Source organism: Algoriphagus faecimaris, assembly GCF_900101705.1.
Classification (GTDB): domain Bacteria; phylum Bacteroidota; class Bacteroidia; order Cytophagales; family Cyclobacteriaceae; genus Algoriphagus; species Algoriphagus faecimaris.
Window position 1 is genome coordinate 1 of the sequence record NZ_FNAC01000036.1, and the last position, 52,392, is coordinate 52,392.

The following is a 52,392-nucleotide window of genomic DNA, read 5'->3' on the forward strand; positions in this document are numbered from 1 at the left end:
CCACGGGTTTCACCCGCGGCTATTCAAGGTTTGACCCCTGCCAGGGTCATTATTTGAAACACATTATGGAATTAAAACGATCCTGTAAGGATCGAACCTTTGAATAGCCCCCGGTGGAACCGGGGGTTTGATCGATCCACAAACCTTGGTGGGGAACAACCCCGAAGGCGGTTGAACTTGTGGGAAATGGGATTCCAAAAAATATAAAAGTGTAGATGCAAACTACGCTAAGCACAAACTATATTTTCTACACCTAGAGGGGAACCTTAACCTTGAAAGATAATAGACGCCGAGATGGGGGCCAGTACCAACAAATTAACTTAATAGCCTACTTTCTATCTGTATCTTAATAATTGTTTTTATATGTTCAGGAAAAATCAAAGTCTTATCAGAAAGAGTTTTCTTAATTACTTTTTGATATAATTTTCGATATGGAATAGGCATGAAAATGGTGATAATAAATATTGGAGTAACAATATATAGAACCATATCCCATTGATAATAAATCGAAAGATAAATTGCAAGTCCATACTTTATTATATCAAGCAAATATGTCACACCATAAAAAGTTGGAAGCATTACCAATTTCCCTAGCTTAAAAGGTATCTCTACTTCTCTAGAAATCAATTGTACATACCTTTGCATACCATAGAAATAGAAGTCTGCAAACCAAGAAATTCCAAGTATAATTAATAATTGTTTTTCCATTTTATCTTAAAGTTATCTTATTTATAAATTCATTAAAATTTTTTGAATGTATGGCTATTTTTTGTGCTTTAATTAAATTAATCTTTCTTTTTTTAAGTGATTTTTTTAATTCCCTCAATGATAAAGCATATGAAAATGATAAAGATAAAAGAAAGAGTGATGGAAAAATTAACAACGCACCAATCACCCCTATATTTTCTGGAATATTTTCATAATTTACTATTAAAACAATAGATATTATTGAAATTAGAAAAAACAACCTACCCAGAATAAGACAAATTTTTTCAAATCGAAACCCTGCTTTAAATTCTAATAGTTCTTTTTTTCTAAAATCATCAATAGATTTCATTAGATTTTCTTTACTAACAGATTTCAAATATTCATATAAATTAGGATCTATATTTTTACTTGAAAATTGAAATTTTAAATAAGGAGTTTTATAAATAGCCATATTTAATAGGATTTTAAATTTTCATTTTCGATATTTCCTAGCGTCCTTCCACTATTCTAATCTCCTCCTCTGTCAATCCATACAATTCATAAACCAGGTGGTCAATCTCTTGGTCGATGCGGTCGATCTCGGATTGGAGGGCTTGGGCTTTGGATTTTTGTTCGTTAAAATAGGCCATCCACTCGGCTTCTTCTCCTAGACTTAACTGTACCTTGGCTTTCTTTAACTCTCCCAAGAATCCCTTGAAATCTAAGGATGGCCAGTTTTGGAGTTTGGTTGACAGCTTTTCAATTTGAAATTTGGCTATTAACAATTTTGAAAAAATAGTTTCCATTTCAAATTTCTCCCTCGTTTTTTCTAAAGATTGATCAATCAACTGACTTAATTTTAATCGAACATCTTCCGAAATTGCAGGAATAACGAAACTCAAGATATTATTTACATTTAATTTAGGAAAAGCTGCCCTTGACAAATTCACATTAGAAGTCCTGAAGTAGTTTGAACAAATTTTACTGGCTATGATCGCAAGAATTGGTTTCAAAAACTCTTCTTTGCCTTGGATAGGGACAAAGTTAAATACATCTGTATTATTGACTATTGGATTTTCAGCATAGGTAATATCAACTTTTTCTTTTGATAAAATTCTATTCACCAATAATCGCGGATTTATAAAAATATCAGGATTTCTAGGGGCCGCTAAATTAGGCCCGTATTTAATATATTCCTTATGGGGCTTAATTAAAAATCTCTGAACATTTCCAGCACCAATAAGGGGAAGATACGAATCATCAATCTTAACATTAGAATGATAAACTTTATTATTCATCATTTCCCTTGTCTGAGGTGGGGTTCCTTTTCCTTTCTCATAAGGCTGCATTCCCTTATATCCTTTTAAAAAATCAGAAACTTTAAACTGTCCATTTAACATTAGCACATTTTCAAATGAAAGATTTGTATCAGAATCTAAATTAACAAACTCCACATCTTTAATGACCGCCCATTTCTTTTCAGCTAAATCACTCAATCTTTCCGAGATTGATTTTAAATCTTTATCAATAGAAATAACTACTGTTGATTTAGGAAATACTGAAAGAATTGTTTTCTCTCCTGTTAAAATAACTGTGTCTACTGTTGCATCTTCGAATACGCTAAATAAATTAAGAATCTCTAAACATTTATTCTCCAAAAATATTTGATTCCGCAATCTTGAATCATATTTAGTAGAAAGCCAGTAATTGGGAATGATTACACTGTAATAACAATTATCGTTAAGTATTTTTAAAATTCTTTCCATAAAAACAGCATAAGTATTAATTTGATATTCTGCTGTTTTGTAATTCTTGTAGATAAACTCTTTACTCTGTTCATCTAATGAATGAGATTGAACATAAGGCGGATTTCCCACCACCACATCAAAGCCTCCTTTGGCAAAGACTTTTGGGAACTGTGCTGACCAGTTGAAGGCCAAGTCTCCTGCTACTTCGGGATCATCGATCAGGGAGTTGCCTACTTTGATATTGGAATTGAGACTACTGAGTTTGCGGCCTTTTTTGGCGGTCCGGAGCCATAGGGAAAGTCGGGCGATCTGTACGGATTCCTCGTTGATGTCCACGCCGAAGATGTTGTTTTCCAGAATGTGGTTTTCTACATTGGGAAGGATCAAGGGTGAATCGAAGAGTTGGGATTCCAGTTCATCCACATAGCGATGCTCTGCCATCAAAAACTCCAAGACTTGATTTAGAAAAGCGCCTGATCCACAGGCAGGATCACAAATCGTCAGCTGTAGCAGCCAGGCACGATAGGTATCCAGTTTTTCTTTGAGCCGTTGAATCGTTTTCTTCTGCCGGCCTCTTCTCCCCTCTGCAAAATCCTCGTCGATGATGCCAAGTTCGGCTTTTTTCTCCGTGCAGAGCTTCCCAAGGGTATTGTCTACGATGTATTTGGTGATGTATTTTGGGGTATAAAAAACCCCATCCCGCTTGCGCTTGGTCTTGGAACGGTCCACGACTTCACCCGCAAGTTGGGCACGGACATTTTCGATATCATTGAGTGAATGCTCGAAAATATGTCCTAGGATATTGGTATCTACCTCGGATTCAAAATCATATTCGGTCAGCTTGCGAACGTGCTTTTCAAGTACCTGATCCGAAATCTCCAATCCATCTAAAATCGGATCGGGAGCGAAAAGCCCGCCATTGTAGGCGTGAATTTCTGCCTTGCCCGGCTGAACTCTTCCTGTATTCAAGTACCCAAAATACTTTTTGAAAATCTGGTATAAAGGTCTGTATTCGTCAAGATCGCTAAGTTTGTTCCAATGCGTGACTATTTCCATAATGGAATTAGGCGGAAGCAAACCCTTGTCCTCTGCAAAAAAGATAAATAGAAACCGATCCAAGAGCTTTTGACTTTTTTGGTAGAGTTCAAGTTCATCCGTGTCAGCATTCAACTTGACCATATCCAGCCAAAGCTCCTGCTTGAAGGCCGAATAATCCGCATAGAGTTGTTTGGTGATCTGCTCTTCTACCAGTAAAGATTGTTCTTTGATCTTTTTGGGAATGCCCGAAAGCAGGTTTTCCTTATGAAGCAGCAGCCAGAACACCTTGAATTCCTCCAGCTGCATTGCAAGAATATTGAATTCTAGGAAATCCACTGCATTGTCTATGTAGAATCGTAACTTCTCGAAATTACTGGTAATGACATAAACGCATTCAGGCTGATTGTTTTTATAATTGAAGGCTTGATCACGGATTTTTTCCAAGTCCTTCGTATCCGTCCCCTTCAGTTCAATGACTGCCAAAGCCTGCCTGTCTTTCAAAATCGCGCCATCGGTCTTTTTCGCATCCTTGATATTCTTCAGCTCTGTGGTGAGGTCATAATCCGGATTAGGATTGATGGTATAGCCCAGAATATTGACAAAGAGCTCTCGGAGAAAACCTTCCTGAAATTGTTCTTCTTTGGCGGCCCGGATATTTTGCTGTCGGGCAGGATGGTGAAAATAGTTCTGATAAGCAGCATACGCCTCCTTGACAAGCGCTTGATCTTGTGTGGCAAGGTATTTTTTAAGAACTGAGTTTTGGAAAAAAGCCATTGAAAAAAGGAAGTTTTATTACAAGTTTCTTTGAGTGGTGACACTCACAGAGGCAAGTGTGTCAATCACTCAAGTGGGCAGTTTAAAACTGACTCTTAAAGATATGGGAATTGGAGAAAAGAAAAAGGGGGAAACGTGGGATTGACGGGAAATGTCTGAATTTTTTCTCGGTTTTGAGCGTGAAGAAAGCGATCGCCTAGATTTGTTTCCTTTTAAACCGAATTAATTCATATTGGTAAAATCCAATCAAATCGCTTCTCCGAAGCTATGTTTCCACCCTCCTCCATCTGAGGCTATCATCAAAACGCCTCGCTGAGGCTTAAAACCTAACCCTATAATTCGATTCAAAAAATCAAATTCCTGCATTCGTGGCTAAAAAATAAGCCACGAATGCAGGAATTTTTCTTGTCTTGTCTTCAATCACCCAAATTTAAAAATGCACCGTCCCTACGGGACTCCTAAAACTGGGTTTCAGCCAATATTTCCAGCCGTTAAAACGGCTGGCAAGAATATCAGTCGTCCCGCTGGGACTGAACCTTGAAATACAAAATCCAAATGGGTCCACGGATCAATTCTGTGAACTCACCCCTTTTTGTGTTTCAGGAATAGGAAAAAAGAGAGTTAAGGGTAGAAGTGAGTGAGGACACTCACTTCGGCAAAGCGAGCCCACTTGATTGGGTGTGATCCTGGTTTAAACTAAGCTGCTTTTTTCTCAAATCCTTTTCGAGTCATTTCTCCCCAGCCTTTATTTCCTCTGAGCTTTTCCCAGTTCCCTTTCAGTGAGGCATAAACGGTAAATGGATGAAAGAACAAGGGTTCTAACAGAGCCACAAAACCTAATTTAAGCAAGTCACTAACCCGATGATAGCGCTTGAAGGTGGATTCTTCCGAAAAAAGCGCAATCATGGAAAAGAACACCGCAAAAACATAAACCAATCCTAAAAAAATCAAAAAGTACTGCCAATTGACAATACCCAAATAGATCAAAATTAAGGTAATTATCAATCCGGTAAATTCGACCAAAGGAGCCAAATATTCGAAGAAAAACCAATAGGGAAAACTCAACATTCCCAAGATTTTATACTTGGGGTTAAACATCATTTTTCGATGAGTCCAAAGTGTCTCTATGGTACCACGCATCCATCGGCTCCGCTGTTTGCCAAGGATTTTATAGCTCTCCGGAGCTTCTGTCCAGCAAAGCGGATCAGGTATATATTGAACTTTGTAAGGAAGTCCCTGATCGATCATAAAGCGGCGCATCCGTACGATGAGCTCCATATCTTCCCCTACTGTGGCAGTGCTGTAGCCCCCGCATTGCATGGCGATTTCCCGATCAAACATCCCAAATGCTCCACTGATAATCAGTAAACCATCGAGTTTGCTCCAAGCCATCCTTCCCAATATAAATGCCCTCAAATACTCGATCACCTGAACCCGCGCGATAAAATTATCTGGTGCTTTGACGTCGATCAGTTTTCCGGCCTTGATGGTGCAGGAGTTAGCAATCCGAACTACTCCTCCGGTAGCAATCACCCGGGAATCAGATGCCTCCATGTACGGCTTAGCCAGCTTGAGCAGGACATCTTTATCCATGATGCAGTCCACATCGATGCAGACCAAATACGGGTTTTGGGAAATATTTATCCCGGTATTGAGTGCATCAGCCTTCCCTCCGTTTTCTTTGTCCACGACTATCAGCTTTGAAAACGCCGGGTTGGTCGACATATAGATTCCCTGGACATCTTTGGTAGGAATGAAAGGCACATAAGTCATCTCAGTCCGAACCATTTGGAAACTTGAAATGAGCACCTCCATAGAATTATCCTTACTTCCATCATTGACCACGATCACATCAAAATTATTGTAATTGATCGCGAGCAAAGACTTCACATTTTCTACTATAGTGCGACCCTCATTATAAGCCGGAGCGATCAAACTCACCCTTGGCACGTTTTCCAAAGCAAGCAATGCTTTGTAGTTTACAAAGCGGTTTCTTTTCAGGTATTGGATCAACCCCCTGGCACTGATAATTGCCAAAATCAAATAAGAAATCATCACCAAAAAGGCAAAAAAAAGGATGAAGTAATTGAATACCCAGATCCCATAGTCCAAACCTTCAAATCCTGTCATACCTTAGAGAATCTTTTTTTGTGCAACAAGAAGTCTATTTCATTGATAAGCTTTTTACGCTGAGTTTTTCCCCTAAAGTATTCCAGAACTTCAAGTTGCTTAATATCATGATAGTAGTGGATCAGCCGGATTCCCAAAAGCGCCACTGATTCATTTTTTGATTGGAGAAGTTCGGGTAAATTATCAACCGGTGGAACCTTAAACCGCTTAATAGCGAAAAGGATATTGCTCTGCGTCCAATCATTGAAATACACGCTGCTCTCCCGAAATGCCCAAAGCTCTTTCAATCCCTTCAATCGAATTTTTGCTATAAGCTTTTCCTGCTGAACCATATCGTTCCGATCAAATTTTATCGCTTTAATCTTATCGTATGCCGCTTGATAATTAAGGGAAGATAGGTCACGCATACCTTCTACTTTGAGCACCCATGATCTAGCCTGAAGCTTTTTGAGTGAATAGTTTACCAAGCCAGATTGTACATAAAAGTTCTCAAGCTTCTCAACTGAGGCCCCGCTAAAATTCTGATGGAGGCCAATAAGAGACTTAATCATTACCTTTTGGTAAAGTTTGGATTTTCCGGCAAGACTAAAATTGGTTTCTTCGCCATCTTCTTTTCCAAAAAGGATTCTAAACAAAATTTGATCAATTTCTTCCTGATAAGCTTTTTTCTTCTTCTCTTCCCGTATTTTAAATATTCTTTTAAATAGAGTAGCGAAAAAGAAATAAAGGGAGCCCAGCAAAAAAAACAGGATCACGAGCAGCAAGATTTCTATTAAATCAAGGCTCGATGCCCAGTCTAATCCTCCGGAAATGGTTTGGTTTATAAACTCCGACAATGCGATATTGTATATTAAGGATAGGTGATGGACTAATTAGGCGATCAGCTTTTGGATTCTTTTCAACAAAATGGCTGGACTAAAGGGCTTGGAAATAAACTCATCAGCACCCAAATCTAAAACCTCCAATTCGGTGGCCTCTATACCTGAAGCAGTCAAAACGATCACCGGAATATCGGACTTTTTCTCTTTTCTTACGGTTTGGATAATCTGTTGACCTCCTGCAAAAGGCAAGTTTAAATCGGTGATAATCAAATTAATACTTTCGATATTTTCATCCAAGATCTCAAGAGCATCAGCTCCATTGTTATGAGACAAAACCTCAAATTGGTTCATAGTCAAGTAGAAAGTCAAGGATTTCAATAAAATCTCATCATCCTCAACTATTAAAATTCTCTTCATTTACTTATTAATTTACTTTCCAAGAAAGGTTTCACCTTGCTCAGGTATTGGGTAATTATTTGATATTCAGCTGCTATTCCTTCCAGGTCTTCTTCTTCGGCCAGGTATTCCATTAAAATCAGACTGCTATCATCCGCTCCTATCACACCAAAGGAGGATTTAATTCTATGGCAACTTGCTTTGATTTTTTTAAAATCTTCTTGATTTATCAGTTCTGCGATTTCAGGTTCCCAGTTCTGGATTTGGATGATAAACATTTGAATCATTTCTTGCTCAAATTGCTCAATTCCACCGGAAAATTCCTTTAAAATATTGAGATCTACCGGAACTTCCAACTTTTTGGTTGTGCTTATTTGATGACTTTCTGAAGGTCGCTTATGATATTCAGTCCAAAGGTAAAGCTTTTCGAAAAGTTCTTCTTTTTTAAAAGGCTTACCTAGGTAATCATTCATTCCAATATCTAGGCATTTTTGCTTTTCCTTGATCAGATAATTGGCAGAAAGTGCAATGATAGGTACCTTCGTTTTGATTTCCTCTCGCAGGACTTGGGTAGTCTGATAACCATCCATCAGCGGCATTTGAATATCCATCAGTACCAAATCAAATGGCTTTTCCTTAAAAAGCGATACACCCTCGACACCGGAAGGAGCTATTTCCAATTCAAATTGGGTCGACTTCAATAGAGTTTGGACCAAGACTTGATTGAGTTCATTGTCCTCGCAGAGAAGTATTTTGATTGGTTTCTCTACTTTTTGGAAGGTAATGGGATCATTTTTGAGATAAATAACTCCATTGGATTTAGGAAAAGGAATAGTAAACAAAAACTCAGTGCCTATTCCTTCCCTGCTACTTACCTCGATGGTGCCGTCCATCTTCTCCACGAGACTTTTACTGATATTCAGTCCCAAGCCTGTTCCACCAAATTTCCGGGAAATCTTCTCATCACTTTGTGAAAATCGGTCAAAAATCACCGCTAATTTATCCAAGGGAATCCCTATCCCTGAATCAATAATCCGAAAACGAATGTCAGAATCCGCTTCAGTTTGGTAAAACAGTTCCACTTTAAGCTTGACAAAACCGGATTCTGTGAATTTAATAGCATTTCCGATCAAATTGATGAGCACCTGAGAAAGCCGATTTTTATCTCCTTTGACCCAAATGGGTACCTCATCGGCAATTTCAATACTAAAATCCAGATTTTTCTGAAATGCCTTCAATTGTAAAAACGAGCTTAGTTCCTGAATGGATTCATGCAGATTGAAATCCAGAGATTCGATTTGAAAAAGACCCGATTCAATTTTAGAAAGGTCCAAAATATCATTGATCACAAAAAGTAAATTGTCTCCGGCAGATTTTACTGCATTCAGCTGCTCCAATTTTACCGCATCCTTTTCAACTTCCAGCAGCAACTGAGTAAAGCCCAACACAGCATGAATGGGAGTTCGGATTTCGTGACTGACATTGGCAATAAACTGGTCTTTTTGACTATTCAATTGATCGGCTTGTTCTTTAGCCTGCTGCAGCTGTTTCCTGCTTTCGATCGATTTGGTGATTTCTTGCGCTATTTTGATCACCCTTTGAACCTTTCCATTTTCATCCAAAACCGGATTGTAAGTAGCCATCAACCAAACTTCCTTCCCCGATTTATGCAACCTCTTCATCTGTCCGGATTTGAATTGACCATTACTTAGGCTTTCCCAAAACTCTTTATTTTTCAGCAAGTCCTCCTCAAACAAAAGATTGGAATGATGTTCTCCCTCAAGCGATTGAGAATTATAACCCAAATATTCGGCAAAAATTTCATTAGCTTCAAGAATAAAACCATCCGGAGAAAACTGAACTAATCCACTAGATAGGCTAATCGCCTGAAGTAAGGCATTGATTTCACTTTCTTTTTGATCCAGGCGTTCGAAAAGTACTTTGCTTTGTTTGTCAACAATAGTTTCTAACTCCAAGCCAAGTTTTTGATTCATTTTTTTGGCCTCCATCAAGGCCATGGCTTGCTGGGCTAAAAGTTTGAAAGATTTCTGCTGCTTTTCTGAAAGGATGTGTTTTTGGGTACTGGCTACGCAAACTGTACCGATGTTCTGGCCATTGGGAGCTTTAAGGGGTAAGCCCGCGTAAAATTTCAATCCATCCGGACCTTGAGCAGCTGCTTTGTCTTTGACCCTGAGGTCCTGTTGAACATCTTGAATTTCCAGGTACGCATCATCCAATAGAGTGAACTGGCAAAAAGAGTCTTCTATCGGTACTTCCTGATTTTCCACTCCTACTTTGGCTTTGTACCATTGCCTTTTGCCATCTATCAAGGAAATAATAGCGATCGGTACCTCACATACGATTGAGATCAATTCAGCCAAGCGATCCATTTCCTCCTCAGCTGGGGTGTCCAGCAGATTATAGGATAATACTGTTTTGAGGCGCTCGATTTCCTGGGCTTCCATGAATTTATTTTTAGCAAAAATAAGTAGATGAATGAGATAGAAAAGGAATTAAAATTTAAAGCATTAAAGCGGTTTGTAAATACATTTCAGTGACTTGAAAAATAAGAACAAAAAAATCCCACCTCAATAGAAGTGGGATTTTTGATAAGACTAGATTCAAATTTTACTTTTTAATCAATCGCTTAGTCATCACAATCACTCCTGTTTTGACTTGAACTGTGTAGAGTCCCGATGCCAAGCCATCCAAATCGAAGGTCTGAATGAAGCTGCCATTTCGGAGCTCTTCATTTTCAAGCACCAATCTTCCCGTTGCATCGAAGATTCGAATGGCTACCGTGGCTTCTTGATCCAAATCTACCATTACCGAAGTCTCTTCATGAGCAGGGTTTGGATAGAGGAGGAATTCACCAGGCTTGAGCTCTTGAGAAAATTTAAGCCCAATTTCTTCGGATAAATTGTTCATTACCTCAGCTGTTGGATCGGTAATCTCCCGCTTATTGCCTTTACCCTTAGGCGTATGGATAGTAATAGCCCCACCCCCTAGGACAGTTGATGCATCTGAGTTGTCATCCGCACCCAATCCATTGTCATAGACTATGCCTGTTGGGCCCCAGATTTTAATTCGGAACTGATCTGGATCTGTTCCACCATTCCAATTACCATCTAGAGCAACCAGCGTGAATTTGTACCCAGGGATATCATTAACAGTCCCTTCACCTCTGTAAGTAGCCTTCCTACCCGAAATCACCAAGGAACCCGATTCATGCAGCGTGGATTTGAAATATAAACCTCCGGCATGGAATTCAAACTCAGTGTTACCATCCACACGGTTAGACCCTTTCTTGTATTTGGATACAAATCCAAAGTTGGCTTTACCTGCTAGGCTTTCATCTGCTTTGTAAGCCCTTTCTGGTGACATGATCCAACCACCACCGGTAACAAAGTTTCCATTCGGATCATATATTGGCAGGTAGGCCACAGATTCAATAAGCCCCGAACATTCCTGTATTGTTGCCGATACTTTGTAGACAACTGGTATACTACCTAAACCAGTAGCGTCAAGAGTTAACGTTGCCACACCTGATCCATCAGTGATTGCTATTCCTTTTTCGACACCGTCAAGTGAGAATGTTACTTCAAGTCCGCCAGTGGCGGGTGATACAATTGCTTTCAGAACGGCATCACTTCCTATCGGAACAGGAGTGCCTGAATCAGAAGCATCTATGCTCAGCGCTGCATTATCGTTGATAGTCACCGTGGCATTGGCATTGGCTGTATTTCCAGCAGCATCTGTCACTGATACAGAAACATTATTGTCTCCTATATTGTCGCAATCAAAGGTGAAAACTGTTGGGCTAAATACCACATCACTACAGTTATCCGTTGCGGCAAAAATATCAGTAGCCTGCAATGTGACCGTATTTGTTAAACCAAGTACTGCTGATGGTGTCGGGTTAATCACTTTGATCACCGGTGCTTCTGCATCAACCACGGTTATGGTGAAGCTTTCTTGCTTTGCTTTATTACCCGCTGCATCCACCGCATCCACCGTCACGATGGTAGTTCCTATCGGGAAGAGGGTGTTTGGTTCCTGACTATAGCTGATGGTAGTACCCGGGCAATTATCAGAAACAAATGCACTAAAGTCTATTATGATACCACACTGGCCTGGATCATTATTTTGAGTTCTTGAAGCCGGAATGGCGGTAATTACTGGAGCTTCTGCATCTATCACGGTTACAGTAAAGCTCTTTTGGATAGCTTTATTGCCAGCCGCATCTGTGGCATCTACAGTTACGGTAGTGGTTCCTAATGGGAAAAATGATCCAGAAGAATGGCTAGCGGTATAGCTTATTGATGGGTCACAATCATCGCTAATACCTACAGTATAGGTAACTGTGGCACCACACTGGCCAGCATCATTGCTCACAGTAATATCATCTGGGACAGTAACTATCGGTGCAGTATTGTCTACCACTGTAATGGTAGTAGAAGCTGTACTAGAACCGCCATTACCATCATCAACAGTCAAGCTGACGTTGGTCACGCCCAATGGATAAGGACCAGCTGGACTCACTGAGAAGGATAACTCATCACCATTAGCATCTGTCGACCCTCCATCAAAATCAGCAGCGGTAGCGGTACCCTGACAATTTGCATCGGCAGAGATCGTGAGAGATTGCGCAACTGCGACTGGAGCCTCATTACACACATTATTTGGATCGGTTACTGTCAATATATAGTCTCCTGAGGTTTGATTCCCTGCATCGTCAAAAGCAGTTACTGTAACAGTAAAAGAGCCTAGATCACCACAAGTATAAGTACTTGATCCAGTGCCACCTACCCTATTAATCCCACAATTATCACTAAGTTGAACAATCGCTCCATTATTTAAGGCATTGCCATTTGCCGTTCCATCAGGATCGATGATTACTGTTACGTCCTGAAGAACCAACACAGGAGGCGTAGTATCCTCAACCCTAATGTTCTGGCTTACTGAGGTGGTATTTCCTGATGGATCGGTAAAGGTCCAAGTGCGAACTTCAGTGAAGTCAACTCCATTGGCATCATATGTTTTAGTAATGATAGGAGATATACGTGTTGTACCATCTTCACAATTATCGGTAAAAGTCAAATCAACCGGAGCAGGTACATCACCCTCACATTCCACGGTTACATCAGCCGGAACAGGTGGAGCAACAGGAGGAGTGATATCTTTCACGATAATAGTCTGACTTACAGAAGAGCTGTTACCAGCGGCATCGAAAAAGGTCCACGTACGCACTTCTTCAAAGCTACCACGAAAGATATCATTAAGATTGAGCAAATCTAAATCAGAGGAACCTAAAGGAAATTCATCTGAATAATAGATGATAGTCGGGCTTGCAGTAATCGAACCTGAACAATTGTCAGATGCTGTTAAATCCATCGGTGGCGGAACCTCACTTGCGCATTGCAGAGTCAAGTCTTCAGGTGCAGACGGAGGAACAGGAGCAGTATCATCTTTTACGGTAACAGTAGTAGTGGCGGTGCTGGATGCCCCTTTGCTATTGGTAACTGTTAAGATCACATTGGTTACGCCCAGGTCGTAAGGCCCTAATGGCGCTATACTAAAGGAAAGCACATCACCCTCAGGGTCGGTAGAACCTCCATCAAAGTCAGTGGCTACTGCAACTGCCTGGCAGTTTTCACTGGCGGATAAAACTAGCGGTTTAGCTACGGCTACCGGGGGTTGGTTGCAAACACCAAAAGGATCGATAACGGTAACATTAATAGAAGCAGATGACTGATTGCCTGCTGCATCCGATACCGTTAAAGTAACTAGCTTAGGGCTACCCAGATCATTGCAACTGAATGATGTTGGGCTAATGGAGCGGTCTGCGATACCACAGTTATCACTACTTCCGCCATCAAAATCATCCGCGTTCATTAATAAATTTCCGGTGGCATCCAAGGCCAAAAGTCGGGTAGTGGCACCGGCCTTCAGCACGTAGGTTTTAAAAATCAAGTCATTAATCTGTGAGCTTATAAGAGTATTGGTATTTATACTGTATGAATAGAAAGTACCGCCAGAATAGGGATCACCACCAAGCACTACAGCTGTTTGTATTCTATGGTTCCCCGTGGTGGTTAGGGTCATTAGATAAGAACTCCCTGCCGTAACAGTAATTGGACTATCAAAGATAAAGGGGACGAATGCATCAGTAGCATCTACGTTCGCAAAAGAAGCAGTACCCAGCAGCATCCCCGGATTATTGGGATCGGAACCGTTGTAGAGGTTTAAAGTAATCGTGCCCGCCTCAATTGTGCGGGCAATTTCCACATCAATCCGGGACATAAAACCAGTCGATGCTGCCTCAAATGTTTGTGCTGATATATTGAATAAACCAAGAGGTGAATTGGTGGCATTTGGTATCGCGGCCAAATTCACTTCTACATCTACAACTTCGCCTAAGCTTACGGCAGTTGGTGCTTCAGTATCAGGTGTCAAAAGAATTTCTACCTCTAGGCTTCCTTTTGCACCTAGATTATCCGTCACTTCAACTTTATATATGCCTGCGGCCAGGTTATTCAAATCTTCTAAGTCAGCAGTAAAAGTATCCGGACCAGTCCAAGAGATCACAGGGGTTCCTGTAGCTCCGGCTATGGTCAGGTCAATACTGCCGTTTCGGCCCGGGCAAGTCTCATCTACTTTGGTCGCTGATAAACTCAATTCAGCAGGAGTAGCATCAAATAAGGTCAACTGACCATATAGGGGGAATCCCCCATTTGTCAAATTAAAATCCGCAGTCTTGAGGTAGGAATTATTGGCAGGATCATATTCAAATACAACTCCATAATCTTCGGAACCTCCTACAGTGGTCATACCCCATAATTTACCGCCGTAAGCTGATAAGGTGCCGTAAGGAGATCCACCACTCGCCAAACTAAAGCTATGTTTTCTGCTGAAAGTATCCGTATTTGGGTTAAATTCAAACAAAACACCATTTCCTGCTCCCCCACCAGAAGTCAACCCATAAAGTTTATTGTCCAATACAGTCAGACTACCAAAAGGAGTCATCCCATTGGCGGATTCAAAATCAAACTTTTTTACAATTGTTGCCGAACTAGGATTATACTCAAAAATCACTCCTCCAAAATTAGCACCACCTGAAGTGGTCATTCCGTAAAGGATACCTTCAAATTCAACTAGACTTCCAAGTGGTCCCTCCCCGTTGAGCCCTTCAAAAGAAGCTCCATTTGTAAACGAACCTGAGACAGGGTCAAACTCAAATACAACCCCTTTATTATTCCTTCCACCCGCTTTTGAAAGCCCATAAAATTTACCATTGAGTACCGTCAAACTTCCAAATGGAGACCCACCACTGGCGCTTGATTGATCAAAATTTGCCATTCTTACAAATGAGGAATTAATCGGATCGTACATGAAAATCAATCCTTGATCATTTGCCCCTCCATTGGGCGTCATCCCATAGAACTTATCATTATAGAGAGTCAAGTCTCCTGATGGTTTGGCACCATTGCTTCCATCAAACTCGACAAGGGGCGTATAATTTTGGCTTGCCGGATCAAAAGAAAAAATAACTCCAACTTCACCCTTTCCACCTATTGCAGCCATGCCGTAAAACACACCATTAAACAAGGTCAAACTGCCAGAAGGAAAGCTACCATTGGTTTTGTTGAAATCAACTCGGATACCATAAGCATCAGTAATAGGGTTAAACTCAAAAATAACTCCAGAATCACCTTTTCCTCCCGAAGTGGTCATACCGTATAGTCTACTATTAAACTCTGTCAAACTGCCTAACGGAAGACTCCCGCTTTCCTTTTCGAAATCCCTCTTTTTGATGTATGAATTAGTCGTGGGTTCGAACTCAAAGAGAACACCGACATCGCCTGTCCCGCCATTTACTGTCACCCCGTAAAGCTTGCCGTTAAAAAGGGTCAAAGCACCAAAAGGAGCGCTTCCATTTGCTCCATCGAATACATCAAAGGTGAAAAACGTTTTACTATTTGGATTATACTCAAAAATAAATCCATTGTCAGAACTACCCCCTTTAGGTCTTGTCCCATAAAGATTGCCGCCCAAAACTGTTAATCCACCATCATCCTGAGAATTGCTATCCTTTCCTTCAGAAAAATCGAGTAATTTTGTAAACTCAAGTACTTTCGTGAACTCATTTTCGCCGAAAGAAAATAAAACACCATTATCTGTAGTTCCACCACTAGTAGTAGTCCCATAAAGCACATTGTTAAGGACTGTCAAACTGCCCCAAGGAAAACTGCCATTTACTCCATCAAAATCATGTAATATTGAATAGGTCGCTGTCAATGGATCGAATGAAAAAATAGATCCCGCGTTTTGGGATCCACCTGAAAACGTCAATCCGAAAAGTATGCCGTTTAAGTTTACCAAACCACCTGAAGGAGTGGATCCATCTAAATCAAATTCATACTTTTCTGAGTACAAAACTGTCACTGGATCAAACTCAAAAATGACACCTCCATTGGTTTCACCACCTGAGGTTGTTCCGTACAATTTCCCATTGAATTCTATCAGTCCCCCATTTGGAAAACTTGAACTTGCAAAGTCATGCTTTTTTGTATAAACCCCGTTTATAGGGTTAAATTCAAACAATACACCACTGAAAAAAGCACCTCCGCTATAAGTCAATCCATATAATTTGCCATTGACTTCTGTTAAATTATTATAGTCCGGTCTTCCTGGTGAAGCATTGGTGAATCCTGTAGGAGCAGGATCAATCAGTGCTTGCTTATTGATATCGTATTCAATAATTGCACCTGTACCATCTTTCCCTCCCTGGGAAGTAAGTCCATATAATGTGGTTCTTTGAGCTAACGATGGCGATAGGGTCAAAAACAATAAAAGGAAGGACAAGCTGTATACCATGAGGTATAAGGGTATCTTTTTTTCAAATGAAAAAGGAAATTTCTGCCATCCAGAAAATTTATTTTTTATTGATTGATTCATATTAGTTGATTTAATGGAGACTTGAAATTTTATCGAATGCTTTATTTGAGGCTTACACGCTAGAAAAGAAATCCATTAGATCTTCAATACACCAAGACAAATTTTTAAAAAAAACCAGCCTCTTAGTTCCACCATACTCTAAGCTGAGAGTATAAATAAGAATCTCTAATTGGGATAAATACCATTCTACAAGTACCTAGTTAAAAATAAAGACAATCAAAGAGAGAAAGGCCTGAACTGGGTCGAACGACACTTATTTTTGTCCGAAGGCATGGATTTATTTTCCCAATGAAATAAAGTGGAAAAACGACAATAAGCCTCGATGCCTTTTTCCTAAAAAGGAAAATGTATTGGTCAGTAAAGAGAAAGATATAGGAATTGAGGAAAGAAATCACTGGCCCCAGATTAGGTCCCTATCAAATAGAGTAGTGGAAAAAAATGATCATAATACCACAATCAAAAAGCCTCTCTGATGCTAATAAGACTAAATATCGGAAACTAGAGCCCCTTTACCCTTCAAAAACGTTATTCGTCCATTCGCGGCTTAAAATTGTATGCCACTAATTCAAGAATATTTATATCCTTTCTTCGCCCCTGTCCGTGCCTGCCTGACGGACAGTCAGGTCCTCACGGGCAGGAAGAAATATATTTTGACAACTAGAATCAAATCGCTTCTCCGAAGCTCTTTCACCCTTTCTCCTCTTCTATTACTACACTCAAAATGTCTCGCTGAGGCTTAAAGTCTAAAGCAGCCTTCCTATCCAGAAAATGTAATTCGCACATTGGTGGCTAAAATCTAAAGCCTGAATAAAATACAAAGCTTCAAACTTGATTTTGGCATTTTCACTTTTCCCTATTCCTTCCCCAACCAAGCCACCTTTTGTTCCGATTGATGAGCCTGATTTAAAATATCCCGATAGAGCTCGGGCCTACGTGCCTGTAGGTAGCGATGTCCGCCGGCTTGAGTGAGTTTCTCAGGAACGATAGTAGCTATCTCAAAACTATCTTCAAAGCTTCTACACTCCGCCAAAATATCTCCAAAAGGATCCAAAATCGTGGAGCAGCCATTTTTCAACTGATCGTCATCCATACCAATGGGATTGGAAAAAATCGCATACACTGCATTGTCATAAGCCCGGGCCGGTAGCCATTTCATCAGCCATGCCCTCCCCTTCAATCCATCAAATTCCATTCGCAGTGAGGTAGGATCTGCTTCCCGATTCTTCCAGAGCTTGGGATCCACAAAACCCGCACCCGGACGGGTCGAAGGTGTACACATGGTCACATGAGGCATGAAAATGATATCCGCACCGAGGAGTTTGGTGGCACGGACATTTTCGATGATATTATTGTCATAGCAGATCAAAATCCCGCATTTCCAACCCAAAAGATCAAACACCACATATTCATTTCCCGGCAACACATGTGGATTGATAAAAGGATGGAGTTTGCGGTACTTAGCTACCAAGCCGTTTTGATCTACACAGACATAGCCTTTGAAAATACGATCTTGACTGTCTTTTTCGAATAGACCCGCCAAGATCACAATGCTATTTTTCTTAGCTATTTCTATCAACCGCTGAACAGAGGGTCCTCCGGGAATTCGCTCCGAAAAGTCTAAAAGTTGGTCGCGGTTCAACTTCCTCGCAAAAGAATAGCCGGTAATAGAACACTCATGAAAAGTAATGACTTGTGCTCCCTGCTTTGCCGCTTGGGCGGAAAGCTTGTCAATCACAGAAAGGTTGTATTCCTTATCACCGCTTCGATTTTCAAATTGGGCAGTGGCGATTTTGATAGCTTGCATGGCTTGAGTTGATTTTAGGTAGGTGAAGCTAAAAAAAAATCGAGCCGGGGGAAAACTGAAAGTGATGGCTGGTCGATTGATAGATTAATTTTCCAGACTATTGGCTCTATCGGATATTGCTTGGATTACTTTATCCAACTCCATCGCTGAAGCATAAATATGATCCAAAAACTCCTCTCTTTCATCCCCGTCCACCAAACCTTCTTTTATCAGGTTAGCCAAACCTAGAAGTCTTGCCAATGGAGCCCTTACAATGTGGGATTGAGTCCAGGCTATCTCCTTGAGGATCTCATTTTGCTTTTCAATCTTAGAAAGATAATTCAGAGATTGGGTGATATCATTAGCTATCACCATTTTCCCTCTTATCCCTTCTACATGTATTGGGATTGAGGATACTTCCACCTGAATCTCATCACCAGACTTCTTTTTGTGAACAAAATTCCTCTTAAAAATTCCAAATTCATAGGGAGTTGATTCAATCGATTTTTTAACTTCTTCAATCTCTCGTTCAGGCCTTAGATCAAATATAGATAGTCTCAAAAACTCCTCCCTTGAATAGCCATAATTGTCCACGGCAGCCTGATTTACATCTACGATGGTCAAGCTATCCACTGAATAAATCCACATAGGAATCGGACTTTTTTGGAATAAATCGCTGTACTTCTTTTCAGAGCGCTGAACTTTTTCAAAGGCCTTGAGCACTTTTTCTTGCGCCTCTTTTTGTTCGGTGATGTCGGTTCGTACTGCCAAAAAACGGTAGATCTTATCATCCTTATCTCTTAGTGGAAAGATTGAGGTGAATACCCAATAATGGCTGCCATCTTTCCGTTTATTCTTGAGCTCTCCCTTCCATTCTCTACCACCTTTAATCGTATCCCACATTTTTTTGTAAAAAGTCTTGGAATGAAATCCAGATTGATTAATTCGGGTATGAGAACCTATCAGTTCCTCTTTGGAATATCCTGACAGATCGCAAGTGCTTTGATTGGCTTCCAAGATGACCCCGTCAAGATCAGTGACGATGATGTTTGTACTTTGATCTAAAGCTTTCCTAAACTCACTTAACCGCTGATAAGAGGCTCTCAACCTATTTTTAAGAACCATTTCATGATTTACGTCCCTCAGAGAACCGATCATTCGAATAGGATTCCCCTGATCATCTCTAATCAAATACCCCATCTCAAGGACGTAGAAATATCTACCCCTTTGGTTTTTAATTCTGTACTGTGCCGTCCAATAATCCTTTGTAGGATCTTGTAAAAATTCTTGTAACTCAAGGAATACCTTTGGAAGATCTTCGGGGTAGACCCAAGATTCCCAATCCTGTAAGGAAAATTGATTGCCATTTTTAGATTTGTGACCTAAAACTCTACTGAAACTTCCCTCCCAAAAAATGACTTCCTTAGGAATGTTCCAGTCGTAAATCACCTCATTTGTTGCCTTATTGACCAATTCATAGCGACTATTGGCCTTCTGAAGCTTCTCAAAATTCTTTTTCTGATCCGTAATATCCGTGGCCATTCCGACTACACCAAAAATCTCCCCATCAGCTTCTACGAGAGGAGCTAGCTTAGTCAGAAAACACTTCTTGGTATCATCCTCTCCTACAGACCATTCATAATGAATATGCGAGCCATTTAGTGCTTCTTGGTTCTTTTCATTATGAATCTGGGCAAGTTCTTTTCCCAAAATTTCATCCCCCGTTTTCCCTAAAAAGAAATCTTCAGTTAGACCTCCATTTTCAAGTGCTCTTCCGTAAACTCCAGTATGCCGAAAATCCTTATCTAAGGTAAAAATCAAATCGTCCATACTTGATACCAACTTTTTGAACCGCTCGTCAGATTGAGAAAGTTGTTTTTCGATCTGATTATGGGAAAGGTATCCGTTACTTGGCTGCTTTTGCTCTACTATTGAGATTGTCCAAAGAATGGATTCGCCATCTTCACAGAACTTGGGAAGAACTTTGAGAAAAAAAGAACCGTTTTGGGGTGCTTTAATCTTGGCAAAAAATGAAAAATCCGAAGTAATCTTTCTCTTTTCAAGTTGGTCTAGCTGATCGCTAAAATCAAAAAAATCTCCCAAACCTTCTCCTTTTCTTGCTTTTCCCAGGTACTTTTCAAAACTAGCATTGACATGAAGAAGCTCAAATTGACTATTGGTTAGGGCAAGGCCTACTTGAACTGTATCAAATAAAGGACTCCAAAATTCTGAAATTTTGACCATAGCACTCAAACCCATTTAACTTTTTCAATAGTAGTAAATTCTCCAATAAACAAAAAGGTTTTTTACAGGATCTCTTTTTTTAAATAAAGCTTTTCTTAAATTTTTAATTCTTGAACATTTAGCCTCTGCAGGGCTCTAACTTTTTCATCAACACTTTACCCCCGGCCACGCCGAGGGCCATGAAAAATGCCAACCCTTCGGGTATGATTAACCATCAATCCAACAATTGAGAATAAAATCAACAGCCGACAAATTATAGAAAACTGAGAACCGACAGCCCTGAAAGGGCAAAACTATTCATCTCCTCGGGCGGCAGCCCGTGGATAGGCCCCCACCAACAGAGTAGAGCCCCGAAGGGGTGATACTTGTACTATGCAGGTAGCAGCCTGTGTAACTTCCCTAAAAAATAACAGCCAAAAAATTCCTACCTAACTGATTTTTTCTTACTTTGATCAACTAATCTTTAACCTTATTTCCACATGAATAAGCTATTATTTAAAAGCTTTTTGATTCTCCTCTCCATCTGTTCCACTTTTGAGTCAAAAGCCCAATCTGAGACCTTAATTCTAATCAACAACGTAGAGATTTTTGATGGAAAATCTGATCAAACGGCTAAAGGAAATGTCCTTATCCGCGGTAATCAAATCGATCAAATCTCCACAAAGTCCATCAAAGTTCCTGCAAATACTACCGTCACCGTGATTGATGGACAGGGTAAATTTCTGATGCCGGGCTTGATCGATGCGCATTACCATGCCATGTTTGCTACCTTATCCCAAGTTGCCCTTTTGACCGCTGACATTGGTTTTGTCAATCTAGTCGCCGGCAAAAATGCGGAAAATCTACTCCAGAGTGGCTTTACCAGTATCCGCGACTTAGGAGGTCCTATCTTTGGATTGAAAATGGGAATTGACAGAGGAATCATACCCGGTCCTCGAATTTGGCCATCAGGAGCTTTTATTTCTCAAACCGGTGGACATGGAGATTTTCGCTTTCCCAATGATATTCCAACTGACCCCAACCGAGGCTTGAGTTATGCAGAGCGCATCAATGCCGCTGCCATAGCGGACAGTCCTGATTTGGTGCGCTTGAGAGCCCGAGAACAACTTATGCTGGGTGCCTCTCAAATCAAATTAATGGCTGGAGGAGGAGTCTCTTCGGTTTATGATCCACTGGATGTCACTCAATACACTGAAGCCGAAATCCATGCCGCTGTAGAAGCTGCTGAGAACTGGGGAACCTATGTCACCGTACACGCCTACACGCCAAGAGCCATACAGCAAGCCATCCGTGCTGGGGTCAAATGCATCGATCATGGGCAATTGATAGATGAAGAAACGGTCAAAATGATGGTCGAAAAAGATGTGTTTTGGAGCTTGCAGCCTTTCATCGATGAAGGAGACAAGGGTGTCTTGAGTCCTGAAAGCCGGGCCAAGCAACTCGAAATGTACCAAGGAACGGACACAGCTTTTGACCTAGCCAAGAAATATAAGATGAAGATCGCCTATGGAACAGACGTACTTTTTGATGCCCAAAAAGCCGCCCAGCCCGGTGCGCAACTCATCAAAATGAAGCGTTGGTTTAACAATTTGGAAATTTTGAAAATGGCAACAGGCAACAATGGTGAATTATTGGCACTTTCGGGAAAAAGAAGCCCTTACAGCGGAAAATTAGGAGTTATCGAAGAAGGTGCCTTAGCAGATATTCTGATTTTTGACGGAAGTTTGATCCAGAATTTGGACCAAATCCTAAAACCTAGAGAAACGATCAAACTCATCATTAAAGATGGAAAAGTCATTAAAAATCAGCTTTAAAAAGGAATAATTTTACATTTAAAAAGCTCATCTATTGGTTTAGATGAGCTTTTTATTGAAATGAACAGAAGATCTTTTTACCTGAAATTAACCGTAAACTGAGCTCCAATCATTCGTGGTGGACCGGCGATGAAAGTAGGGATTCCAAAAGCTCCTCCCGTATTACCTGCATCTATAATAAATTCCTCATCGAGGGCATTATTGGCAAAGAGCATGAAATCGTATTTCTGAGCGAAATTGACTCCTAAGCGGAGATTTAGCATACCGTAGGCACCCTGCTCAATTCCAGGGAGATTGGTCTCTTCAAAAAACACCCGAGACTTATAGCTATAGGTAGGTCTGAAATAGATCAAGCTTTTCTCGGAAACAGGAAGCCCAAAATCCAAACCTGCCGAGACACTATGTTTTGGAGTCAATCGAAAGGAATTTCCAGCCAAATTTTGCGCATTTCCCTCTGCATCTTCCTCATCAAATGTGGCATCGATAAAGCCATAATTGGCAAAGAAACTGAGATTTTTTAATACCGCATACCGCAAAGCTGTCTCAAAACCAAGAGCTGTAGATGCGCCTTCATCTCGGGTATCAATCCGTAAACCATCCTGGTCCGCTACAGCTATACTCGTCTGAAAATTAGAATAGTCATAATAGTAGGCATTCACATCGAAACTCAGTCTATCATCGGAAGAAAGCGTCTTCATCCCCGCCTCATAACTCCAGACTGTTTCTGCATTGAGCACATTGGTCTCAGTGGCCAATACTTGCACTACATTGGGTCTTCGACCTCTAGCGATATTCCCAAAAAAAGTAGTGTTCGGATTCATTTTATAATCCACCGCCAATCTCCCCACTGCTGAGAAAAACTCCTCAGTGGTTTCTAGTTTTCCGTTAGTTGGGGTGAAAATATTATTGGCAGACCCTCCCGTCAAAATAAAGCCTAAGGTTCCTCGCTCTTCAGCTTCAGGAGTATCTAAGGCACCTGAAATTCGCTCATACGTTCCCCGAAGACCTGCCGTCACGCTTAGCTTTGAACTCAAATCATAAGTTCCATCAGCAAAAACCTCATAGGCATAATTTCTCCCAAAATTGGTACTGACTTCCCTATGATTGGGTTTTAATGGAGCACCAGCCAAGGGACCAAAGATATCAGGAACATTGGGAATGTTGGCGACCAAATTAGGCTGCCCATTGATGACCAAAGGTTCGAATGGAATCGCTGTCAGTAAAAATTCCTTCACTGGAACCGGAAGTGGTGCCCCACTTATTCCCTCTCTGATAAAAGGAGTGAATAAGGTGTACAAGCTTCGCTCATCTCCTTCATAGGGCAATCGCTGAAAACCATCTTCATAGAAAAAGCTCAGCCCTGTAAAACCACGAAATCTAGATTCATTGGCAAAATTAAAGCGAAGCTCTTGACTAAATTGCTTACCAATAGCCTCTTCTCCCAAAAACAAAGCAGGTGCTACTGTCCCATCCGAATCAAAAGATTCGAAAGAATCAAACTCTCGATACGCTGTGATCGAACTCAAATCCCAGGTCGAACTCAAAGTTTGATTAACCAAAAGAGTAGCTCCCCAAACGGATCGATCTACGCCAAGTGCTCTCCCCCGCTCCATATCCGCGAAGGTATTCGGACTCAAATCGCCTCCCAAAGGTGCATAGGTACCACTCTTAAATGCAGTACCGGGAGGCGTATCTTGCTGATAATTAAAAATAAAATCTATCGCCGTATTTTTGCCCGGAAGGTACTTCATAGCTACTCTCCCTGCTTTAGTGTCCTTTCCGTTTAAAGTCCCTCCAGAGAGATTTTCGATATACCCCTCTCTCCCATTATAAATTCCTGCCACACGAAGGAAAAAATTATCCGAAAGCGGCACGTTGACATGCCCTGTAGCCAAGCGCTGCCCAAAATCACCCGCACCCAAACGAACCTGAGATGAAAAACTGTTCTTCGCCTTGTTTTGGATTAAGTGAATCGCCCCGATCTGAGCTCCTCTTCCAAACAGGGTCCCTTGCGGCCCCTTCAGCACCTCGACCCGCTCCATGTCAAAAAGCTCCACGACCGAACCCCTTGATTTGCTGATCGACACCCCGTCTTGGAAAACCGAAACCCGTGGTTCCACCCGAGAATCCCCATCATCCGAAGTAATTCCTCGCACGACAAAACCGGGGTTATTGACGCTTTGAAGTTGAATCTGAAGTCCCGGAACGAATTCTGAAAGGGCATCGAACTCAAAGGTATTGGTTCGAGTCAGAAACTCATTTCCATAAGAAGTTACTGCAATGGGTACGTCTTTGATCAATTGACTGCGTCGCTGAGAAGTCACTACCAAACCTTCCAGCTGAATGGCATCGGGAATGAGTTTGATGTCCAACTCATTCCCCCTATCATTTGATAATTCAATACGGGTTTCAAATTGCTGATACCCGATAAAACTCACTACAATTAGGTAGGAACCTTGATCGATCTGATCGAAAAAAAACTGTCCATTTGGATTGGTAATGGCACTTTTATTCAATTCCTGAATCTGAACGAGCGCTCCAGGCAAAGGTGCACCCGTTTCATCGCTTATCCTTCCTTGCAGCCTGACGGATGACTGCGCTACTAAGGCTTGTTGGCTGAATAAGATTAAAATTGCGAGGAAAAATGTTTTCATAGAAGATTTGTTTTGATCTCAAACCTACAGCGTGATTTTGAATCGGAAGTTAAGCACAAGTAAATCCTTTATTACTAAATACGAAAATAGAATACTTGATCAGTAGTTCAAAGTAATGAAATCGAGCATGACGTTCACACTGGTATGCCCCGATGGGTCGGGGAATGCTTGCGAAGATTCTCCCGAAGTTCGGGACAGGTAGTGACCATTAAAAATCAAATTATAAACACATGAAAAGAGCTGCAAAAGTTTCTTAATATCCACCTCGACTTGGTTCGACTTCGCTCACCAACCGTCGCTCGGTGTCCATTTGTCTTGTTTTTTAGGAGGGGAGGAAAACGCGAATAATCATATAAAAAACACCTCAGGTCTACTGACTTGAGGTGTTCTTTTAGCCAATTAACTCTAAAAATCTCGTTTTTTAAATTTCATCATCGCCAACAATCCTGGAAGTAAAACCCAAAGCAAGAGCATACCTCCGGCTAGTGCCACTCCCATAAATTCAGAAAAAAACTGCTGGAAAAATGCACCTGTATAGCCCATTAAAGCTGAAATATCCAGTTGCATCAGCATCAGCACTCTTCCCAAATCGACCGGATTGAGCATCATTAGAGCCAAAGTGGCTTTTTCCAAAGGATAATCTGCAAAGCTGTAGATGATGTAAAGGACTAAACCATCATACACCAAGGAGAAATAAATCCAAAGGGAAAGACTAATACCAATTGCTTTGGCCTTGTCTCGAGTATACACACTGGCGAGAAAGGCAAATCCTGCAAAAACCGCACTCAGTACGACTCCGACGATCAGTAAAGTAATCAAACTCGAGTCTGCCCCCCATAGAAGCATGGGCAACCCAAAGCCTACAATAAGCGCCAAACTCAGCATCAAAATCACCGCCAGAAGTTGGCTCAGAAATACATGAATCCGCTTGACAGGCTGAGCTAGCATCAGTTCGATAAACTCCAGATTATTGAAGAAGTGAGTCGTGGCAAATACCGCTGCAATCAACGGAACGATCATGATCATAATATTCATCAAACTAAGGGAAACTTTACCCAAATCATCTGAAACCTGATAAATGGAAATGGCTACCAAAACCATAAACAGGGTGTACAAAAGCGCAAAGCGAGACTTCACGATATCGTAGAGTGCGTATTTCAATAACTTAAACATGACTCAAGGATTTTTTAGCTGTGTTTTTTTTTAAGGTCCACTGCATGAGTTTGGCAATGGCAGGAGAAAACCGTTCCTCATCCGTAATTTCTTTGAGGCTGTCTACGGTATCGGCAAAGTACACCTCACCCTCAAAGATATAAACTGCCCGGTTGGTCAGTTCTTCCAAATCGCTCAAAATGTGCGAAGTAATCAGAATTAATTTCCCTGACTCACGCTCATTTTTGATTTTTTTCTTCAGCACCTCCACTGCGATCGGATCCAGTCCGGCGGTGGGTTCATCCAGAATCAAAATATCCGGATTGAAGAGAAAAGCCAAAGCAGCGGAAACCTTCTGACGCGTTCCTCCCGAAAGTGTCCCCAAAGCCTTATCTTTCATTCCCTCCAGTTCATATTGGGCGATCAGTTCGGTATCATAGGCTTTGATCTCCGGCCTCATGTCTTTCATCATTGCAAAGAGTTGCCCGATTTTCATATTGGCAGGATAGCGGCCAATCTGCGGCATATAACCGATCAAGCTTCGGTATGTATGATTCCCCTTTATAGATTGTCCTTTGACCAGAACCTCACCCTGATCTGGCAATACCATTCCAAGTATGGTCTTAATTAGCGTGGTTTTCCCACTTCCATTTGGACCCATGATGGCATAGCTGTTTCCTAGTTCAAATTCCAGGGAAAAGTCTTTGAGTACTTCCAGCTTGCCAAACTTTTTCGATATGCTTTTAACTGAAATCATAAGGCTTCATTTTAGGTGATTCATCCATCATGTCCTCGGGAGTCAATGTGGGCAGGATTTTCTCCATTTTATCCAGTAGATTGACCATAAAACTCCTCCACAATATGACCGAGGCCGGAATTTTTTCGACGATGACGGAGTATAAATTAATCGGGCGAAAAGGCACGTCCCCAATGCTATCCCGATCGAGGTCATAGCCTTCGTATTTGTCCCAATAGTTTTCTCGAAGTGTATTTAAAACCAAAGAGCCATTGGTACTGATATCGAAGGTGTTGTTATTGAAATTATTGTATTGAAAGAGATTTTGATCACAGGAGGCCATGAGTTTGAGCGCCCAGCCATTTTCGCTAAAGGTGTTCTGCTCAAAATCAATTCTACTGCTTCCCTCCATGTAGATGCCGATGGTGTTTTTGAGGAAAACATTACCAATCACTTTACTGTCGGAGATGTCCTTGAGAAGAATCCCATAGGCACTCGCTCCCCAATTTTCTTCAAATCGGTTTTCTTGCATCAAAACATTTTTGGTATACATGACCGCCACACCTGCTCCATTTTGACGGAAGGTGTTCCGGATGTAGCTATTGTCATGCGCAAACATGAAGTGTAGTCCATAGCGCATATTTCGCTCAATCAGATTTTCTTTGGCTTGGGTATCCGTGACAAATTCCAGATAAATCCCGTCCCGGTGTCCGGAAACTTGATTATTGGCAATGACAGAATGAGAACATTTCCAAAGGTGAATACCATTTCCCACTTCGAATTCTCGTTCGGAAGTAGCATTAATTTTATTGTCAAGAATGCTCAGCCGCTTGGAATTGGAGAAATGAAGTCCAAAAAAAGTCTCTTCCAGAATGTTATTTCTGATAATGCAGTCGCTAGAGTCGAAGAATTTAATTCCCGCCGAGTCATCCATATTGGATTTTCCGGTATTGATGATTTTGAGCCCTTCGATGAGAATATGACTCCCAGCGACTAGCAATACATTCCCTTTCCCCTGTCCATCAATGACAGGATAATTTTCACCTATAAGAGAAATGGATTTTCGGATGATAATTCCCGATTCAGGATAATTCCCACTTTCCAAGATCACCGTATCACCAGGTACCGCCTGGTCTACTGCCTTTTGGATAGATTCACCTGCTTTAATTCGGATTTGACCTGCGTCCAAAACCAATGTGAAACAGCAGAAAAAGAGAAATAAAGTAAGGCTTATTAAGTTTTTCATGATTTCTTGAATCCAGTTCAATTATTTGAATTGGGTAACCAATTCACCCCAAGCGAGGTAAACGCCCCCTTTTTTCATCTTATGGTCTTCGAGTAGATCAAAGTCAGGAAAGGCGACTATTTGGCTAGCCATTGGAGTTTTAAATTCTTCTGATTTGAGGTAGAAAGCATAATTAGCGTCCAAAAGTGTACCTGGGTTGAGGTAGTCTGTGACCAAAATATGCTTGAAACTTTGGCCTTGACCGGCATCAGAGTGCAGGTAATCCACCATGCAATTGAGGTCATCAAAAATGTAAATTTTGCCTTTTTCGGTGACGAGTTCAGCTCCGAATTTGGCATCCATCAATTTCATTTTACAGTGATGACAAGCGTCTTCACCATAATTGATGGGTCTAGGGTCTGCAGAGCAGGAAGCTAGTAGTGCCACAAGACTAAGAATGGAAAGGAATCGTTTCATGATTTCAAGGATTAAATGGTTAAGGGTAGAGTTAGGCTACTACTTGGTTTTTATTTTTCCGACGGTCTCGAATGATCGCGACGAAGAGCAAAGCCACGCCGCCCATTAAAATCCAACTGCCGATATCGGGTCCTGAATAAGCCAAGAAATTAAGGAGTTCTTTGTACCCAATCAGGGGAGGCTGATAAGTCATATCCGGCACTTTGATGGCCGCCTTTGGGTCAAGATTATGTCCATAATCATATCCCCAGAGGTACATATCTACGAGGACAGCCAAGCCAAAAAGGGTCATCAAGGTCAAGAATCCATAGAGAGACCACCGTTTTCCGATCCAGGCAGCTACCAACCCCAGAACAAAAAGAACTCCGATGATGTATTTGAGATAAATGAATTCGGGAAACATGTCTTCACCGATATGCTTCATTCCGATGTAGTGATTGACTCCGTTGATAGTATCGACATTTCCACTGAGATGATCGATCCAGATTTTCATATTCAGGCCTTCGGGATATTGAGGAGCCCAGAGACTGATCTGCCAAAGCGGCGTAAAGTAGGCTGGAATAATCGTCAAGGCCGCAATCAGAATCAGAAGCCTGTTAGAGTTGGATAGGGTTTTCATAATTTAGGTAGGAAAACCGCCAATCTTTGAAAGTGGCGATTTTCCTTTTAAGTGAAATTATTCAGCCTCTCCTGTAGAAAAGCTCAGCGGAACATTAGATCCCTTCGGAGAAACTCGGAGGTATCCCTGCATCTCTTGGTGTAGCGCCGAACAGAAGTCTGTACAATAGAATGGGAAAACCCCTACTCTATCCGGTACCCATTTAAGAGTAGCGGTCTCACCGGGCATGATTAGTAATTCCGCAGTATTGGCTCCTTTGATGGCAAATCCATGAGGCACATCCCAGTCCTGTTCCAGATTGGTCACATGGAAGTACACTTCATCTCCGACAAATACTCCCTCGATATTATCCGGTCTGAAATTGGATCGGATAGAGGTCATGTACACATGCACTTCATTTCCTTTGCGTTCGACTCGGGCATCATTGATTCCTTTGAGCGCATAAGGACTTCCATTTTCCTCTATAGGATAGAATTTCACCTGGCGATCTTTGATCAAACTTGCGGGGAAAGCCTCTGCATAATGGGGCTCGCCTATAGTCGGAAAGTCTAATAGCAGCTGCATTTTATCTCCAGAGATATCATACAATTGTGCTGAGTGAGCCAATTCAGGGCCGGTAGGCAAATAGCGGTCTTTGGTGATTTTATTATAGGCCACCATGTATTTGCCATGAGGCTTGCCGGTAGGTCCACCGGGGATACTTAAGTGACCTACAGAATAATAGGTAGGTACGCGATCCAAAACTTCTAGCGTTTCGATGTTCCACTTCACGATTTCCGAAGACACAAACATGGAAGTATAAGCATTGCCTTTACCGTCAAATTCAGTGTGCAAAGGACCCAAACCTGGTTTTTCTACTTCCCCATGAAGCACAGACTCATAATTCAAGACCGGCATACCATTGATATCGCCTTCGAAATCTTCATTTTCAATCGCTGCTAGCATCTTGGTAAAAGAAAATACTGGAATAATCGCTGCTAATTTTCCGGATCCAATGATGTATTCTCCAGTAGGGTCTGTGTCTGTTCCATGAGGAGACTTAGGACAAGGAATGAAATACACAATGTCTTTGAGAATAGTAGGGTCGAGCGTCAGGACTTCGTCCCTAATCACAGAGGTGGCCGAGTGTGTAGCTTCGTCCCATTTATTGTGGGCATACTGTACTTTTTTCTTGGTTCCTTCTCCAGCTTTCACATACTCCTCGGCTTTTTTCCAATTGATGGCCATGATAAAGTCCTTATCCTTTTGCGAAGCATTCACTTCCAATAGTGTATGGGCCATTTCGGTATTGTAGGTTGATAAGAAAAACCAGCCATGTGATTTGTTTTTCCCGGCTCTTGCCAAGTCAAAATTGAATGGTGGTGCCTCAATCTGAAACGCCAAATCCATATCCCCATGCTCAGGATCTACACTGATGAAAGAGATGTGTCCTTTGAAGTTTTCCTTGTAGGAATCAATGGAAACGTCCTGATTGTCACCCACAGGAACAGAGAAACGAGTTCCCGCCACGACATACTCCGTATTTTGTGTAATAAATGGAGAAGAGTGATTACCGGCAGAGTTTGGAATCTCGATAATTTCTACGGTCTTGAAGGTATTCAGGTCTACTCTTGCGATTCGAGGAGTGTTATTGGCATTGCCAAAAGCCCATCGTGCATCATGCTCAGCATTGGTAGTAGAAATGGCGATATGGTGTAAATCATCCCATGGGATGAAGCCATGTGAGGTATTCAGCATAGGCTTAGACTCTTCTGAATAGCCCCAACCATTTTCAGGATGAACCGAAAAAACGGGGAGAATCTTCAAAACTCTTCCCGAAGGAAGTCCGACGACTGACATCTGTCCATTGAAGCCACCTGAGACGATGTTGTAAAACTCATCGTGCTCTCCCGGGGCCACATAGACTTTGGAAGCTGCATCTCCCGTAATGGCAGATTGTGCTCCTTTGGGTTTGCATCCTGGTGCTAAAGCCACTGCGATCAAGCCTGCAGCTAGTAGCCATGTGTGTTTGTTCATTTGATTAAACTTTTTAGTCTGGTTTGTTATAATGCGCCGTCTTTCTCACCGGCTTTTTCTAAATCATTCTTTCGGAGAAATTCCAAAATACCCCGGGCATCGCCCACTGATATATTTTGATTGGGCATTCGGGTAAGACATTCTGCCAAGAGCTCCTGTGCCACCGGATCTTCGTCCAGCATCACATCCACATTAGTGATCATATTCATAATCCACTCAGGCTGTCTGCGATTGGTCACTCCTTGAAAGCCTGGACCTACTAGGCGCTTATCGTTTAGTTGATGACAGGCTGTACATTTCATGTCCACAATGGCCTTTCCTGTACTGACCAGGTTTTCATCGATCTCTTCATCGAGGTCAAGGTTCTTTATTTCGCCGATTCCTTTTGGATCTGCTTTGACTTCTTTAGGAGGAGTCGAATTGGAGGAGGAGGAGGTAGTTTTTGTGTCACCTCCACCACATGAGGTCATGAGTATCCCTAGGATTCCCAAAGACCAGATAAGTGATTTGTTCATAGAATAATTAGTGTTTGGATTTTTTGAGGTTAGATTAATTTGTGAAGTAGCTTGTGTTTTGCTTTCAAGTTGGGTAACCCAAAGTAGCGTCAGCCCCAAGGGAAATAGGATGGAAAATAGAAACAGGAGAAAATGATATTCTGGGATAAAGCCCCAGGCTAGCCAAAGGAGCATTCCTTGAGTAAAAAGTAGAATTTCGGTACTCAGAAATCCAAGAAATACGATCAGCCAACCCATCTCGGTCGAGCGCTCTATGGCTAGGTCTCCATTGAGCATTCCTACTGCTCCCACTCCAAAAGTCATGACCCCCAATAGAACTAAATGAAGGAATCCAATGACGAACTGGCGAACTGTGTAGGAAATCACCGCCACAGAAGGAAGAACCAGTAAAACTTGTAATAATGTTTTGGCTGCTAGACTAAGGAGGGCCGCTAAGATCAAAAGTCTAATCAGACGATGAACTCTGATCTCTTTCAAGCCCTGAAAAACAATGCGGATTATCCATAAATAAACTATAGCTTGAAGCAGAACAGCAAATCCATTGATCCTAAAATAAAGTGGATTTGGTTCGGCCCAAGTAATCGCAAGCGCATAGGTAGCGATCACAGAGCTAATCAGGATGGCAAACTGAAAGAGTGACCATTTAATTATTCCTTGAGATCGCTCTAGGTGAAGGATCAAAAGCCCTAGGGTTCCAAGCACAAACCAGCCATTGAGCTGAAAGTGAAGAAACCACTGAATACTCATGAAATACAATTCGTGCAATCTGCCTAAAGTGGACGTCACCGGCCCCAAGGCCCATAAACCCAAAGTGGAGATCAGCTGAAACCAAATCGCAATTTGAATTAAGCGAATACCAAGACCGCGCGACTGCAAACGAAGTACCCGAAGTAATCTGAAAGCCAGCACATAGGAAATCACTACATGAAGTGTAGAAAAAGAAATACTCCATACGCCGTATCCCTGAATCGGAAAAGTGATCAACATCCCGATCAGCGCAATCAAGGTGAGTGTAAATAGCTTTCTGTATTTGCGGATAATCTCGCTTGGAGATTCTACACTGAAAATAATACCCCCTGTGATCATCAAATACCCCCAACCCAAAAGCGCCAAATGCGAATGGGTATGGAGGATATTTTTATAGTCTAAGAAAACCGGCATCTCCATCACATGAAAAGAGCGCATCATCAGTCCCAAAAGAGCCGCTATCAAAAAGAAAGCTAGCGCCCACCGGGTCCAAGAATGTCTCAATGCAATAAGTGATAAGGAGCTTGACATGGCTGACAGAACTTATTTATTTAATTCCTTGAAGGTTTCTAAGGCACTTGGAAAGAGAATATTATTCTCCAGATGGATATGTTTGTGTAGATCCTGTTCAAATTCCTGCAGCATGGAAAATGCTACTTTGTAGGTCTGACAGGCATCCGCCGGAGGAGTATAGTTGTCCGTCAAGGAGGAGATTCTTCTAAATCGCTCTCCTTCTGCCTCATGATCATCCTCCATCATATGAATGGGGTTTTCGATATGACCAAAGTGAGGCTCCGAAAGTGTAAACCCATTGGCTTTGGACTCTTCCATTGCTTTGACAAAAGGAAAAAGCACAAATTCCTCTTTCTTCATGTGTACTGTCAAAGCATCTGCAGCCTCATCAAACTCACGCTTGATTTCAGCTAGCTCAGGATGTTTATCTCCGTGAACCTTTTCGATTTTTTCGGTAAAGAATTTTAATGCTGGAATCGTATCCTCCACATATTTATGATGAGTTTTGATGATGTGATCTATCAAATCACTCATCGAAAACTGTCTATAATCGACCGCATCCACCTCTTTGATTGCTTCTAAAAGTTCGGAAGCTACCTGATTGGCAGACAACCCTTTCTTTTCGCAGGCATCATTGAGTTTGATTCCACCTTTGCAGCAGAAATCAATTCCGTATTGATTAAATACACGGGCAGTGCGGAAATTTTCCGCTACAATCCCTCCTACTTTTTTCTCGAGTAATGTTTCCATTTTATTATCAGATTAAAGGATTTTTTTATCTTATTTATTTTCAAATTTTTTTAATATTTCAAATAGCTGATGCCAGACTGAACACCTTTAGCCATATCCTCTAAGGAAGTAGTCATCATCATCCCGGTCAGGTGTTCGCGGATAGCTTTAAACTTAGCGTGAACAGCACAAGGATGATCTTCCGAGCATTTCTCCAACCCAAGGGCACAGCCGACAAAAATCTGATCACCATCGAGGACCTGCACAATCGTGTAGAGCTTGGTTTCTTTGCCCTTATTATCAATGGTAAAGCCTCCATGAGGACCTTTGATCGAAATAAGTAAATTCTCCTTCACTAGAGTTTGAAGAATTTTTGCCGTGAATGCTACAGGAGAATTAATGGCCCTAGCGATTTCTTTTAAGCTAGCCCGCTCCTGTCCCTTGGGAAGCGTAGCCAAATAGATCATGGCGTTGATGGCATATTTACAGGCTTTGGAAAACATGAGCTTTTGACTTTCTTTAAACCAAAGGTAGGAATAAATTTATAAAAGATAAAAATATCCTTTTTTATTTTTTTAAAATTTAATCTGCCAATAATTACTTAGTAAGGAAAAGTGAGAACTGAGTCAAAAAATGCATTAAACCAGAGTAGTTAAAAATCAGTTAGTAAAAAATCATGAAGAAGCTGATTATTGAAAACGAAAGCTTAGAACTACGCTACATCCCTGGAAACGGGGCATGGACCTATCAGCTAAGAATACCCAACACCAAAGACATCAAAGGCAAATGGGGCGATATCAAAGTTTCAGGGACAATCGATGACTATCCAATCGGAATCAAAAATCTAGGCCCGGACAAAGACAAGGACAAAAAGCTAGCGATTAATGGTGAAATCAGAAAGCATATCGGAAAAACAGGCGGTGATCAGGTGCGAGTCACCTTATACCTTCATGAGAAAGATAAACAGCTCTCTAAAAAACAAATTCTAGAGACCTTTAAAGAGTCTGCAGTTTTATCCCATTTTGATCAGCTGTCAAAAGCCGAACAGGACTCGATTCTCGATAAAATATTGTCGGAACCCAAAACAGAGAAACAGGAACAGTTGCTTCTAGAGTACATACTCATGTGGTCTTAATTTTTTTTCATTCCATCATTTGGTAAGAAAACGCGTCGCAATCTTCAAGGCTCTAAACGTATAGCGTTTTTTATCTCTATGCGCCCCCATCCTATCAATGATATCCCGGAGCGACTGAAGCACTGCTGAAGTGTGAGGCCCCTTGTTGATCATGATGCATTCAGCCAAGGCCGCTTTTGAGGCATCTGTGATTTCCGCTCTTGTTGCCAAGCCTGATTTCTGCAAGCTTTCCATCACTTGAGTAGCCCAGATGACTGGAGCATGGGCAGCTTCGCAAATCCACATGATCTCATCCTGCACTTCACTCATTCGTTCAAACCCCACTTCAACCGCCAAATCTCCCCGGGCAATCATCACCCCGATGTGAGGCAGTTTCATTCCTTCAATCAATAAAGCGGGAAGATTTTTTACCGCGAGTGCTGTTTCAATTTTCAGAATAACAGGAGGTATTTCTCCCGAAATATTCCTCATCTCCTCTACTAAATGCGCCAAATCCCTTGGTCTATTGACAAAGGAATACCCTATCAAATCGGCCTCTTTTACTGCAAAAGGCAAAACTCCTAAATCATAGTCCGTCAAGGGATCTATCTTCAGCTGAGAATCTGGAAAGTTGATCCCCTTCCCTTGCTTGATGGTAGGCTTTTTCTTGAAAATCTTCAGTATCCGAATCCCAACGCTAGTTCCCGGTCCTTTGCTTTCGATGATTCCTTGGATCTTCCCATCATCGATTAAGACCCGCTCTCCTTCTTTCAAAAAAGGCAAAATCGAGACTTCAGTAGGACTGATGACCACCTGTTTCTTTTCTTCAAATCCCTCACGACTTCCAGCCAAAAAAATCAAAGCACCTTCGGAAATTTTTAGCTGCTTTTCCCCTGCTTGTTTTCCAAGAAACTCGGTTCTGATTTTAGGCCCAGCCAAATCCATATAGATTTTGCAGGTTTTTTCACTGATTTTTTCTGCTTTCTTCAGTGCATCCAAAATCGCTCTCCATTCCGCCTCACTTTCATGAGCCAAGTTGATCCGCGCAACGCCCATTCCCTCCTGCATCAGTTTGGCAAGATGCGCTGCATCCGATCCATTCTGACTATCTAGCGTGACCATGATACTTGGCGTCTTAGAGTTTTGGCTTCCAAACATCACACTCACATTTTCCTCTAAAATTTCCCGGGATTTTGGATAAGTACACGTAGCAATCTCAGCCTCTTCATAGAATTCCCCCAGTCTCCTTCGGATAGCTTGCACTTGGTAGCGAACATGACTTTCCGAATTGGAGAGCGCTGAGAGACCCGCATTGTGCAGGCCCAGCTGTAGGTCCCTTCGGTCTTCCCTCCGGAGCACCATGTAATGCAGTAGATTTTTCCAAGACGGAATCTGTCGGGGATGAATCTCCTCTACTTGATGACTTCGACGATTTACCTCTGCTACCATTTCTCCTTCTAGGGACTCCAAGGAGGATTTCAACAGGTCTAGTTCATATTCCATTGCTCAGTACCTTTCTTCTTTTTTGATCTAAAGATGGACTTCAATTTACTACTTAAAATCTCAAAAAACTCATAAACCACCGGAACCAAATACACGGTCAAAATCAAGGAAGAAAGCAGTCCTCCGATAATCACCCAGGCTAAGCCGTTTTTCCATTCACTAGCCGTGCCACTCGCTAAGGCAATGGGAAGCATTCCGATTACCATAGAGAGGGTAGTCATCAAAATAGGACGCATCCTTTCTTTACCAGCCTGAAGCAATGCTGAGCGAGTATCCATTCCCTCCGCTTTGAGTTGGTTGGTGAAATCCACAATCAAAATGGCATTTTTTGTCACCAATCCCATCAGCATAATCAAACCTAGCAGTGCAAACAAGCTCAGGTTACTCATGCTTAGATTCAATGCTAGAAAAGCACCAATCACTGCCACGGGAATAGAAAATAGAACCACAAATGGATCCAAAAAGGAATCATAAAGTGCGACCATAATCAAATAAATCAACAGAAAAGAAATCAACAAAACTTTGCCCAAAGCCCCGAAACTATCATTTTGGCGCTTGATATCAGAGCCCCAGACATAGGAGATCTCCTCTGGCAACGGGTTTTGATTAAAGTAGGCCACCACTTCATCGGCCACCGTTCCTGAAGGTCTGCCCAATGCGTCAGCCGTGATCGTGACGGCAGCCTGCCGATCTTTTCTCTCCAATAAAGAAGGAGACTTGTTCTGAACGATATCGGCCACTTGGGATAAGGTTACCGGCATACCCGCGGCATTGAGCAGCACCATATTCTCCAAGTCTCCGTAGCTTTTCCTGTCAAAATCATCCAATTGAACCCTCACCGGATATTCAGTACCATCTCTAGTCAGAGAAGCATCATCATTCCCTGTCAAGGCTACCCGAAGGTGCATCCCAATAGCCCCATTACTCAGGCCAAGCCGCTGCAGCTTTTCCGAATCAGGGATTACCTGAAACTCAGGACTCCCCTCTTCTACCGAAAGCTTGACATAATCAGCTCCAGGAATCCGAGCGATTACCTCCTTAAGTTTTGCTGCCTCGGCCATCACTTGATCCCTATCCGGACCACTTAGCGTCAATTCTATGGGGGCAGTTCGTGGAATCAAACCCAAGGCAGACATGGAATAACTCACTCCGGTAAACCGTTTTTTCAATTCTTCACGAACCTCCTTCATGTAAGTCTCCGTAGCTTCTCCTCCCCTTTCTTGAGGAGATTTGAGCTGTATGGTGAGTTCGGACTTATAAGCATTCCCCACCCCTAGGCTTCCTATTCCCGTACTTGGCCCTCCTACATTGCTGAAGACTGTCTCCACCTCCGGCTGCTGAAGCAAAAAATTCTCAACTTGGGCTGTTCGAATATTATTCTCCTTGACGGAAAGCTGCTTATCGTATTCCAGATACATTCTAAACTTACCCTGATCTCCCGTTGAAATCAGTTCTTTTCCTATGATTCCCTGCTTTAGTGTGAGTCCAGTTGCGGCAAACAAAAGGACGATAATCCCCATCAACACCCACTTATGGTCCAAAATCCAAGCGAGTTGGCGACCATACCATGCGATGAAAGCATCTAATTGGGACTCAAATCCAATCAAAAAGCGATTGAACAAGTTGGTAGGCTTTAAATCTTCGGATTTTCCAATTCGTGAAGCCATCCAGGGAGTGAGCGTAAAGCCCACCAATAAACTAGTCAGTGTGGAGGTAATCACCACTACTGAAAACTGCTTGAGCATATCTGCTACAAAAACCTGAAGAAACAAAATAGGAACAAATACCACGACGTCCACCAAGGTGATGGATAGCGCTGAAAAACCTATTTCCATTCTTCCATCCATGGCAGCCTTTCGCTTTTCCTTACCCATGTCTAGGTGCCTTTGGATGTTCTCCAAGACGACTGTAGCATCATCTACTAGAATACCTACAATCAAAGACATGGCGAGCAGTGTCATCAAATTAAGCGTATATCCCAACAGCCACATCACGGCAAAAGCGGTTACCAAAGAGGTAGGTATAGCCACTAGCACGATCAAGGAATTTCTAAAACTCCTAAGAAAAAGCAGCATAACCAAGGATACCAAGATGACTGCTAAAATCAAGTCATAAACCACAGAATCTACCGCTGCAATTGTATTGTCAGTACTGTCATCTGCTATGATAAAATGAATACCAGAAGCACTTCCTGTTGCTTCGATCTCCTGCAGCTTGGTTCTGACCCCATGAGACATATCTACAGCATTGGCATCTCCTTGCTTTTTGATCAATAATCCTATTCCTTCCTGTCCATTGTATCGATTGACGGAAGTAATCTCGGCTAGGCCTTCTTTGACTATGGCGAGGTCTCTCACGTAAATAGGGCTTCCCGCTTCTTTGGTAGCTACTACTACCTGTTGGATTTGCTCCAAGGAATTGAATTTCCCTACAAAGCGAACCGCACTTTGCGCTTCATCGCTTTGAATAAATCCAGCCGGCACATCTATTCCTGAACGATTAATCGCCTCCACCACTTGAGCCAGAGCCACACCATAGTAGCGCAACTTTTCCTGATCGATTTTTACCTGGATTTCCCGCTGCTGCCCACCAAGAAGAGTAATTTCTGCTACTCCTTTGACCTGCTGAATTTGTGGCAAAATTTCGTCCAGCATCATCTGATAAAAATCTGCTTGATCCGATGTACTTGTCGCAGTAATGGACATGATGGGTAGATCATTAGGAGATACCTTACTCATCTCCGGCGAAAGTACCTCGTCGGGTAGTTCCATTTTGACATTGTCAATGTAGCGCTGTGCTTCCTGCATGGCCTTATCCAAATCAACCCCATAATTCATATTGGCTATGATGATGGAGGCATTTGGAAGTGACTTGGTCACCAGATAGTCCACCCCTTCCAAATTAGAAAGCGCATCTTCCAAAACCTCTGATACAGAGCTCTCCACCTCCTCAGGTTCGGCACCGGGATAGACGGTTTTGATCACCACTACGGGCTGATTAAAGTCAGGCATCAGCTCGTAGGACAGATTGGTAAATCCAATGTAGCCCAAGAGAATAAACACACTGAAAAGGACGATAATCAGCGAGGGTCTATTAATAGAAATCGATGTGATATTCATGGCTTTGCTTTACTGATTGATCGAAATATTGGCTCCCTCATAGACATTAATCAAACCCGAGGAAATGATCTGATCTCCAGGCTGTAATCCCGCAGAAATCAAAACTTGATTTTCCATTCGACGGGCTATTTTCACATCCTGAAGGATTGCTTTTCCATTCTTTACCAAATACACTTGCGGCTGAAGGTCAGACCCCAAAATGGCAGAAGAAGGAATGACTATTCCCGAAGCGGATAAACTGTTGACTAGACTTACCTCGCCAAACATCCCCGCCTTAATGGGTTGATTTTCCAGGTTGTTGAGCATCAACTCAACAGGAAAACTCTTGGATAGACTGCCTCTGCTTCCCACCAAACTGACTTTGGCAGATAGGGTAAGGTCAAGCGCAGGCACGGTCACTTGTGTGGGGCTTCCTTCGGCAAAAAACTTCAAATCGGATTCAGGAATCTGGAGCTGAAGCTTCAGCTGATGGATATCCGTCAACTGAAGTAAGGGCTTGCTTGGTAAGGCAAAATCTCCTCTTTCGGTCAATTTAGCGGTAATAATCCCGGCAAAAGGAGCCTTAATCTGACTTTTGTTGATTTGCTCTTGGACCGTCTGCACTTGTATCCGTGCACTTGCCAAGGCTACTTCAGTTTTTTCTAATTGAACCCCTTGAATCGCATCATTTTCTACGAGTACCTGATACCGCTTCAAATCAGCCTCCAGAGAAGCCACTTGCACCTTAGCTGCTTCCAGTTGGAGTTTAAGTAAAGCATCATCAAGCTGTATCAAGACTTGTCCTGCCCTGACATGGGATCCGTTTTCCACAAAGAGCTGATTGACCTTGCCCTGCACTTCAGCACTGAGTTTACTCTCACGAAAGGGCTCAAAAGTCCCGGTATATTGAATCGATTGATTCACCTCCTGATTTTTGGCTAATGTGACAGTGACAGGAATAGCTTGATCGGCATTGTAGATATAAACTTTGTCTTCCGCTACTTGCTTATTGGCGACAAGCTTGATCACGATCAATGCGAGAATAGCCAAGGGGATGAGAATGATTAGTATTTTTTTCATGATTGAAATCAGTTGAGAAGTGTACCGCTGTGATTTTTAATTTGGAGTGTGGCCTTGAGGTAATCTACCATGCCTTGTAGGTAGAGTTGCTGTGACTCTCTGAGAGAATTTTCTGCGAGAAGTACATCTGTAAGCCCTACCAAGCCCTCCTGATGCTGCAAGAGCATTCGCTTATAGACAGATTCGGCCAAATTGACCTGGGACTGGTAAGTGGCAATTTGATTTTCTGCAATATTCAGATTCATTTTGGACTGAGAAAGCAGCATTTCACGTTGGTCCTGTACCAAAACTTCCTGTAGTCTGGCATTTTCAAGTCCTATTCGAGATTGTTGGATTTTTTTCTGGGTGACAGTGCCGTTGAAAATGGGAAAACTCACTTGAGCGCCTACGAAACTCACTGGGAAAAACTTTAGAAAAGACTCCGGATTTCCTCCATATCCAAAACCAGACTGTCCATAGCTTCCATAAAGTGAAAGTTTTGGGATTTTGCTGTTTCGGATAGTTTTAAGCTGCAGCTCTGAGAGTTGCACTTTTTGCTCCTGAATCAACAAGTCGGAAGTTTGTACCGGATCTTCCTCTATAAATTTTTCGAAGGCAATATTTTCATCAATATCAAGTGGTATCTCCGGCCGAACTCCCATCACAAAACGTAGGGATTGGAGAAGGTTTTCTATCTGACTTTCCAGCTGTATCGTATTGGTCTCCAACTGACTTACCTGTAGAATGACTTTGTCCCAATCCGTGCGGGCAGCCAATTCCTGTTCGTAAAGAAGCTGCGTCAATTGCTCCAATTTTCGGCTGTTTTCCAAATTACTGGATACAAAAGCCAACTGGTTTTTTGCGATTTGGATCGTGTAGTACAAATTAGACACCTCCAGTACCACATGCTCTTGCGTTTTTCTGACCTGCAGCTGTCCGATATCCTGCTGCACTTTTTGAGTTGCAATAGTACCCAAAGCCTGTGGATCATAGATGGGCATTTGCAAGCTCACTGCCGTGCTGATGGTGTGAGGTACACCAAACTGCACCTCCCTAAAGACACCCTTAGGGCCACCGAAAAAAGACTGCGGTAGCAATTGATAAGGTAGCTCAGAGAAATATCGATAATCCCCTTGAAAGAAAACCTTTGGCAACAAAGCTGCTTTGGCCTCTTGGCTGCGATATTCGACCAGTTCAAATTCGTTTTGAACCATTTGCAAGGATTTGTTATGCGAAAGTGCACTGTCTACACAGGTCTGTAAGGACCAAACTTGTGCTTGGGAGTAGCTGCTTTGTAAAGCAAAGAACAGCAGTAATCCGATTTGTTTGTGAATATTCACTAACTTCATAGCTAAAATTTTTTATCTTTTCATTAGTACCAATAGGGAATCCACTATGGACTCTCCTCTTTCTTGGAGATCAAATTGAAAGTTTGAAATCCTCCATTTAAACATCAGCAGTCTAAAGCTTCCCATGACATGATGAATCATATCTTCAAGGCTAATTTCTTTAGAAAATACTCCTGATTCCTGACCGCTTGAAATCGCCAGTTTCAAATATTTCATTTTCACTTGCATCAATTGGCTGATGACTTGGTTAATACGTTGACTTTCTTCCAACAAACCCTCAGAAAAAACTGCCACTACAAAGTGCGGATGCTTGGAGAAAAATTGAAATTGATTAGCAAATACCGATCGAAACTTACTTTCGGAATCTCCACCCTCTTGGATCGCCATTTCTAATCGCTGATCCATATTTTTACAGAGAAATTCCAGCAAGGCAATCAAAATCTCTTCCTTGCCTGAAAAATGCCGGTAAATCGCCGCCTCAGAAAATCCCATTTCTTTAGCTAGTTTCTTGGTGGTTAACCCACCGACTCCCGCCTCCGTCAAGATTTTACCTGCCGCTTCAATGATTTCTAATTGACGTTCTGAAAATTTCATATGGTTAGTTAGTATTCACTAACAAAAGTACAAAAAACTTTTAGAAGTAGTTCATTTCAAAGAAATATTTTTTCGGAAGACTAGCAAAAAGCCCTATCGGCTTTTTCACACCTTAAAAATAGAATAGAAATAGACTGCAAACTACTTTTGTATTACCTCTACGCCTGCTAAGTCATGCCAAAAAATCACGTTTCTCTGTCCCTCCAATCCAAATATTTCGAATTAGGTAATTCTTATCAAAGCTTGGGTGGGAGGATTAAATCATCTCCTCCCATTTTTGTAGATAGGCCTCAAGCTCTTCAATTTTTTGGAGTTGTTGCTTGACTTTAGTCTTGGCAAACCAAGCCATTACCACGAAATAAAGCGTTGTCAATCCATAAGAAAGCAACCAATATTCCCAAGATGCGCCTTGAAATAGCCCGTAGTAATACATGTAAAAAGCCAAAAGAAGAACAAGCATATAAATGGGTAGCCCCATGGTAAAGATCCATTTGTTCATGTGGAGCTTTCGTTTTCTCCTTAGAATCTGTGTTTTGGGATTCTTGTCCAGATGCTGCCAATCCGGTTGAAAACTGTACCATTGGATCCCCAAGAAAACTAACAGCAAAATGGCCATTATGGACATGCCTAAATAAAACCCCAAGGCCTGTCCCGGAAAGGAAGTCCATACCCAAAGGATCACGGCAAAAACAAAGGAAAAGGAAAGTGTCATTCCCAGATTAGTCCAGAGCTGCTTTTTTCTCCATTTAGCGGCCGTATTGATTGCTTTTTCCTTGAGTAGTTCCATGTCTTTATCGCTTAACTTAGCAAGCTTTTGTTCTTGCCAGGAGTTTTTTAATGCATCAAATTCATCCATGATTATTTTTCATTAATTCTAATAATTTCTTCTTCGCACGATTGATTTTCACACCTACGTGATTTACCTCTGTACCTAAAATCTCGGCGATTTCTTTATAGGAGAGATTCTCGAGAACGAGCCCCAGCAGGATACGCTCATTGTCCGGCATCAACTGAATGCATTGCAGCATTTTTTGGATCAAAGGCTCTACATCCTGCTCTCTTTCCTGCGGAATGTCAGGAATATCCGATCGAGTGATTAGCTGATTCTCTTTTTTTACTTTGAGGCAATACTTAATGGCAGTATTGACCGCAATTCGATAGATATAGGTGTTCCATTTGCTTAGACCTTCAAACCGATCCATACTGTGCCAGATCGCAATCAGGATTTCCTGATAGAGGTCATTTCTATGCTCAGGATCAGAAAGGTAGGCGGTACATACTCTGTAAATACCGCCCTTTGAGCCTTCCAGAATTTCGTTGAAAAGTATTTTTTTATCTTTCACATTGAAGATTACTTGAGCACTGAGGACAATTGTTCCAAAAACCACTCCTCCTGATCCAGCATGATAAAATGCCTGCTCCCTTCAGCAATAATCAATTCTAGATTTGGGGCATGCATATATTGTGAGGTGTACATTTCTTCAACAGCCTCTTTGGTAAACGTCGGGAAATCTGGATTTTCATCAAATGCTGCAAACACTGTTATCGGAACCTTAATTTCACTTAATCTTTCCCGGAGGTCATTTCCAAGCATTTCATAGGTACTAAAGGCCTCTGTTTGGGCATCGGACAGCATCGCCCAATCCACCATTTTATCCCAATACTTTTCCTGCTTCGTCATGGATTGGGCCACTTGTTTCCGATACTGCCTGACTTGCACCTCATCGAATTTACTAAAACTGTCCATATACTGCCTAGCAGCGACTTCATCAAATCCAAGTTGAGGATCTTGGTTAAAAGTCTGTGCAAAAAAGGGCAAGGCATCCACGATAACCAGCTGCTCAATAGCGCTATGATCTTCTAGTGCGATCATCAAACTGAGAAATCCGCCTATGCTATGCCCAACGAACTGCACCTCCTCTAGTTGATTTTGCTCAAGGTATTGTAGGATTTCCTGCCTAAACCTTTCCAAATAAGGGCCCTCTGATAATGGAGCTTGACCGGCATAGCCGGGTAAGGTAAGCACGTGACACTCATAATTATTGGCAATTTCTTGGGCTATAGGTTGCCAAACCTCGCCGGAAGTAATCAAACCTGGAATAAAAATGACCGGTTTGCCAGAACCGATTTTATCTACTGCAAAACTGTAAGCTTGTCCAAAAACCGAGGGACTTAGCCCTGTAGAGATCAAAAAGATCAAGGTTCCAAAATAGAATCGAAGTTGTTTGAAGATGGTTTTCATAATTTTTCTCTTTTTACCCATTAGTCCTTCGATGCAGGGTTTTATTACAGGGAAAGGAGAAAAAAATTAGGATTTCATAAAAAAGGATTGTTTTCTTCTTGAAAGGTTAAAAGCTAAGTTTTCAATCCATAAATCCAAAATAATTCTTCTGGGTGACATTGGATTATGGACCTAAAGGTTCTAGAAAGAAAGCATATTTGATCATAATAGAAGTAAAAACATCCTCAATTATTCTTTAAAAAGAAGCATAAAGCTTTATTCTATTAGTAGCATACTCCATCATCTGTGAATAAATTAAATCTTTAAAAGAGAAATTTTAAGTTCGAATTATTCTTGAAACTTTTAAATCTAAATGATTTTATTTTCGATAAATTTGTCGGAAATGATTTTTGTCATACTTTTGAACCTTAGCCAACAATACTATGTTTTCAAAAGCCTGCGAATACGGTATCAAATCCATGATTTACGTGGCCAATCAATCCCTAAAGGGAAATCGGGTAAAAATTGGTGATATCGTTGAGAAGGTGGGCTCGCCAGAGGCATTTACAGCAAAAATCCTCAGCACACTCGTTAAAAATAATCTGATCGAATCACTGAAAGGTCCTTATGGAGGATTTTTTATTCAGCCCGATCAGATAGCATCCATTAAGGTGATTCAAATTGTGTCTGTGATAGATGGAGACACCATTTTTATGGGGTGCATTCTAGGACTTAAAGAATGCAATGCCCAAGAACCCTGCGCTATGCATTCCAAATTTGTGAAAATCCGTTCGGAACTTAAAAAAGCACTAGAAAGCACCAATCTCTTAGAACTTGCCAATGGCATCAAATCTGGAAGGACGATATTGATTCGCTAGTGCTTTTTTTTGGATTTATTTCCGATAAAAAGATCGTAATTAACTTTTATTTAAAATGAAGATTAACTATTTAAGTACCTCAAACAGTATGAAGCGACTTACTTTTGTCATCTTGATCTTTTACTTTTTCTTGAGGGAAGCGACTGGACAAACAATAGCCAATCCCGAAACAGCCGAATGGTGGTCTAGTCCAGGTATCATTGGAACAGCTTTGCTAATTGCTATCATCTCCTTCGTAGCTATTATAATTATCGGTTCTCGTCTTTCAGCATTGATTCTTCGGCTGCAAAATAAATCCCAAACCAAAGAAAGAGAAGAGATAAAATCCGATTTAGTCAATTGGGATGAACAAGATTTAGATTGGGTTTTGGAAAATCGAAAAGCTGCCAAAAAATATAAACTCTCAGGAACAGAACTGTCAGGTAAAAGTCCTTTGGATGATCAGAGAGGTTTGATTACAAAAGTCACCCAAGATCCTGAAAATCCGCTTGTAGATGAAAAAAAACAAGAAAGCCTACGTTTAGAAACGCCACAAGAGTTGAGAAATTTGATGGTATGGTACCTCGGAGCAGCTGTTTTTTGGTTAGTTTTTGGCACCCTTGTCGGACAATATCTAGGGATGAAATTTATCTGGCCTGAAATGGATCAGAGTCCATGGCTTTCATTTGGAAGACTTCGTCCTGTTCATACCAATACGGTGTTTTGGGGTTGGGCTTCTTTAGCCATGGTAGGGCTAGGCTATTTCGTCATCTCTCGTACCTCCAACACTCGAATATTTTCTTATTCTCTTGCCAAAATTGCTTGGTACCTTATGAATCTTGCAGTAGTGGTGGGAAACTTCCTACTGATGAACGGAGTCAATAATGGAGGTGGAGAATACAGAGAATACATTTGGCCGGTGGCTTTATTCTTTGCCTCCGGGTTGATCCTGACTTTTTATAATTTTTATCAAACTGTTGCTACCCGAAAAATCTCTGAGATTTATATTTCAAACTGGTACCTTTTAGGGGGATTGATTTGGACTATCGTACTAGTAGTAATCGGATATATCCCAAGCTATCAGGACGGTCTAGGTGAGACTGTCATTCAAGGCTATTACATGCATCAGGGAGTTGGGATGTGGTTTATGACCTTTACACTGGGATTGATTTATTATTACCTCCCTACCTCCCTTAATAAACCGATCTATTCTTATTCCTTAGGGGTTTTGGCCTTTTGGACCCAAATGCTCTTTTATACACTAATTGGTACACACCATTTTGTATTTAGCCCACTTCCTTGGTGGCTTCAAACAGTCGCGATAGTTTTTAGTGTTGGGATGTTTATTCCAGTTTTATCAGGCACAACCAACTTCCTGATGACGATGAGAGGAAGCTGGAGTGCTATTTCTAAAAGCTATGTTCTCCCCTTCTTTTTAGTCGGGGTGGTATTTTATTTTGTTGGGTCCACTCAAGGAAGCCTACAAGCCTTCCGATTGACTAATTTTATTTGGCATTTTACTGATTTCAATGTAGCTCATTCCCATATGACGATGTATGGGATCATCACTTTTATACTTTGGGCTTGTATCTATTTCATTTTACCCAAAGTTACTGGTAAAGAGCCTCCTGGCCTAGGTGTGGGAATTCACTTTTGGCTGGCCTTTGTGGGGCTTTTTGCTTATATGATTTCTTTAATGGCCGGAGGGACTCTCCGGGGCTTGAGCTGGATTGAGGGTGATTCTTTTATCAATTCAGTGATTTTGATGCATCCTTTCTGGGTATGGAGAGCTATTGGCGGTACTTTGATGTTTGTTTCCCACCTAGTCTTTGCATACAATTTTGTTAAAATGATACGAGTTGAAAAGCCAGAAGCGAATCAGTTTTCCGCGGCCCTCTCTCCTGCCCACTCTTAACCCCTAGACTTATGTTTGACTTTCATAAAAATCATAAACTTCTCGTCTTTACATCTTTTCTAGGTTTTGCGATCCTCAGTACTATTATTGCCCTGATCCCCGCTTTTCAACTTCAACAAGCTCAACCCTTGCCTGGAATGAGAGAAATGAGTTCGGAAGAGCTTAAAGGACTTCGCATCTATGTCTCAGAGAACTGCATGGCCTGCCATACACAGCAAGTAAGAAATATCGAAATGGATGAAGTTTGGGGTAAGCGACCTTCCTTGGCTTCAGACTATTATTATAGCAAGCAGCGGATGGACCTTTGGCGACAGTCTCCATCCTTACTTGGCTCCGAAAGGACAGGTCCCGACCTGACAGAAGTGGGGATAAGACAACCTAGCAAAGAATGGCATCTACTTCATCTGTTCAACCCTCGAATTGTTGTCAAAGAATCCGTGATGCCGGGATACCCTTGGCTTTTTGAAGAAAAATCACCTGCTATGGTGACCCAAAAAGACATCATTGTACCTGTCTCTCCTGAACTATTGAACAACCCAAATCATAAACTAGTCGCCAAATCTGAGGCCTTGGACTTGGTGGCTTATCTTCAGTCTCTTTTCCAAGTAGAAATAGGTCTAGGTGACAATCCGAATTTCATTCCATCTACGCGAAAAAAATCAGGAGAGCAAACATCTCAAGGTTCCTTAGAATTGAATGGACTCCAACTATACAGCGAAACCTGCGCAGCTTGTCATCAATCTAGTGGTGAAGGTATAAGCGGTGCATTTCCATCCCTCGTTGGAAGCAAAATCGTCAATGACCCCGACCCCAACATCCTGATACAAATCATACTTTCAGGGTACGATGCAAGACCTGAGTTTGGAGCTATGCCGGGATTTGCCGATCTCCTTACTGATGAGGAAATTGCTGCTATCGCCAACCATGAGCGAAGCAACTGGGGTAATCAGGCACCTGATGTGACCACCGAGCAGGTAGCTGAAATCCGAAAATTCATCTCCAACCAATAAACTGTATCTCATGCAACCTTCAGAAATTTACCTAGAATCTCTTATCACCTCCACTCCTCAGGAAGGCAGGAATTTAGCCATCAAACTTGCTAGAAAATCCATCGGAGCTATTCAAACTGATCCGGAGATTCGTAAAAAGCTTCGTTCAGACTATGCCGAAGACACTGCTCAGCTTATCGCATCTGCACAAGTCATTGCTATAGAGTTCCAAACCATCGCCAAGGCCAATAATTACTGGAAACCATGAAAAAACTCCATCTACTTTCTTTCATTTACTTCGGTACTATCTTTCAGTCGATAGCCTGCGATGTGTGTAAAAGAAATCAACCTGAGCTACTTCAGGATATCAGCCATGGAACAGGACCACAGGCTGACTCAGATTACTTTATCATTGGTGGAGCGATCCTAATAGTGCTAATCACACTAATTTATAGTGTAAAATACCTGCTTAAACCTGGGGAAAGAAACCCTGAGCATATCAAAAATTTGATACTCAAATAAAGCCTATAAGTATGAATAATAATCAAAAAATCAGGGTTTTTCTGGATGAGGAAACTGTACCATTTGCGGAATTCAGCCCGCCGGTAAAATTTGTCTTGGATACTACTAAGATTCCCGATGGCAAGCATAAACTGAAAATAGTTGCTCTTTCTACTTCAGGCAAAGAAGGAACAAAAACAGTTCCCTTTGTGGTAAGAAACGGTCCATCAATTGACGTCGTAGGACTGCAGGCTGGAGATATAGTTACAGACCAGGTCACAGTTACCCTCAATTCCTACGGCAGTGAACGAAATGACTTTTTTCTAATAAGAGGTTCTGAAACGCCCAAAGGAATACCCTCCTGGGTTTGGGCCACTTTGATTTCTTTTGTAGGATTTGCCCTATTTTATTTCATCATGTACTGGGACTCCGATCATTACCAATCCTTCTTTTGATGAATAGAACAGGATATGGCTATCCCTAATTGGTATGCCACGATACACCGAGGCAACTATGGGATATTCTCCAATATCCCAATAATCAGGACGGGAAAGGCTATTTGATCTTAAAAATCAATTATTTTAAAAATTCCAATGTAGACCCAATCTTCTAATCGCTATAAATCTATTAAAAACTATGAAAACAGCTCCTCTCAAGCGGCATCCTTCCCTACACCATCTCAGCCATGATCACCATCAAGGACTTTTACTTTGTTGGAAAATCCGCCAAGGTTTTAAACTAACGATAGAAGCCTCCAGAATTCAGACCTATTGTGAGTGGTTTTGGAAAAATCATCTTACACCTCATTTTGAAGAAGAAGAGGAAGTTATTTTTCCGATTCTTGAAGCCGATCATCCACTGATAAAACAAGCTATAAGTGAACACAAAAAATTACGGAGGCTTTTCAATACCTGGGAAAACCCTGAAAAGACGCTAGGCCAAATCGAAGAAGTATTGGAAAAGCATATCCGGTTTGAAGAGCGGATTTTATTTCCGGAAATTCAAGAAAAAGCCACTGCTAAGCAACTTGAAATAATAGCTGGACATGCCAAAAAGGAAAAATTTATCGAGAATAATACAGATCCCTTTTGGATAAAGGCCACTTAACGTTTCTTCCAAAATTGGATTTTGTCATAATATCGTAATTCACGAATATTCACATCCTTAAAAGGATAGAGACGGTTTCTTGAAAGATTATTTATCAAAACAGACGAAATAAATAAAGTCAATACCCCGGTCAAAATAGGATTGATCACATAAAAATAGCCCATTTGATGGATTTCTTCTGAACCAATATTTGCTATAAGAGCAATGGCACCTCCTGGAGGGTGAAGAGTTTTGGTGTATTGCATAGCTAGAATAGAAAGTGATACCGCCAAAGCAGGAGATATCCAAATGTAAGCTGTACTGGAGAAAAGCTTATATACACTAACCCCGATGACTGCAGAAATAATACTACCAACAATCAGTCTTCTAGGTTGGGCAGCCGGGCTATTCGTCATCCCAAAAAGCAAAACTGAACTAGCCCCAAAAGCTCCAATGAGAAATAAAGCATCGATATTCCCGACAGTATAGAAGATGTTTTGCATCAATCCGATACTGCTCAAACCTAAAAATGACCCTACAAAAGCCCAAAGATTATCAATGGGATTGTGGGCTGTTTCTCGATAGGCAATTAAACGGGCTTTTCGAAGACCTCTTTTTATTTTTTGTGTTGGTACCATTTCAAGCTATCTGACTAGGATTTTTTTCGTCCTAAGTAACATTATCGATTTTGAAGTTGAGCTTAATTTTTATCCCAACCGATAGATACTTAACGAATTCAAGCATTGAAGAACAAGGATAAAAATGGCAAAATGCAAAATCAAACAAAGGTTTTATAATTACTTCTTCACAAAAATGAAAACGTCTTTATCAAGATTTTGTCTTTCAATTTTACCTGTTCACGCTATTGATTACAACTATTAGACTACTCAATCCAGCTTCTGTTTACTATTAATCATGTCTCGCTCCTTCCATGACTTTAAAAATGTGTAGTATGGACGGGAAAATAGCATCCATAGATTCTTCAGCCCCTTTAGTAGAACCGGGCAGACCCAACACCAAGGTATCTTCGATCAAGCCAGCTACTGAGCGAGACAGCATGGAGTAGGGCGTGCGTTGTTGGCCATAACTTCTTATGGCTTCCTCGATTCCGGGAATTCTTCTTTCCAATATTTCCTGTAAGGCTTCCGGGGTGACATCTCTCGGGGATAAGCCTGTGCCTCCTGTAAAAATCACCAAATCCATTTTTTCATCTACTTGAAAAGAACAAGCTTCTTGAATTTGATCTTTTTCGTCAGGAATAATTTGATAAACAGGCACCTTGACTCCTATCTTTTCTAATTTTTCTTTGATTATCAAACCTGCCCTATCCGATTTTTTACCCGCCGAAATCGAATCTGAGCAAACAATAACGGCAGCTCGAAGCGATTGCTCTAAATCTCTTTTTCGGTCAGATTTACCCCCTTTTTTTTCCACTAATTTGATCTGCTCTATGCTCACACCCTTATCTATGGGCTTGAGCATATCGTACATGGTCAGCGCTACCACTGATGCCGCGTGCATGGCCTCTACCTCTACCCCTGTTTTGTAGATAGTATGGATTTCTACCAAAACTTTAACTTCCATCTCCCCCACTTCATAGCTCACTGCCGTAAATTCAACGGGAAGCGGATGGCAATCGGGAATCATGTCAGCTGTACGCTTAGCAGCAAAAAGTCCTGCTACACGAGCACATTCCAAGACATCCCCTTTGGGAACAGTTCGATCTTTGATCGCTTGAATCGTCTCGGGAAGACTTACTTTTACGATGGCTTGGGCTATTGCTTTTCGAAGTGTAGAACTCTTTTGTGTAATATTGACCATTGTAAAGGGTTTAATGAGATGCAAGATACCATATTTGAATAAAAATTTTCAAAAGTTCAAGCTTCAAAAGCCCCCCTCATGTTTTTTAAATAGGCGCAAATCTTTATCAATGGTGATCAAATTACAGAATAGAAACTATTTAGTTTTTTTGATTTTTTGGCTCTAGATGATTTATAGTGGGTAACTGGAAACTGATTTAGGGAAAGTATCTATTTTAGTTTCATGAACAGCAATCAGATTTTTGAGATGGCCCTAGGTCTAGAGAAGCCATGGCATGTAAAGGAGATAATAATGACAAAGCCTGAGGCTGGGCACCACGGCCAGATCGATATATATCTTGACTTCGAGAAGGGTTTTAAATTCCCGAACGGGAAGACCCATGATACGGTCGAAAGGACCTGGCAGCATCTCAATTTTTTCCAACATAAATGTTTCCTTCATGCACGGGTTCCCAGAGTACAAACAGCTGATGGCAAGACCGAAACTGTAAAAGTCCCCTGGGCAAGGCC

General features: G+C 41.5%; 40 protein-coding genes. 10 read left to right on the plus strand and 30 right to left on the minus strand.

Annotated elements, in window-relative coordinates; genetic code table 11:
* Nucleotides 1–315: 315 nt before the first annotated feature.
* The 10 genes from BLQ57_RS16020 to BLQ57_RS16065 form a co-directional block, all read right to left on the minus strand.
* On the minus strand, nt 316–708 hold the full coding sequence (locus BLQ57_RS16020) for a hypothetical protein (RefSeq protein ID WP_087940571.1): 393 nt from the start codon (nt 706–708) through the stop codon (nt 316–318).
* A gap of 1 nt (nt 709) precedes the next feature.
* Complete coding sequence (locus BLQ57_RS16025) at nt 710–1,159, minus strand: hypothetical protein (RefSeq protein ID WP_087940572.1); 450 nt, start codon at nt 1,157–1,159, stop codon at nt 710–712.
* Between the two features lie 37 nt (nt 1,160–1,196).
* Nucleotides 1,197–4,247, minus strand: a complete 3,051-nt coding sequence (locus BLQ57_RS16030; protein WP_087940573.1) for an Eco57I restriction-modification methylase domain-containing protein — start codon at nt 4,245–4,247, stop codon at nt 1,197–1,199.
* 696 nt (nt 4,248–4,943) lie between these two features.
* Nucleotides 4,944–6,377: a glycosyltransferase family 2 protein gene (locus BLQ57_RS16035; protein ID WP_087940574.1), complete on the minus strand. Its 1,434-nt coding sequence runs from the start codon at nt 6,375–6,377 to the stop codon at nt 4,944–4,946.
* Nucleotides 6,374–7,132, minus strand: coding sequence for a hypothetical protein (locus tag BLQ57_RS16040; RefSeq protein WP_139162764.1), 759 nt, complete (start codon nt 7,130–7,132; stop codon nt 6,374–6,376). Before BLQ57_RS16040 ends, BLQ57_RS16035 begins: the two co-directional genes overlap by 4 nt.
* A gap of 117 nt (nt 7,133–7,249) precedes the next feature.
* A complete protein-coding gene (locus tag BLQ57_RS16045) occupies nt 7,250–7,615 on the minus strand; it encodes a response regulator transcription factor (protein WP_087940576.1) in 366 nt (121 codons plus the stop codon).
* The gene (locus BLQ57_RS16050) at nt 7,612–10,059 is read right to left on the minus strand and encodes an ATP-binding protein (protein WP_087940577.1); all 2,448 of its coding nucleotides are present in this window, start codon (nt 10,057–10,059) and stop codon (nt 7,612–7,614) included. The genes BLQ57_RS16045 and BLQ57_RS16050 overlap by 4 nt, the downstream gene beginning before the upstream one ends.
* Before the next feature lie 163 nt (nt 10,060–10,222).
* Complete coding sequence (locus BLQ57_RS16055) at nt 10,223–16,471, minus strand: choice-of-anchor tandem repeat GloVer-containing protein (RefSeq protein WP_205635634.1); 6,249 nt, start codon at nt 16,469–16,471, stop codon at nt 10,223–10,225.
* Nucleotides 16,472–17,405: 934 nt separating this feature from the next.
* Nucleotides 17,406–18,356, minus strand: coding sequence for a nitrilase family protein (locus BLQ57_RS16060; protein ID WP_087940579.1), 951 nt, complete (start codon nt 18,354–18,356; stop codon nt 17,406–17,408).
* Between the two features lie 84 nt (nt 18,357–18,440).
* On the minus strand, nt 18,441–20,579 hold the full coding sequence (locus tag BLQ57_RS16065) for a PAS domain-containing protein (protein ID WP_169712778.1): 2,139 nt from the start codon (nt 20,577–20,579) through the stop codon (nt 18,441–18,443).
* Between the two features lie 479 nt (nt 20,580–21,058).
* Here BLQ57_RS16065 and BLQ57_RS16070 point away from each other — a divergent pair, with 479 nt between their 5' ends.
* Nucleotides 21,059–22,393, plus strand: a complete 1,335-nt coding sequence (locus BLQ57_RS16070; RefSeq protein ID WP_087940581.1) for a metal-dependent hydrolase family protein — start codon at nt 21,059–21,061, stop codon at nt 22,391–22,393.
* 77 nt (nt 22,394–22,470) lie between these two features.
* On the opposite strand, the gene BLQ57_RS16075 is transcribed toward BLQ57_RS16070, so the two are convergent.
* The 10 genes from BLQ57_RS16075 to BLQ57_RS16120 form a co-directional block, all read right to left on the minus strand.
* Nucleotides 22,471–25,047 (minus strand): TonB-dependent receptor, encoded by a 2,577-nt coding sequence (locus tag BLQ57_RS16075; protein WP_087940582.1) that lies wholly within the window; start codon nt 25,045–25,047, stop codon nt 22,471–22,473.
* Nucleotides 25,048–25,452: 405 nt separating this feature from the next.
* Nucleotides 25,453–26,220 carry an ABC transporter permease subunit gene (locus BLQ57_RS16080; protein ID WP_087940583.1) on the minus strand — a complete coding sequence of 256 codons (768 nt, stop codon included), beginning with the start codon at nt 26,218–26,220 and terminating at the stop codon, nt 25,453–25,455.
* Nucleotides 26,213–26,956 (minus strand): ABC transporter ATP-binding protein, encoded by a 744-nt coding sequence (locus BLQ57_RS16085; protein WP_087940584.1) that lies wholly within the window; start codon nt 26,954–26,956, stop codon nt 26,213–26,215. Before BLQ57_RS16085 ends, BLQ57_RS16080 begins: the two co-directional genes overlap by 8 nt.
* Nucleotides 26,943–28,181 carry a nitrous oxide reductase family maturation protein NosD gene (locus tag BLQ57_RS16090; protein ID WP_087940608.1) on the minus strand — a complete coding sequence of 413 codons (1,239 nt, stop codon included), beginning with the start codon at nt 28,179–28,181 and terminating at the stop codon, nt 26,943–26,945. Before BLQ57_RS16090 ends, BLQ57_RS16085 begins: the two co-directional genes overlap by 14 nt.
* Nucleotides 28,182–28,202: 21 nt before the next feature.
* Nucleotides 28,203–28,637, minus strand: a complete 435-nt coding sequence (locus BLQ57_RS16095) for a nitrous oxide reductase accessory protein NosL (RefSeq protein WP_087940585.1) — start codon at nt 28,635–28,637, stop codon at nt 28,203–28,205.
* A 31-nt stretch (nt 28,638–28,668) separates the two neighbouring features.
* Nucleotides 28,669–29,256, minus strand: a complete 588-nt coding sequence (locus BLQ57_RS16100; RefSeq protein WP_087940586.1) for a hypothetical protein — start codon at nt 29,254–29,256, stop codon at nt 28,669–28,671.
* A gap of 57 nt (nt 29,257–29,313) precedes the next feature.
* Nucleotides 29,314–31,272: a Sec-dependent nitrous-oxide reductase gene (gene nosZ / locus BLQ57_RS16105; protein ID WP_087940587.1), complete on the minus strand. Its 1,959-nt coding sequence runs from the start codon at nt 31,270–31,272 to the stop codon at nt 29,314–29,316.
* A gap of 26 nt (nt 31,273–31,298) precedes the next feature.
* Entirely contained in the window at nt 31,299–33,065 is a 1,767-nt protein-coding gene (locus tag BLQ57_RS21355) for a c-type cytochrome (protein WP_205635635.1), read from the minus strand.
* 12 nt (nt 33,066–33,077) lie between these two features.
* Nucleotides 33,078–33,797 (minus strand): iron-sulfur cluster repair di-iron protein, encoded by a 720-nt coding sequence (gene ric / locus BLQ57_RS16115; RefSeq protein WP_087940588.1) that lies wholly within the window; start codon nt 33,795–33,797, stop codon nt 33,078–33,080.
* A gap of 50 nt (nt 33,798–33,847) precedes the next feature.
* Entirely contained in the window at nt 33,848–34,279 is a 432-nt protein-coding gene (locus BLQ57_RS16120) for an RrF2 family transcriptional regulator (protein ID WP_087940589.1), read from the minus strand.
* Nucleotides 34,280–34,452: 173 nt separating this feature from the next.
* Here BLQ57_RS16120 and BLQ57_RS16125 point away from each other — a divergent pair, with 173 nt between their 5' ends.
* Nucleotides 34,453–34,911 (plus strand): DUF1905 domain-containing protein, encoded by a 459-nt coding sequence (locus BLQ57_RS16125; RefSeq protein WP_087940590.1) that lies wholly within the window; start codon nt 34,453–34,455, stop codon nt 34,909–34,911.
* A gap of 15 nt (nt 34,912–34,926) precedes the next feature.
* Here the strand turns inward: BLQ57_RS16125 and BLQ57_RS16130 are convergent, their stop codons facing one another.
* The 8 genes from BLQ57_RS16130 to BLQ57_RS16165 form a co-directional block, all read right to left on the minus strand.
* On the minus strand, nt 34,927–36,393 hold the full coding sequence (locus BLQ57_RS16130; RefSeq protein WP_087940591.1) for a pyruvate kinase: 1,467 nt from the start codon (nt 36,391–36,393) through the stop codon (nt 34,927–34,929).
* Nucleotides 36,378–39,512, minus strand: a complete 3,135-nt coding sequence (locus BLQ57_RS16135) for an efflux RND transporter permease subunit (protein ID WP_087940592.1) — start codon at nt 39,510–39,512, stop codon at nt 36,378–36,380. Before BLQ57_RS16135 ends, BLQ57_RS16130 begins: the two co-directional genes overlap by 16 nt.
* A gap of 9 nt (nt 39,513–39,521) precedes the next feature.
* Nucleotides 39,522–40,571 carry an efflux RND transporter periplasmic adaptor subunit gene (locus BLQ57_RS16140; protein ID WP_087940593.1) on the minus strand — a complete coding sequence of 350 codons (1,050 nt, stop codon included), beginning with the start codon at nt 40,569–40,571 and terminating at the stop codon, nt 39,522–39,524.
* A gap of 8 nt (nt 40,572–40,579) precedes the next feature.
* Nucleotides 40,580–41,899, minus strand: coding sequence for a TolC family protein (locus tag BLQ57_RS16145; RefSeq protein WP_087940594.1), 1,320 nt, complete (start codon nt 41,897–41,899; stop codon nt 40,580–40,582).
* A 12-nt stretch (nt 41,900–41,911) separates the two neighbouring features.
* Nucleotides 41,912–42,493: a TetR/AcrR family transcriptional regulator gene (locus BLQ57_RS16150; protein ID WP_087940595.1), complete on the minus strand. Its 582-nt coding sequence runs from the start codon at nt 42,491–42,493 to the stop codon at nt 41,912–41,914.
* Nucleotides 42,494–42,749: 256 nt separating this feature from the next.
* Nucleotides 42,750–43,349 (minus strand): hypothetical protein, encoded by a 600-nt coding sequence (locus BLQ57_RS16155; RefSeq protein ID WP_087940596.1) that lies wholly within the window; start codon nt 43,347–43,349, stop codon nt 42,750–42,752.
* Nucleotides 43,342–43,836, minus strand: coding sequence for an RNA polymerase sigma factor (locus BLQ57_RS16160; protein WP_169712779.1), 495 nt, complete (start codon nt 43,834–43,836; stop codon nt 43,342–43,344). The genes BLQ57_RS16155 and BLQ57_RS16160 overlap by 8 nt, the downstream gene beginning before the upstream one ends.
* An 8-nt stretch (nt 43,837–43,844) precedes the next feature.
* Nucleotides 43,845–44,735 (minus strand): alpha/beta fold hydrolase, encoded by an 891-nt coding sequence (locus BLQ57_RS16165; protein ID WP_169712780.1) that lies wholly within the window; start codon nt 44,733–44,735, stop codon nt 43,845–43,847.
* A 422-nt stretch (nt 44,736–45,157) separates the two neighbouring features.
* On the opposite strand from BLQ57_RS16165, the gene BLQ57_RS16170 reads away from it, so the two are divergent.
* From BLQ57_RS16170 to BLQ57_RS16200, 7 genes are all read left to right on the plus strand, one after another.
* Nucleotides 45,158–45,592, plus strand: coding sequence for an RrF2 family transcriptional regulator (locus tag BLQ57_RS16170; protein ID WP_087940599.1), 435 nt, complete (start codon nt 45,158–45,160; stop codon nt 45,590–45,592).
* Nucleotides 45,593–45,680: 88 nt separating this feature from the next.
* The gene (locus tag BLQ57_RS16175) at nt 45,681–47,486 is read left to right on the plus strand and encodes a cbb3-type cytochrome c oxidase subunit I (protein ID WP_087940600.1); all 1,806 of its coding nucleotides are present in this window, start codon (nt 45,681–45,683) and stop codon (nt 47,484–47,486) included.
* An 11-nt stretch (nt 47,487–47,497) separates the two neighbouring features.
* Nucleotides 47,498–48,496: a cytochrome c gene (locus tag BLQ57_RS16180; RefSeq protein ID WP_087940601.1), complete on the plus strand. Its 999-nt coding sequence runs from the start codon at nt 47,498–47,500 to the stop codon at nt 48,494–48,496.
* A 10-nt stretch (nt 48,497–48,506) separates the two neighbouring features.
* Entirely contained in the window at nt 48,507–48,743 is a 237-nt protein-coding gene (locus tag BLQ57_RS16185; protein WP_087940602.1) for a hexameric tyrosine-coordinated heme protein, read from the plus strand.
* Nucleotides 48,740–48,997, plus strand: a complete 258-nt coding sequence (locus BLQ57_RS16190) for a hypothetical protein (RefSeq protein ID WP_087940603.1) — start codon at nt 48,740–48,742, stop codon at nt 48,995–48,997. Before BLQ57_RS16185 ends, BLQ57_RS16190 begins: the two co-directional genes overlap by 4 nt.
* 11 nt (nt 48,998–49,008) lie before the next feature.
* Nucleotides 49,009–49,431, plus strand: a complete 423-nt coding sequence (locus BLQ57_RS16195) for a cytochrome C (protein ID WP_087940604.1) — start codon at nt 49,009–49,011, stop codon at nt 49,429–49,431.
* Between the two features lie 181 nt (nt 49,432–49,612).
* Nucleotides 49,613–50,083, plus strand: coding sequence for a hemerythrin domain-containing protein (locus tag BLQ57_RS16200; RefSeq protein ID WP_087940605.1), 471 nt, complete (start codon nt 49,613–49,615; stop codon nt 50,081–50,083).
* Here BLQ57_RS16200 and BLQ57_RS16205 read toward each other — a convergent pair.
* Together BLQ57_RS16205 and moaCB are read right to left on the minus strand one after the other, a co-directional pair.
* Nucleotides 50,080–50,700 carry an HPP family protein gene (locus BLQ57_RS16205; protein ID WP_087940606.1) on the minus strand — a complete coding sequence of 207 codons (621 nt, stop codon included), beginning with the start codon at nt 50,698–50,700 and terminating at the stop codon, nt 50,080–50,082. The genes BLQ57_RS16200 and BLQ57_RS16205 overlap by 4 nt on opposite strands.
* Nucleotides 50,701–50,971: 271 nt before the next feature.
* Nucleotides 50,972–51,883: a bifunctional molybdenum cofactor biosynthesis protein MoaC/MoaB gene (moaCB, locus tag BLQ57_RS16210; RefSeq protein WP_087940607.1), complete on the minus strand. Its 912-nt coding sequence runs from the start codon at nt 51,881–51,883 to the stop codon at nt 50,972–50,974.
* A gap of 291 nt (nt 51,884–52,174) precedes the next feature.
* On the opposite strand from moaCB, the gene BLQ57_RS16215 reads away from it, so the two are divergent.
* A partial coding sequence (locus BLQ57_RS16215) for a transposase family protein (protein WP_244887412.1) occupies nt 52,175–52,392 on the plus strand: 218 nt, incomplete at its 3' end.

Excerpts from the sequence above, each read along its gene's own strand:
- BLQ57_RS16175 (WP_087940600.1), top strand. The coding sequence starts at position 45,681 with ATGAAGCGACTTACTTTTGTCATCTTGATCTTTTACTTTTTCTTGAGG.
- ric (WP_087940588.1), bottom strand. The coding sequence starts at position 33,797 with ATGGAAACATTACTCGAGAAAAAAGTAGGAGGGATTGTAGCGGAAAAT.
- BLQ57_RS16180 (WP_087940601.1), top strand. The coding sequence starts at position 47,498 with ATGTTTGACTTTCATAAAAATCATAAACTTCTCGTCTTTACATCTTTT.
- BLQ57_RS16185 (WP_087940602.1), top strand. The coding sequence starts at position 48,507 with ATGCAACCTTCAGAAATTTACCTAGAATCTCTTATCACCTCCACTCCT.
- BLQ57_RS16085 (WP_087940584.1), bottom strand. The coding sequence starts at position 26,956 with ATGATTTCAGTTAAAAGCATATCGAAAAAGTTTGGCAAGCTGGAAGTA.
- BLQ57_RS16080 (WP_087940583.1), bottom strand. The coding sequence starts at position 26,220 with ATGTTTAAGTTATTGAAATACGCACTCTACGATATCGTGAAGTCTCGC.
- BLQ57_RS16130 (WP_087940591.1), bottom strand. The coding sequence starts at position 36,393 with ATGGAATATGAACTAGACCTGTTGAAATCCTCCTTGGAGTCCCTAGAA.
- BLQ57_RS16205 (WP_087940606.1), bottom strand. The coding sequence starts at position 50,700 with ATGGTACCAACACAAAAAATAAAAAGAGGTCTTCGAAAAGCCCGTTTA.
- BLQ57_RS16150 (WP_087940595.1), bottom strand. The coding sequence starts at position 42,493 with ATGAAATTTTCAGAACGTCAATTAGAAATCATTGAAGCGGCAGGTAAA.
- BLQ57_RS16065 (WP_169712778.1), bottom strand. The coding sequence starts at position 20,579 with ATGGTCAAAATTTCAGAATTTTGGAGTCCTTTATTTGATACAGTTCAA.
- BLQ57_RS16045 (WP_087940576.1), bottom strand. The coding sequence starts at position 7,615 with ATGAAGAGAATTTTAATAGTTGAGGATGATGAGATTTTATTGAAATCC.
- BLQ57_RS16140 (WP_087940593.1), bottom strand. The coding sequence starts at position 40,571 with ATGAAAAAAATACTAATCATTCTCATCCCCTTGGCTATTCTCGCATTG.
- BLQ57_RS16200 (WP_087940605.1), top strand. The coding sequence starts at position 49,613 with ATGAAAACAGCTCCTCTCAAGCGGCATCCTTCCCTACACCATCTCAGC.
- BLQ57_RS16055 (WP_205635634.1), bottom strand. The coding sequence starts at position 16,471 with ATGGTATACAGCTTGTCCTTCCTTTTATTGTTTTTGACCCTATCGCCA.
- BLQ57_RS16135 (WP_087940592.1), bottom strand. The coding sequence starts at position 39,512 with ATGAATATCACATCGATTTCTATTAATAGACCCTCGCTGATTATCGTC.
- BLQ57_RS16060 (WP_087940579.1), bottom strand. The coding sequence starts at position 18,356 with ATGCAAGCTATCAAAATCGCCACTGCCCAATTTGAAAATCGAAGCGGT.
- BLQ57_RS16190 (WP_087940603.1), top strand. The coding sequence starts at position 48,740 with ATGAAAAAACTCCATCTACTTTCTTTCATTTACTTCGGTACTATCTTT.
- BLQ57_RS16170 (WP_087940599.1), top strand. The coding sequence starts at position 45,158 with ATGTTTTCAAAAGCCTGCGAATACGGTATCAAATCCATGATTTACGTG.
- BLQ57_RS16095 (WP_087940585.1), bottom strand. The coding sequence starts at position 28,637 with ATGAAACGATTCCTTTCCATTCTTAGTCTTGTGGCACTACTAGCTTCC.
- moaCB (WP_087940607.1), bottom strand. The coding sequence starts at position 51,883 with ATGGTCAATATTACACAAAAGAGTTCTACACTTCGAAAAGCAATAGCC.
- BLQ57_RS16100 (WP_087940586.1), bottom strand. The coding sequence starts at position 29,256 with ATGAAAACCCTATCCAACTCTAACAGGCTTCTGATTCTGATTGCGGCC.
- BLQ57_RS16120 (WP_087940589.1), bottom strand. The coding sequence starts at position 34,279 with ATGTTTTCCAAAGCCTGTAAATATGCCATCAACGCCATGATCTATTTG.
- BLQ57_RS16050 (WP_087940577.1), bottom strand. The coding sequence starts at position 10,059 with ATGGAAGCCCAGGAAATCGAGCGCCTCAAAACAGTATTATCCTATAAT.
- BLQ57_RS16155 (WP_087940596.1), bottom strand. The coding sequence starts at position 43,349 with ATGGATGAATTTGATGCATTAAAAAACTCCTGGCAAGAACAAAAGCTT.
- BLQ57_RS16165 (WP_169712780.1), bottom strand. The coding sequence starts at position 44,735 with ATGAAAACCATCTTCAAACAACTTCGATTCTATTTTGGAACCTTGATC.
- BLQ57_RS16075 (WP_087940582.1), bottom strand. The coding sequence starts at position 25,047 with ATGAAAACATTTTTCCTCGCAATTTTAATCTTATTCAGCCAACAAGCC.
- BLQ57_RS16025 (WP_087940572.1), bottom strand. The coding sequence starts at position 1,159 with ATGGCTATTTATAAAACTCCTTATTTAAAATTTCAATTTTCAAGTAAA.
- BLQ57_RS16145 (WP_087940594.1), bottom strand. The coding sequence starts at position 41,899 with ATGAAGTTAGTGAATATTCACAAACAAATCGGATTACTGCTGTTCTTT.
- BLQ57_RS16035 (WP_087940574.1), bottom strand. The coding sequence starts at position 6,377 with ATGACAGGATTTGAAGGTTTGGACTATGGGATCTGGGTATTCAATTAC.
- BLQ57_RS21355 (WP_205635635.1), bottom strand. The coding sequence starts at position 33,065 with ATGTCAAGCTCCTTATCACTTATTGCATTGAGACATTCTTGGACCCGG.
- BLQ57_RS16020 (WP_087940571.1), bottom strand. The coding sequence starts at position 708 with ATGGAAAAACAATTATTAATTATACTTGGAATTTCTTGGTTTGCAGAC.
- nosZ (WP_087940587.1), bottom strand. The coding sequence starts at position 31,272 with ATGAACAAACACACATGGCTACTAGCTGCAGGCTTGATCGCAGTGGCT.
- BLQ57_RS16090 (WP_087940608.1), bottom strand. The coding sequence starts at position 28,181 with ATGAAAAACTTAATAAGCCTTACTTTATTTCTCTTTTTCTGCTGTTTC.
- BLQ57_RS16195 (WP_087940604.1), top strand. The coding sequence starts at position 49,009 with ATGAATAATAATCAAAAAATCAGGGTTTTTCTGGATGAGGAAACTGTA.
- BLQ57_RS16030 (WP_087940573.1), bottom strand. The coding sequence starts at position 4,247 with ATGGCTTTTTTCCAAAACTCAGTTCTTAAAAAATACCTTGCCACACAA.
- BLQ57_RS16070 (WP_087940581.1), top strand. The coding sequence starts at position 21,059 with ATGAATAAGCTATTATTTAAAAGCTTTTTGATTCTCCTCTCCATCTGT.
- BLQ57_RS16125 (WP_087940590.1), top strand. The coding sequence starts at position 34,453 with ATGAAGAAGCTGATTATTGAAAACGAAAGCTTAGAACTACGCTACATC.